Source organism: Aminobacter aganoensis, assembly GCF_014206975.1.
GTDB lineage: Bacteria > Pseudomonadota > Alphaproteobacteria > Rhizobiales > Rhizobiaceae > Aminobacter > Aminobacter aganoensis.
The window spans coordinates 166,854-221,394 of the sequence record NZ_JACHOU010000003.1 but is presented as its reverse complement, the minus strand read 5'-3'; the positions used below and the strand labels follow the sequence as shown (position 1 = coordinate 221,394).

Genomic DNA, 54,541 nt, shown 5'->3' with positions numbered 1-54,541 from the left:
CGACAATCCTGGCGAGGCGGCGATTGCCTGTGCAATGTCGACCACCTCCTCGGTCGTTTTCACGCCGCAGCGGCCGGCACCGCAATCGATCTCGACGAAGCACTCGATCGTCGTCCCATGCCTTTGCGCAGCAGCGGAAAGATCGGAGACATTGGCCCGGTCGTCGACACACACGATGATGCGGGCTCCCAGCTTCGGCAGCCTGGCAAGGCGGTCGATCTTGGCGGCGTCCCTGACCTGGTTCGAAACCAGGATGTCCTTGATGCCGGCGCGGGCGAATACCTCCGCCTCGGATACCTTCTGGCAGCAGACTCCGATGGCCCCGCCCATCTCCATCTGCAACTTGAGCACGTCGACTGACTTGTGCATCTTGCCGTGAGCGCGATGGCGCATGCCGTGGGCCTTCGCATAGTCGCCCATCTTGCGAATATTCCGCTCGAGCGCGTCCAGGTCCAGGATCAGGCAAGGCGTCTGGATGTCCGCTTCATTCATGCCCGGCAGCGCAGGCACGTCGAAACCGACCTCGAGACCGGCAAAGCTTGCAGATGCGTTCATCGTCTTCTCCTTAGTTCCACGGCAGCTTGTCGACGTCGACATTGCCGCCAGTAATGATGACGCCGACGCGCTTGCCGGCGAAGATTTCCCGATTCTTCAGAATAGTTGCCAATGGAACGGCGCTCGACGGTTCCATGACGATCTTCAATCGCTTCCAGATCAGCTTCATCGCATCGACTATCTCGTGTTCCGAGGCGGTATGGATGTCGGTGACGAAGTTTCTGACAAAGTGCCAGGTGAGGTCCTTGAGAGGTACCTTGAGTCCGTCGGCAACCGTATCGGGCGCATCGTCAGAGATGATGTGGCCTGCCTTGAAGCTCCTGTAGGCGTCGTCCGCCTGTTCCGGCTCCGCGGCATAAATCTTGAGATGCGGCGCAAGGCTGGAGAGGGTCAGGCACGTACCCGAGACCATCCCGCCCCCACCGATCGGCGCCACGACGGCATCCAGGTTTTCAACCTGCTCGATCAGCTCGGCCGAGCACGTCGCTTGCCCGGCAATGACGCGGTGATCGTTGTAGGGATGGACAAACTCAGCCCCGGTCTTGGCAACCACTTCGGCAAACACGGCTTCACGGCTCGTCGTCGAGGGTTCGCACTCGACGACCGTGCCGCCATAGCCCTTGACCGCGTCCTTCTTCGCTTGTGGCGCCGTGCGTGGCATCACCACCGTACAGGGAATACCTCGCCGACCTGCCGCGTAGCTCAGGCATGTTCCGTGATTGCCGCTCGAATGGGTTGCAACGCCCCTGCGTGCCTGCTCCTCGGACAGGCCGAAAACGGCATTGGAAGCACCTCGTGCCTTGAACGCCCCTGCCTTCTGCAGGTTCTCGCATTTGAAAAAGAGCTCGGCGCCGGAAAGCTCGTTGAGGATACGCGAGGTCAACACCGGCGTGCGATGGACGAATGGAGAGATGCGCTCGCGCGCCGCGAGCATGTCATTCAGGGTCGGGATGTACATCTTCCAGGCTCCTTCAGGCCGCCTTTTGTTGCGGCGAGCCGATGCTTTGGCGATAGTACTGCTGCGCCGCGGCCACGCCCGAACCAAGCGTGATGGGGAGGCCGAGGTCGACCATGACCATCTCGGCCGTGGCTATTCCGGAAAGGGCCATCACGTCGGTCAGGCTGCCGAGGTGGCCGATGCGGAAGACCTTGCCGGCGACATCGCCAAGACCCGTGCCGAAAGCCACGCCATATGCGTTGAGGGCATGGGAGACGATCTTGTTGGCATCGAAACCGTCCGGGACACGAATTGCGCTGACCGTGTCGGAGTAGAGCTCGGGGCGTGCAGCGCACAGGCGCAGTCCCCAGGCCGCCACGGCCGCCCGCACGCCACTCGCGATGCGGTGGTGTCGCGCGAACACGTTTTCCATTCCCTCTTCCAGGAGCATCTCGGTCGAGAGCTTCAGTCCGTTCAGCAGTCCGACCGGCGGCGTGTAGGGGTAGCCATTGTTGGCATAGCCCTTGGCCATGTCGCGCAAGTCGAAGAACGTCCGGTGCAAGCCTGCGGTTTCGGCGGCTGCAAGTGCGCGCGGCGAACAGGCAACGATCGCGAGGCCCGGCGGCAGCATGAACCCCTTCTGGCTGCCGGCAACGGCGACGTCTACCCGCCATTCGTCCATCCGGAAATCCATGCAACCGATCGAGCTGACGCCGTCGACGAAAAGCAGGGCTGGGTGGCCGGCCGCATCAAGGGCACGGCGAACTGCAGCGATATCCGAACGAACGCCCGTGGCCGTTTCGTTGTGCGTGGCCAGGACCGCCTTGATCTCGTGCGCCTTGTCGGCCACGAGCATTTCCTCGAAGATGTTCGCCGGAATGCCTTCGCCCCAGTTCTGGGTAACGACCGCGACATCGAGGCCGTGACGCTGGCACATGTCGATCCAGCGATGGCTGAACATGCCGTTGCGCGTGGCGAGAACCTTGTCCCCGGCCGAAAGAGTATTTGAAATAGCCGTTTCCCAGCCGCCCGTTCCCGTCGACGGGAATGCGAAAACCTCTGCCTGCGTCGTCTTCAGCACCTTCTTCACCCCGTCCAGAGCAGGATGAAGGATCTTTCCGAAAATCGGGCTGCGGTGATCGATGGTCGGCATGTCCACGGCCTTGCGCAACACATCCGGGATGTTTGTTGGGCCGGGAATGAAAATCGGGTTCTGGCTGCTCATTCGCGAGGTCTCCTTGCTGACTAAGGCTAACGTCAGCTGTACCCTTTATGCAATTTTTTTGAAAATATTTTTTATTCTCTTCTCATTGGCATTTTTCAATACAAAGACAATGACTTAGAATTTTTCATCGGTGCGGCAACCCTGTGATGCGCACCGCCGGTCATCAATGCCCACACTATGCGAGCTGTGTTGTTAACCAACACAACCGTCGCGACCTTGATCGTTCGCGTCATGAGAAGTTGTCTGTCATGGCCTCGACGGTAACTTCGGCGGACAGTGGTCAGGAAGCAATCCACGTCGCGCGATCTCATGCGGGAAAGGCCGGCTGCCAATCCGGAAGCGAACCCTCGGTAACGATTGCCAGGATTTGAACCGCCGCGAATGCCAATCCCTGCATGGTCGCGAGTTCGATGGTGACGATCGAGCCCGGTAGGTGCGGCGACCACCTTCCCAGATTTCGCTAAGGCTGGGCTTTCGGGCCCAGAAGCCTCGCGTGGTCACGCTCTTCCGCAGTGCGCCTCGCCCTTGCGGAGAGGAGATCCTTGCGGGCTACAAGCCCGACCAGTCGTCCTTCGGCATCAACAATGGGGACGCGTCCTATTCCAGATGCAGTCATCCGATCCGCGAGGTGACTGACAAGCTCATCCGGCCGTCCCAACAAGAGATCGGGCGCAATAGCCTGTGCGAGCGTGCTCTCGCGATCTGGGCCATCGGAGTCACTCATCCACTCGAGCACGTCCCCGCGTGACACCATGCCAACCACAATCTTGCTGGCGTCAACGACCGGATAGCTCTTATGGCGATGCTCCAAACTCATGAAATGGTCGATGGTTCGACCGATCGTCCACGACGTGTCTATGGCATCCGGTTCCTTGACCATTACGTCCCGAACCCAGGACTGCTCGAAGGGATCGGCCTGGTACTCGCGGGTGATGTGGAGGCCGCGGCGGGCGATCTTTTCGGTCAGTATCGAACGTTTGAGGAGAAGCACGGTCGTGGCATAGGCGATCGTGCAGGCAACGAGCAGCGGCAGCAATGCATGCTGGTCCCCGGTAAGTTCAATTGCAAAGAGGGTGGCCGTCAGCGGTGAACGCATGGTTCCGCCCATCATCGCTGCCATGCCCAGAAGCGACCAGAAGCCAGTGTCTGCGCTTGGCAAAACCGGAGTGAGCAAGGCGCCAATGGCGCCGCCGAAGATCAAAAGGGGCGCGAGTACGCCGCCGGATGTGCCGGAACCAAGCGCGACGGCCCAGATGACAGCCTTGACCACAAGCAACATCAGAGAGGCGTTGAAGCTGAGATCGCCCGTCAGGAAATGGCGGATGTTGTCATAACCAACGCCAAGAGCCGCTGGCTCCATCAAACCTCCGAGGCCTACTACGAGGCCCCCTATCATGGGCCACCACATCCAGTGGATCGGCAGCTTCTGAAACAGATCCTCTGAACCGTAGACCATCGCAGTCAACAAGCCAGACGCCAGACCCGAGATCACTCCCACTGCTGCCCAGGACAAAAAATTGCCGAGCGATGGCCCCATTTGTCCGGCATACGCAAACAGCGGCGCTGGATCCAGCAACAAGGTGCGAGCCGATGCGGCTACAGCGACAGCGATGACCACAGGCAGGAAACTACGGGGCTTCCACTCAAAAAGCAGCAGCTCAACCGCCAGCAGCACCGCCGCCAATGGGGTGCCGAAGATTGCGGTCATGCCAGCGGCAGCGCCTGCGACAAGCAGCGCCTTACGTTCGACAGAACTGAGATGGACTGTTTGCGCAATCAGCGACCCGATGGCACCCCCGGTCATGATAATCGGACCCTCGGCACCAAAGGGACCACCCGTTCCGATCGAGACCGCTGAGGACAGAGGCTTCAGGATCGCAACTTTGGCGCTTATGCGGCTTTTGCCGATGAGGATCGCTTCTATGGCTTCCGGGATGCCGTGACCCCGGATTTTCTCCGAACCGAAACGTGCCATCAACCCGATGATGAGACAGCCGATCACAGGCACTGGGACCATCCACCAGCCCAAGGGTGAATTCGCGATGACCACGTCTTCGAAGGAAACCCGCCCAAAATAGGCAAGGTTGGTGCAGAGCGCGATAAGTCGAAGAAGGACCCAGGCGGCCCCGACGGCCACAGCGCCCACCAACGCTGCGATTGCCATGAGCATCAGCACGCGGGCATCAGCAGTAAAATCTGCAACGCGCGGCTGGGATGAATGGCGGCCCCCCAGCATGGCGTCGACTGGCTTACTGGTCTGTGTCGATATAGGCATGGTGTCGGGGCAGCTTGAGGAATTTATATCGTATTACGATATAATAGCAGGATTGAAAATGGCCGTGGTGAAAAAAAGTGCAGCAGGCGCTCAAGGACATGCCTCGCCGGTCGACTATCGTCGGCTTGCGGAGTTTCGTTATGCCATCAGGAAATTTCTAGGGTTCAGTGAAGCGGCTGCCTCAGAAGCGGGGCTAACTGCCCAGCAGCACCAGGCACTGTTAACGATCAAAGGATTTGGCGAAGACAACGGGCTCTCCGTCGGTGATCTGGCGTCACGCCTGCTGGTGCGCCATCACAGCGCAGCCGAACTCGCAAAACGCCTCGAGGATGCGGGACTGGTACATCGCAATCATGACCCGGAGGACGGACGTCGTGTACTGCTAACTCTAACTGAAGAAAGCGAGTTGCGACTGCGTGCTCTTTCCCAGGTGCACCTCGACGAAATCAGTTCCATGTCCCCGGATCTGGTCACCATACTGACGACTTTGGCTTCGAGGCGGGAACCGCGTTGAAAAAAGCGCCAGCGCGAAAACTCATATTTTTGCCTCTCGGCCAAACGCTTGCCTGAACTACCTAGCTTTCAGTGAGGTGAAGCAAATCAGATCCAGATTTCCGGCCTCTCAGTGCCAACAATTCACCTACCAGATCGCTGCCCATTCCACCGCCAATGGGCTCCTAGATGGGCGGAATTTCAGCACTGGCTTGAACCACTGCAAAGGCCAAGCAAGCCAGAAGAAGCCTTGCGGCGATGGGAACCCGATGTACGCGGAATGACAACGCAGTCACCATGCCTGCGGTCCAAGCTGCGAGGCCAAGTCCAGCGCCTATATGCTTGAAGGCATACCCGATAACTCCAAGATGGACCGCCGCTGCCACACAAACAGACATGAGGGTCGAAGGAGTCTGTTCGATCTTGACTTCCAACATCCGGGTAAAATCGGGCCAGCTGAAGGCGATCGCTGTGATGGTTGCCAGCACTTCAACCAGACGATCCATAGTCAGCCCTATCCCGTTACCAACCTCAGTCGGGCTTCTCGAAAAGCCGTCTCGATGCGATTATCCTTATGAAAGAATATTGCCTCGGTGTAAAATATTACACATAAAGGCATCAAGCAGCCAAGCGCGAGTTGCAAACCAGGCACTGAACCGGATCCCACGACAGCGAAGAGATCGATTTTTTGGGCAAAAAGCTTACCTTCAAGGTATTTTCTCCGATCCTTGCCGGCGCAACGCTGAAAGACCGAGTTCTCGGCTGTATCGGTGCGCTGGTCGGCATATGCGTTACGGGGTTTGTCTGCGGCCTGGTTTTCGGCGACCATCCCCAACTCCCGCTGATCGTGGCACCGGTCGGCGCGTCAGCGGTATTGCTATTTGCGGTCCCGGCAAGCCCGCTGGCGCAACCCTGGTCGATTGTCGGCGGCAACACGATCTCAGCCCTTGTCGGGGTGACGGTAGTCTACTTCATCAAGGACCCAATGATCGCAATCGGTCTGGCAGTATCGCTCGCGATACTGGCAATGTCGCTAACACGCTCACTGCATCCGCCTGGAGGCGCCGCCGCGTTGACCGCTGTCATAGGCGGCGTGGCCGTTTCACGCGCCGGTTTCCTTTTTCCTTTGGTGCCGGTCGCAATCAACTCGGTGCTCCTGGTTGTGCTCGGCACGATCTTTCATCGATTGGCCGGTCGCCAATATCCGCATCGACAGACCATAGCGACCGTCAATACTCACAAGACATCGGACCCTCCTGCGGCCATCCGTGTCGGATTCAACGAAACAGACATCGAGGCAGCCATTTCGGATCTGAACGAGACTCTCGATGTTAGCCGTGCAGACATAGACACCCTTCTGCGGCACGTCGAGCAGCGAGCCTTGCTTCGTGTGCACGGAGAACTGACCTGCGCCGACATCATGTCCAGCGATGTCGTGTCGGTTTCCGAGGACGCCAGCCCGATGCAGGCGAAAGCACTCCTGTTGGAACACGACATTCGCACGCTCCCTGTCATCGACAGCGAGAAGCGCCTGCTGGGAACGGTCGGTCTGCGCGAACTGGCAAACGGGCAGACGTCGGAACTGCTTCCAATCTCGGAAGCGGTTACGGCAGGCCCCGACGAGCCGGCCGTAGGATTACTTCCGCGCCTCACCGATGGCGTTGCCCATGCGGTGATCGTGGTCGACCGGGCCTACCATGTCGTTGGTGTGATTTCGCAGACCGACCTTCTCGCTACGCTTGGAAAGAGCCTTGCTCACAACAATACTCCCGGCATCATGCGTGGCGCTGGGCAAGGCATCTGACGTAGAGAGATTCTTCAACCGGCCTCCCAAAACGTATCTTCGTATTCAGGGGCGACCGCACGCGTCCCCGGTCAGATTTCCACCAGTGCCGCGAAGTCGGGCAGGTCCTGCAGCGTCTCGAAGCCGAACTCCGACAGGAAGGTTTTGGTCGTCACATAGGTGTAGGGCGCTCCGGGCTGCGGCGCGCGCGGACCCGATGCGATGAAGTCCTGGGCACGCAGGGTGGCAATCAGGTCGCGGCTCACCTCCTTGCCGAAAAAAGTCGACAATTCGCTGCGCGTGATCGGCTGGAAATAGGCGATGCACATCAGCGTCAGCGCCTCCGATTGCGACAGCGGGCGGACATCGCCGTCCACGACGGATGCCGCGCGAATGGCATCGGCAAAGGCCCTTTTCGTCCGGTGCTGCCAGCCGCCGGCGACCGCCACAAGCATGCGGCCCCGATGCCAGCTTCAGGAAGATGCGGTCCTCCTTCAGGATGAGCCGTTCCCGCTTCGAGAACAGTTCTCGCGGCCGAGCGGGTCTGCCGTCAGCCGCGCCCGGTAGGCCTCGCAGGCGGCCAGGCTTTCGATGTCGTAGACGCCACATTCGGTCGTCGCCGAGCCTTCATGCGGCGCGAAACAGCCGACCAGGTCGGCACCGCAGCGCGGGATCGCCTGGCCCCAGTTGCGGGCATATTGCTCGAATGCCGCCTTGCCGAAGGGGTCGATCCGGTAGCGGATGAAGCAGGTGATGGTCATTGTCGTCTCCATGAGCGGCGGGAATGGTTCGACCGGCATCGAAGCGTGCGGCCGAACCGGCGTGCTAGCGCCAGAAGGGTCTTGCGACTTCACGCGTCACGTCGCGGCGGCTGAGACCGATGTCGTCGAGCTGGGTGTCGGTCAGTTCGGAAAGGTCGAGCCGTTGCAGGTGCCGGTCATAACCGCGGGCAAGGAAGGCCAGCACCCGGCCGAATGCAGCGAGCGGCAAGCGTCCTGGCGCGGTGGCGGATCGGGTGTTCGGCGTCATGGCATTGCTCCTTTCCATGGACGCAGAATACGCATTGCCTGACGAGAACGCTTCGATTACCATCGAACCATGGAGGTAGCCTGCCATGAAAGAAGGCCCAGACATCGCCCGTATCGCCAGCCTCGTCGGCGATCCTGCACGCGCCAACATGCTGACCGCGCTGATGGATGGCGGTGCGCTGACGGCCAGCGAACTGGCGCTCGAGGCCGGCGTCAGCCTGCCCACGGCAAGTTCGCACCTCGCCAAGCTGATGGACGGCAGGCTGCTGACCGTGGCGAGCCAGGGCCGGCATCGCTACTACGCGCTGGCCGGGACCGAGGTCGCGGCGATGATCGAGGCGATCAGCGGCGTGGCCGCCCACTCCGGCCCCCAGCGGGCCCGGCCGGGCCCGCGCGACAAGTCGATGCGCGAAGCCCGCGTCTGCTACGACCACCTTGCCGGCGACCATGCGGTGGCGATGTTCGACCGCTTCGTGGCCGAAGAGATCATCGTCCAGAACGACGACACGGTTCGGCTCGGCCCGGCGGGCGCGGGCTTCTTTGCCGCCAGAGGCATCGACACGTCCGGGCTCGGCGCTGCGCGCCGGCCGATGTGCCGCGCCTGCCTCGACTGGAGCGTGCGCCGCGCGCATCTGGCGGGATCGCTGGGCACCGCCATCCTCGACAAGATCATCGCCGAGAAATGGGCACGCCGGCCGGCCGGCAGCCGGGTGGTCGAATTCACGCCCCCGGGCAAGCGCGCCTTCGAGAAAGCCTTCCTCGCCTGAGGCCGAAATCCAGTGCCGGGCCTGCCCAACACCGTGCTTCGATGTAACTGCGGACTGAAACCTGTGGATAGCCGCACGGCAAATTGCGGATACATCCGTGGCGCAAAAGACACATCTTAACCAATGCCGCCCGATCCGGCCTAAATGCCTAGAAAAGAACGCAATTCGGCCCCGATCGGGCGCATTTTCACACGAAGATTAACATCGCGTTCACCGAAGATTCACACCCGCCGGCTATGGTCGCTTCCACGTTCGGGACGAGCCCCGAAGGGACAGGGATAAGAACAATGGCTATCTGGAACCAAATCACTCACGCCGCATCGGCGCTTCGCGAATTCATCGCCCCGACCTACCGCCCCGAGCGCCACTACATGCGCGGCCCGGGACCTGCCTGCGCCCGCCGCAGCAACACGCTCCAGTCGCGCGTGACGTTCCACTGACATGACCGTCATCGGACGCCACGAAAGCCGCATCGCCCGGCCAACCAGCGATCACCGCACCACCACATTGCGCGGCGAACGCCGGGCGATCGTCTCGACCCGCCTCTAGGCGCGGCTACGCCCGCCGGCGGCGCAAGCCCGGCTGCTTCACGCCCCACAGTTCCATGCACAGAGGTCGAGCGCCCCGCCCGGCCCTCACCACAATTCGTGGCGGACGTTCAGGTCCTTGATGACAGGCACGTCGCGCAGCATCGCGCAGATGCGCTCGATCTCCGGCCACGTCGCAGCGACCTTGCCGGCCTGAGGGTGCCAATATGCCAGCATCAGCAGATAGACGTCGGCGATCGACATGCGGTCGCCGGCAAGCCAGCTGCGCCCCCGCAACGCGGCGTCGATGATGCCGAAGCCGCGATCGCTTTCGGCGACGGCGGCGACCTTCACTGCCTCGATGCCCTGCGGGTCGGCCGTGTAGCGCTGCGCGTAATAGTAGCGCAGCAGCGCCGGATACATCACCGACGACTGGAAGGTGAGCCAGCGCAGGAAGTCGGCCCGGCCGGACGCATCCGCTGCCGGCGCAAGCCCGGCCTGGGGATGGCGCTCGGCGACCAGCTGGCACATCGCCGCCGACTCGGTCATCGCGCCGCCATCGGGCAGCACCAGCACCGGCACCTGGCCAAGCGGGCTGACGGTGCGGAACCTGTCGTCGGGGTCCGTGCCCTTGACGACATTGATGCATTCGAATGGCACGCCGGCCAGTTCGAGCGCCGCCTCGACGACGAAGCCGCCGCTGCCGGCGCGTGTGTAGAGCTGGTACATTCCGTAGTCCCCCCTGTCGGCAGACATTTGCCATTGCCGGACGTGCTTCTCAAGCGCCGGGATGGCCCGCCAGGAGGTATTTTCACCGGGCCAGATCGAGCCGCGAAGCCAGACCCGCATGCACCTGCCCGCTCCGCCGGGGCCGAGGGCCGGGAGCCGGGAGCCGGGAGCCGGGAGCCGGGAGCCGGGAGCGAGCAGGGCAACGCCCGGCGGCATCAGTCCAGCGTGCGGCGGAAGCGGAACAGCGCCAGGCCGGCGAAGAGCGCGACGAACAGGCCGAGCACGCCGACCTCGACGGCAATGGCGGGGAACTCGGCGCCCTTCAGCATGACGGCGCGGATGATGCGCAGGAAATGCGTCAGCGGCAGGACTTCGCCCAGGGCCTGAGCCCAGCCGGGCATGCCGCGATAGGGGAACATGAAGCCCGACAGCAGGATCGACGGCAGGAAGAAGAAGAAGGTCAGCTGCATCGCCTGCATCTGGGTGCGGGCGATGGTCGAGATGGTGTAGCCGAGCAGCACCAGCGCCAGCACGAAGACCAGGATCGCCGACAGCAGCAGCGACAGCGAGCCGATGAAGGGGATGGCAAACAGGAGCTTGGAGGCGACCAGCACGACGGTTACCTGGACGGCGCCGACGACGAGATAGGGCAGCACCTTGCCGAGCATGATCTCGGCCGGGCTGGCCGGCATGGCGAGCAGGTTTTCCATGGTGCCGCGCTCGGTCTCGCGGGTCAGCGCCATCGAGGTCATCATCACCATGGTCATCTGCAGGATGACGCCGAGCAGGCCAGGCACGATGTTGTATTGCGAGATGCCCTCGGGATTGTAGCGGCGGTGGACGACGACCTCGAGCTGGCCCTTCGCCTGCTCGGCGGATGCCGCTTCCATGCCCTGGGCGCGCAGCAGCGCCTTGCTGGCGACGGTGCCGAGCGTCGACACCGCCCCGCTGGACGCCGACGGGTCGGTGGCGTCGGCCTCGATCAGGATCTGGGGCGCTTCGCCGGCCGCCACCCGGCGGCCGAAATCGGCGGGGATGGTGACGACGAAGGCGACCTCGCCGCTGGCCATCAGCTGCTCGGCCTCGGCGGCGGTCTCGGCGATGTGGTCGAAGCGGTAGTAGTTGGTGTTCTGCAGCGCGGAGACCATGGCGCGGGTGTACGGGTCGTTGCTGGTGGCGACGAGCGCCGCCGGCAGGCTCTTGGGATCGCTGTTGATGGCAAAGCCGAACAGCACGAGCTGCATCAGCGGTACGCCCAGCATCATGGCGAAGGTGATGCGGTCGCGCCGCATCTGGATGAACTCCTTGGTCAGCAAGGCGCCGAGCCGGGCGAAGGAGAACAGCCCGTTGGTGACGTTTTTCATGACATGTTGTCCCTGGAGCCGGCCATGAACTGGATGAACACGTCTTCCAGGCTGGTCTCGCCCGGTTCGACGGTGACGTCCTTGCGGCCGCGGATGTCGGCAAGTGCCGCTTCGAGCTTGTTGCGGTCGGAGCCGACGACGTGGAGCGTGGCGCCGAACGGCGCGACCTGCTCGACGCCGGGGCGGCCCTCGAGTGCCTCGGCGATCTGGTCGAGGCGCGGGCCCGAAACGACGAAGGTGGTCAGCCCGGCATTGCGCACCACCTCCGCGACGGTGCCCGAGGCCAGCATCTTGCCATAGGAGATGTAGCTGATGCGGTGGCAGCGCTCGGCCTCGTCCATGTAGTGGGTCGAGACGAGCACGGTGAGCCCGCCGCGCGCCAGCCGGTGGATCTCGTCCCAGAACTCGCGCCGCGCCTTGGGATCGACGCCGGCGGTGGGCTCGTCGAGCAGCAGCAGCTTGGGCTTGTGCATGATGCAGGCGGCAAGCGCCAGGCGCTGCTTCCAGCCGCCCGACAGGGTGCCGGCGAGCTGGTCGCGGCGGCTGGTCAGGCCGAGCTCGTCGAGGGTCCTGGCGACATGTTCCTCGACCGGCCGGAGCTTGTAGAGGCGGGCGACGAATTCGAGGTTCTCGCCGATCGTCAGGTCCTCGTAGAAGGAGAACTTCTGCGTCATGTAGCCGACTTCGCGCTTGATCTTGAGACCGTCGGTGCGCAGGTCGTGGCCGAGTACCTGGCCCTCGCCCTCGTCGGGGGTGAGCAGTCCGCACATGATGCGGATGGTGGTGGTCTTGCCCGAGCCGTTGGGCCCGAGGAAACCGACGATCTCGCCCTCGGCGACGGTCATGGTGACGTGGTCGACGACGGTCTTGTCGCCGAAGCGCTTGACGAGATTGGTGACTTCGATGGCGTTCATTGCGGCTGCCTCGGGTATAAAGAGCGAATAGGGAATAGCGAATAGCGAATAGTGAGTAGTGAGTAGTGAGTAGTGAGTAGTGAGTAGCGCGCGGATACTGCCCTATTCGCTATTCGCTATTCGCTACTCCCTATTCGCTATTCGCTATTCGCTCTCTTCCAGCGCCACATCGACGATCTGTCCCGGCTGTAGCGCCGAATTGGCGTCTTCGGGCCGGGCCTCGACGAGGTAGACGAGCTTCTGCCGGTTCTCGAGCGAGTAGATGACCGGCGGGGTGAATTCGGGATCGGGCGAGACGTAGCTGATTTTGGCCGTCAGCCCTTCGGCGCAGCCGTCGCAGCGCACCGCCAAGCGGGTGCCGACCCGGACCGAGGAGAAGGCGGTCTCGGGGATGAACAGCGTCAGCTTGACCGCACCGTCGGGCAGCACCGAGACCACCGGGGACGACGGGCCGGCGGTGTCGCCGGCATTGCGGATGACGTCGTCGACGCGACCGTCGGCGGGCGCGGTGAGCGCGCGCTTGGACAGCCGCCAGCGGGCCTGGCCGAGGGTCGATTCGGCCTGCTCGACCTTCTTCTCCGCCGCCCTGATCGCGTCTTCGCGGGCGGGCAGCCCGGCGACCTTCAGGTTGGCTTCGGCGAGGCCTATGGCGGCCTCGGAGACCTCGACCTGGGTCCTCGCCTCGTCCATCTGGGCCTGGGTGGCGATGCCGCGCTTCAAAAGATCCTCGGTGCGTGCCCGGACGCGGCTCGCTTCCTCGGCCTGGGACCTGGCGGAGCGCACGGTCGCCTCGAGTGCGGCGATCTCTTCCGGGCGCTTGCCGACCTTGAGGTCGGCGAGTTCGGCCCTTGCCTGGGCAAGTGCCGCCTCGGCCTGGGTGACCGCGATCCTGGCGTCGCCGCTTTCTAGCGTAGCGATCGGCCTGCCGGCCTGGACGCGGTCGCCGCGGCGGACGGCCACCGTCTCGACCTGCGCCACCTCGATGGGGGCGAGCAGGACATAGTCGCCCTCGACATAGCCGACAGCGAGCGGCGCGGGAGCGGCGCAGGCCGAAAACAGCGATGCTGCGAAAGGTATCGAACAAAGGATGCTCATGGCTTTCCTGCCTTTCGCGCGGCGATGATGGCCGCGACGTTTTCCTTGGCTATGCCGATGACCTTGGCGGCTTCGGCGGGGCCGATGTCGGTCCAGTCCATGCGCCGCATGACGGCGGCACGGGCGATGCGGAAATAGACGACCTGGCCGATCATCATGAACACGCTGATGCGCGTCTTTTCGCTGTCGGCATCCTCGCCGGTGGCGGTCGCCCAGAGGTGGCACAGCCTGCGGTGAACCGGCTCGAAGACGCCGCTGTAGATGCGGTCGAGCGCGTCGGTGGGGGTCGATAGCTCGCGCAGCACGAACTGGACGATCTCGCCAGCCTCGGGACGCGCGACGATGAAGCCGACCATGCGCTCGACGGTGGCGTCGAGCAGCGCCTCGGCCTGCTCGGCGCCTGTCGGCAATGCCGGTGCGGCGCTGCCGAAGGCCTGGGCGGCAATGGCCTGGATCGTCTCGACGATGTAGTCGGCGGCGGCGAGGCGGAGCCCCTCCTTGCCGCCGAAGTGATAGGCGATGGAGCCTATGTTGGCATTGGCGGCGGCGGCGATCTCGCGGGTCGAGGTACCGTCGAAGCCCTGGCGGCCGAACAGTTGAAGCGCCGCCATCACCAGCGCCATGCGGGTGGCGTCGGCTGCGGTGGTCGTCTGCGGGGTCTGTGTCTTGCTCATGCCAGTTATTTAATCAATCGATTGATTAAAGTCAAGTGAATTGTTGCGCGGCGTGCCGTGCCGCGCTTTATTGGCGCCATGGCAAAGGAAATCGAACGCAAATTCCTGGTGAAGGGACCGGAGTGGCGGAGCCTTGTCGAAGACAGGATCCGGATCCGGCAGTTCTACCTCGCGGCGAACACCGGCCGCTCGGTGCGGCTGCGCATCGCCAACGGCGAAATGGCGACGCTGACGCTGAAGTTCGGCTCGCGCGGCCGCGAGCGCGACGAGTTCGAGTACCAGGTGCCGCTGGCCGAGGCCGAGGAGATGGCGGAGTTCGCCATCGGCCGTGTCATCGAGAAGACACGCCACCATGTTAGCCATCGCGGGCGTCTCTACGAGATCGACGTATTCGGCGGGGAGCTGAGCGGACTGGTGATTGCGGAACTGGAAACGCCGGAGGACGTGCCGGCATCCGAACTGCCGGCCTGGCTCGGCCAGGAGGTAACCGGCGACGCGCGTTACTACAACGCGTCCCTGGCCCTGAGCGACGTTCCGGAAGCCGTTGCATGAGCTTTCGCATCGATCCCCGGCTGGCGCTGACCGCAGAGGTTCGCCGGATTGCCGGCGGGGAGATCGACAAGATCGTCGCGCATCTGAACGCCGCCCGCGACAACCCGGAAAGATCGCTGCACAGCGCCCGCAAGCGCATCAAGGCGTTGCGCGCGCTGCTGCGCCTCGTGCGGCCCGGCGACGACGCCTTCTGCCGCGCCGAAAACGACCGTTACCGGAACATCGCGCTGTCGATCGCCGGCGCGCGCCAGGCGACGGCGCTGATCGAGACCATCGACAGGCTGATCGCCGATTTTCCCGAGCATGCCGATGCCGCCGGCCTTGCCGGCATTCGCGCCATGCTGGCGCGCCACCGCAGCGAAGGCGTCCATGGCGAAGCCGGGCTCGGCGCGGTGCTCGACCATGCCGTCGCCGAATGCCGGGCCGGCATGGCGGCGATCAACATGCTCGTTCTTCCCGACCATGCGGAGGAAGCGGCCGACGTGCTTGCCGACGGGGCGCTGGCAACGCTGCGATTTGCACGCAAGGCGCTGCAGCAAGCGCGCGAACGCGGCGAGCCCAACGATTTCCACGACCTGCGCAAGGCGGTGAAGACGCATGCCGCGCATCTGTCGCTGCTGCGCAAGCTCTGGCCGGCGCCGGTCAAGCCGCGGCGCGAACGGGCCGAAGAACTGGGCGAGAGCCTGGGCGAACTGCACGACGTATTCGTCATGCGCGCGCTGATCGAGGCACGCCAAGCGCCCTTCGGCGGCCCTGAGCCGAAACAGCTGGTGCGGCTGCTCAGGCGGGCCGAGAAGGCGTTGCGCAAGCTCTGCCTTGCCGACGCCGCCAAGCTGTTCGAGGACAAGCCCAGACGGGCCGCGCGCAAGCTCGCCAGGAAGGCCCGCGAGGACCTGAACGACGGCATGGCGGAGAGCGAAGCGGACTGAGGCGGCGGCTGGCCACCCCGGGGCGCCTCATGTTACGTCCTGTGCGTCATGACGCAAAAGACCGATACATTGCTCGACCGCATCGGCCGCTGGCTCGCATCCCGGCTGCAGGTCGAATCCTCCGGCTACGAACCCTACACGCCGTCCGACCCGGAGACGCTGCGCCGGACGCTGGAGCCCGGCGACATCCTGCTGATCGAGGGCAACCAGCGGATTTCGGCCGTCATCAAGTACCTGACCCAGTCGACCTGGTCGCATTCGGCACTCTATGTCGGCGACGCCTTGCCCGAGCCCGCCGACGGCTCGGAGCGACCGCGGCTGATCGAGGTCAATCTCGGCGAAGGCTGCGTGGCCGTGCCGCTGTCGAAGTATCGCACCTACAACACCCGCATCTGCCGCGCCAACGGGCTGTCGCCGGAGGACCGCGACCATGTCGTCAGGTTCATGATCCAGCGCCTGGGGCTGAAATACGACCTCAAGAACATCACCGACATGCTGCGCTATTTCATCCCCAGGCCGCCGGTGCCGGTGCGCTGGCGCCGCCGCATGCTGGCCTTCGGCTCGGGCGACCCGACGCGCGCCATCTGCTCGACGATGATCGCCCAGGCCTATGGCGAGATCCGCTATCCGATCCTGCCGGAAATCACCCGTGCGCCCGGCCGCGCCTCGGCGCAGTCGAGCTACATGCGCCAGGAGATCATGCACATCCGCCACCACTCGCTGTACACGCCGCGCGACTTCGACCTGTCGCCCTACTTCCGCATCGTCAAGCCGACGCTGGAATATGGCTTCGACTACAGGCAGGTGACCTGGGGCGAAGAGGAAAAGGTTGCGAAGGGGGGATAAGGGCGCTGCCGCTCAGGCGTCCGGGTCGGTGAAGTCCTCGTCAAGGCGCTTTTCGAGCTCGACCAGGTCCCTGGGCAGCGGCAGGCCCTGGGCGCGCAGCTCGGCGAGCTTTTCGCGGATCTGCTCCTGCAGCTCATGCGCGTCCTCGGGTTGGTTGACCATCTCCTGAAACAGGACGGCTATCTGGGCCTTGATCTGTTCGAGCGCCATGTGGGCCTCCTGGAGCTGCGCGGCTACCGCAGCATGCGCGAAATAAGCTGCGCCGTATAGTCGACCATCGGCACGATGCGGGCATAGTTGAGCCGGGTCGGGCCGATGACGCCAAGCGCGCCGACGACGCGGGCATCCTTGTCGCGATAGGGGGCGACGACCAGCGACGAGCCCGACAGCGAGAACAACCGGTTCTCCGAGCCGATGAAGATGCGCACGCCCGAGCCTTCCTCGGCGAGGTCGAGCAGCTGGATCAACCCGTCCTGGGTTTCCATGTCCTCGAACAGGTGCTTGAGCAGCTCGATGTCGGCCTGGGCGGTGACGTTTTCGAGCAGGTTGGCGCGGCCACGGACGATGAGGCGCGCCGGCAGGCCGCTGTCGGCGCCGGCCCAGACGGCGAGACCCTTTTCGACGAGGTCCTGGGACAGCGTATCGAGGGCGGCCTTGGTCTCGTCCTTGATGCGGGCGATTTCGAGCCGGGCCTCGGCCAGAGTGCGGCCGCGGATATGGGCGTTGAGGAAGTTGGAGGCTTCGTGGAGCTGCGAAACGGTGACGCCCATCGGCAGCTCGACGACGCGGTTCTCGACATCGCCGTTCTGCGACACCAGCACGGCCAGCGCCTTGGTCGGTTCGAGCTGGATGAACTCGATGTGCTTGAGCGCGACCTCGTTCTTGGCGGCGAGCACGAGGCCGGCGCCGCGCGACATGCCCGACAGCATCTGGCTCGCCTCGGTCAGCATGTGCTCGAGCGTGGCGCCCTCGCCCGACGCCTTGACCTGGGCCTCGATGACGCGGCGCTCGTCGTCGGAAAGGTCGCCGAGCTCCATGAAGGCGTCGACGAAGAAGCGCAGGCCCTTCTGCGTCGGCAGGCGGCCGGCGGAAATGTGGGGTGCGTAGACCAGCCCGAGCTGTTCGAGGTCGCTCATGACGTTGCGCACGGTGGCCGGCGACAGCGACGATGGCAGCATGCGCGACAGGTTGCGCGAGCCCACCGGCTCGCCGTCGCGCAGGTAAGAATCGACGATACGCCGGAAGATGTCACGCGAGCGCATGTCGAGGGATTGCAGGCTGGGGTCGGTAACCGCTTTGGTCATGTCTGTTCGTGGTCTCCGCCTCAAATGATATAGACAGCGGCGGCGCGAACACAACCGTCGGCCCCCGGGTCATGGGCCTGCCCCCTGTTTTCCTTTGCGCTCCAACCGGCATGGGGCTACAAGCCGGCAACAATTCCGATTTCGCCATAGAAAGTACCCGAATGCGCCCCTCCAAACGCCAATTCGACGAAATGCGCGCCGTTTCCTTCGAGCGTAACGTCTCCAAGCACGCCGAAGGTTCGTGCCTGGTCAAGTTCGGCGACACCCATGTGCTGTGCACGGCGAGCCTGGAAGAGAAGGTGCCGGGCTGGATGCGCAACTCCGGCAAGGGCTGGGTGACGGCCGAATACGGCATGCTGCCGCGCTCGACCGGCGAGCGCATGCGCCGCGAGGCTTCCGCAGGCAAGCAGGGCGGCCGCACACAGGAAATCCAGCGGCTGATCGGCCGCTCGTTGCGCGCCGTGGTCGACATGCAGGCGCTGGGCGAACGCCAGATCACCGTCGACTGCGACGTGATCCAGGCTGACGGCGGCACCCGCACGGCCTCGATCACCGGCGCCTGGATTGCGCTGCACGACTGCCTGCGCTGGATGGAAGCGCGCCAGATGGTCAGCGTCGAGAAGGTGCTGAAGGATCACATCGCGGCGATCTCCTGCGGCATCCATGACGGCCAGCCGGTGCTCGACCTCGACTATCTCGAGGACTCCGCTGCCGGCACCGACGCCAATTTCGTGATGACCGGCAAGGGCGGCATCGTCGAGATCCAGGGCACCGCCGAGGGCGTGCCGTTCTCGGAGGAAGAGTTCCAGCAGCTGATGGGCCTCGCCCGCAAAGGCATCTCGCGCCTGGTCAGCCTGCAGCAGATGGCGGTGGCGTAAGCCGCCGCAAGGATATGTTCGCGCTCGACGTTGCCCCCCTCCGGCCTGCCGGCCATCTCCCCCTCGAGGGGGAGATGGCCGGCCCCTCGGCATGCTCAGAGGGGGGTGCCTAGATGCAGCCCTCCGCCATCCTCGAATCCGCCCTCTACGTTTCCGACCTCGATGCGGCGGAAACATTCTACGGCGAGGTGATGGGGCTGACGCGGATCGCCAAGGTGGACGGGCGGCATGTGTTCTTCCGCTGCGGCCAGGGCGTGCTGCTGCTGTTCAACGCCGATGCGACGCGGCAGCCGCCCAAGCCTGGTGCGAGGCTGCCGGTGCCGCCGCATGGCACGACCGGCCAGGGGCATCTTTGCTTTGCCGGCACGGCGGAAGAGATCGAAGACTGGAAGACAAGGCTCGAAGGCGCGGGCATTGCCATCGAGGCCGATTTCGAGTGGCCGCCCTTCGGCAATAGCTCAGGAGGTGGCCGCTCCATCTATTTCCGCGACCCCTCGGGCAATTCGCTCGAGTTTGCCGAGCCGAGGATATGGGGTATCTGATGCGTGAACTCGCCGACAAGAAGATCGTGATCGCCAGCCACAATGCCGGCAAGCTGCGCGAATTTGCCGACCTGATGGCGCCGTTCGGCTTCGAGGCGAAGTCGGCCAGGGAATATGGCCTGCCCGAACCCGACGAGACCGGCACCACCTTCGAGCAGAATGCCTACATCAAGGCGCTGGCCGCGGCAGAGGCGACCAAGCTGCCGGCACTGTCGGACGATTCCGGCCTGGTGGTCGACGCGCTCGACGGCGCACCCGGCGTCTACACCGCCAACTGGGCCGAAAAGGAAGACGGCACGCGCGACTTCGCCATGGCGATGCAGCGCACCGAGGACGCCATGCAGGAGCGCGGTGCCGTGGCAGCAGACCAGCGCAGCGGCCGCTTCGTCGCCGTGATCTGCCTGGCCTGGCCGGACGGGCACGCCGAATATTTCCGCGGCGAGGCCGAAGGCACGCTGGTGTGGCCGCCGCGTGGCAATGACGGCTTCGGCTACGACCCGGTGTTCTTGCCGCAAGGCTTCGACAAGACCTTCGGCGAGATGAGCGCCGCGGAAAAGCACGGCTGGAAGCCGGGCCAGGCAGATGCGCTGTCGCACCGGGCGCGCGCCTTCCAGAAATTTGCCCGCGCCAAGCTTGGGTCGGCCTGATTAGATGTCTTTGACTTTCCACCGTTTGCGCTGCCCCTTATCCCCCTGCCGGGACCTTCTCCCCGCGGGCGGGGAGAAGGGGGCTGACCGCGACGTCGCCGCATCGTCCTTCTCCCCGTTCACGGGGAGAAGGTGGCGGCAGCCGGATGAGGGGCAGCATCAGGCTTCGAGGATCGCCCGATGATGCTCGACCGTTCGCCAGGCTTCGGCGTCTACGTGCATTGGCCGTTCTGCGCGGCCAAATGCCCTTATTGCGACTTCAACAGCCATGTCCGCCATCAGCCGGTGGACCAGGAGCGCTTTGCGCGCGCCTTTGCCACCGAGCTTGCGACCATGCGGGCGCGAACCGGGCCGCGCGAGGTGACGAGCGTGTTCCTCGGCGGCGGCACGCCGTCACTGATGAAGCCCGAGACGGTGAGCGCAGTGCTGGAGGCGATCGCCAAGAACTGGACGATTTCCGGCAACGCCGAGGTGACGCTGGAGGCGAACCCGTCGTCGGTCGAGGCCGAACGCTTTCGCGGCTATCGCGCCGCCGGCGTCAACCGGGTGTCGCTGGGCGTGCAGGCGCTGAACGACGCCGATTTGCGCTTCCTCGGGCGGCTGCACAATGTCGAGGAAGCGCTGCACGCCATCGGCCTTGCGCGCGAGATTTTTCCGCGGCTGTCGTTCGACCTGATCTACGCGCGGCCGGGCCAGAAGCCGGATGCCTGGGCGGCGGAGCTGAAGCAGGCGATCGGCTATGCCGTCGACCATTTGTCGCTGTACCAGCTGACCATCGAGGAGGGCACGCGCTTCTTCCAGCTCTACAATGCCGGCAAGTTCGAAATTCCCGACGGCGAGCATGCGGCCGAGCTCTATGCGATCACGCAAGACGTGACGGCGGCCAACGGGCTGCCGGCCTACGAGATTTCCAACCACGCCAGGCCCGGCGCCGAGAGCCGGCACAATTTGACCTACTGGCGCTACGGCGAATATGTCGGCGTCGGCCCCGGCGCGCATGGACGCTTCCTGGAGCACGGCACGCGTGTCGTCACCATCGCAGAGAAGGTGCCGGAGCGCTGGGCCGAACTGGTGGAGCAGCACGGCCACGGCGTCACCGGCGGCGAGACGCTCAACCGCTCGGAAGAGGCCGACGAGTTCCTGCTGATGGGCCTGAGGCTGGTCGAGGGCATCGACCTCGCCCGCTACGAACAGCTGTCGGGCAAGTCGCTGTCTTCGGCGCGGCTGTCGATCCTGCAGGGCGAAGGGCTGGTGGCCCCGATCGGCAATTCGCGCCTGCGCGCCACGCCCGAGGGCATGATCGTGCTCGACGCGGTGGTGGCGGATCTGGCGCGGTAGGCTGCCGCTCTTTGCTCTAACCTCGGCAACAGCTCCTGCGGCGCGCACGATCGCGGCAGCAGCTATCGTCACGACCTGGCACGGTAGCATTTGACCGCGGCGCCGGTTTCGACGTCACGGCATGGCAACTGTGTTCATGCGAAGTGTTTTTGGTCTCGTTGCATGCCGTGATCGAACGGCCGGCCCAAACGGTTCAAGTTGCTCTCCAGGCCGCGCAAACAGACGCCGGCGTCATGCCGGCGGACGGCGCCGACACGACCGTCAAGCCTTGCGCTTCATCGCAAAGACGACGAGGCCGTCGACGTCGTCCTCGATGCGCTGCCAGCCCATCTGTTCGTAGAAGGCAGACACCGCCGGCTTGGCGCAGAGGTAGGCTGTGTCGAAACCCTGCCTGAACGCGGCTTCCGCGCCGGCCTGCACGAGGGCTGCGCCGATGCCGGATTTCCTGGCGGCTTCGTCGACCCAGACGGCCGCCACCCAGGGCGAATATTGCGGGCGGGATTCGAGATCGTTGTCGATCAGGTGGGCGGTGCCGAGGAAGGTGTCGCCGTCATGGGCTACGAGCGCCTGCGGCAGGCCGGTGGAGGCGAAGTTCTCGTCCACCAGGCCCGCGATGAAGGCGAGTTCATGCCCTTCGTCGCGCCACCAGGCGTTCCAGATGCGGTCGGCGACGTCGGCGGCGAATTCCGGTCTGTCGCGCAGGTCGGAGATGGAATAATTCTGGATCCGGGCGTTCTTCATCTTGCCTGCTGCTTTTTTGGGACTTTCGAAAGTCCGGCGACTGCTACAAGAGGCGCAAGCAACTTTCCAGCAGCCAACAGATCACATTCACGGAGCCAGACATGACTGCGGCATTTTCCACCTGGCAATTCTGGGCGATACTTTCCGCCGTTTTCGCCGCGCTGACGGCGATCTTCGCCAAGGTCGGGATCGAGAACGTCAACTCGGATTTCGCCACGCTGATCCGCACCGTGGTGATCCTGCTGGTGCTGGCGGGCATCGTCACCGCCACCGGCCAGGCGCAGGCGCTGGGCACGATTTCGGGCAAGACCTACACGTTCCTGATCCTGTCGGGCCTGGCGACCGGGGCGTCGTGGCTGTGCTATTTCCGGGCGCTGAAGCTGGGAAATGCGGCGCAGGTGGCGCCGATCGACAAGCTAAGCGTCGTTCTTGTCGCGGTGTTTGGCGTCATTTTCCTTGGCGAGCGACTTAGCACGGCGAACTGGCTCGGCGTCGCGCTGATCGCGGCGGGCGCGGTTCTGGTCGCCTACAGGGCGTGACGGCGGAGCTGCCTTGGTGGCGGCGTCGAGGCGGGAGATGAAGGCGTCGAAGCGATGGGGCATGGCGAGTGCTTTGGCCGTTGTCCGCGAATCCCTGTGGTTCGATCCGCGGCCGGATTTGCTTCCCGCACTGTGGCAAAGCCAAGGCAGAATCGATCACATGTTTTGCAAGCCGGAGCGCGGCGTGCCAAACAGGGCGAAAGCCGCCCAATCGCGAACCGGGCGGCGAGCGGGGTTGAGTGCAGACAGGCGACACCAAGCGGGTTTTTGTGATCGGGCAGACCGAGATCGCGGCGCGGCCGCTCGATCCGGCGCTGTATCTGGTGGCGACGCCGATCGGCAATCTGGGCGACATCACGCTGCGCGCGCTGGAGACGCTGGCTGCGGCCGACCATGTCGCTTGCGAGGACACGCGCGTCACCCGGGTGCTGCTCGACCGCTACGGCATCCGCCAGCGGCCGAGCGCCTATCACGAACACAATGCCTCGGAGGCCGGGCCGCGGCTGATCGAGGCGCTGGAGAACGGCCGCAGCGTGGCGCTGGTGTCGGATGCCGGCACGCCGCTGGTCTCCGACCCCGGCTTCCGGCTGGTCGAGCAGGCGCAGGCGCACGGCATCCGCGTGGTGCCGATCCCCGGCGCATCGGCGGTTCTGGCGGCGCTGACCGCCTCGGGATTGCCGTCGGATGCGTTCTTCTTTGCCGGCTTCCTGCCTGTGAAGGACGGGCAGAAGCGGACCCGGCTTGGCGAGGTCAAGGCCGTGCCCGGCACGCTGATCCTGTTCGAATCGCCGCGCCGGCTGGCCGACACGCTGGAAGCGATGGCCGAGGTGCTGGGCGACCGGAGGGCGGCGATCGGGCGCGAACTGACCAAGGCCTTCGAGGAAATCCGCACCGGCACGCTGGCCGAGCTCGCCGCGCATTATGCCAGTGCCGACACGCCCAAGGGCGAGATCGTCATCTGCGTGGCGCCGCCGGAGGAGCGGGCCGAGACCGTGGAAGACATCGACAGGCTGCTGGTTTCGCTGGCCAGAGAAATGCCGGCGTCGAAGGCGGCGGCGGAAGCGGCAAGGATGACCGGCCAGCAGAAGCCGGCGCTCTACCGCCGGCTTCTGGAGCTCAAGGAAGGGGCCGGTGACTGACCGGCTCGCACGGCAGAAGGCACTGGGCCGTGGACATCGCGGCGAATGGCTCGCGGCCCTGGCATTGATGCTCAAGGGGTTCCGGATCGTCGCCCGACGCTACAAGACCAAGCTCGGCGAGATCGACCTGATCGCGCGGCGCGGAGACCTGGTGCTGATCGTCGAGGTGAAGGCTAGGAAATCGCTGATCGAGGCGATGGAGGCGGTGGCCTACGGCTCGGAGCGGCGCATCGAGGGGGCCGCCGACCTGTGGCTTTCGCGGCAGCCGGACTATGGCAGGCTGTCGGTGCGGTTCGACATGGTGGCGGTGCTGCCGCGGCGCTGGCCGGTGCATGTCGAGAACGCATTCCAGGGACGGAATTGACCTCCAGCCGCGCTCCGAAAATCGTTTCCGGGCTTCTGGCCGACGCGGCTACGTCTTTACCTCGGCGGCCAATGCCACTAACAGGCCACGCAAAGCCCGCGTTGCGGGCAATCGAGGTTCGCGCCCGAAGGCGCCCGAGTTACTGGAGATGGCAATGTCCCTTCCCGACCGCCTGAGCAACGACCCGCGCAGCCCCTTTTTCAACGCCGAGGCGCTGCAAGCGGGCGTCGGCATCATGTTCAACGGCAAGGAGCGCCAGGACGTCAGCGAGTATTGCGTCAGCGAAGGCTGGATCCGCGTGCCGGCCGGCAAATCGAAGGATCGCTTCGGCGAGCCGATCACCATCAAGCTCAAGGGCACCGTCGAGCCGTTCGCGAAGCCGTGAGGCCGGCTACGTAGTACGGGCGCCAAGCACCCACACTCCGGTTCGCTGCGCGAACCACCTCTCCCCTGCCCGGGGGAGAGGAAGCGATAGTGGCGAACGCAGCATCTCCCGGCTTCCCCGCCCGCCGCGACGGCGAAAGGCGCGCGAGGCTACGTGGAGCGGGCGCAGTCAGCCAGTGATGGTGAAGCCAGCGGGCGCGTCGGCGGGATCGGCTACGTCCTGGACGACGCTGCGGACTTCGCAGCCGGGCGGTCCCTGCCAGAACGCATCCAGCATCGAGGTCATGGCCTCGTCAGTGCCTAAGATCAAGGCGGTGACGGAGCCGTCGCGCTCGTTGCGGACCCAGCCATTCAAGCCGAGGCGCCTTGCCTCGCGCTGCGTCCAGACGCGGAAGCTGACGCCCTGGACGCGGCCGGAGATGCGGACGAGAACGGCACGGTGGTTCATCTCAACCTCCCTGTGGCGCGCGAAGATTCCCCTCCCCCCTTGTGGGGAGGGGTTAGGGGTGGGGGTGCCACTTGCAGCCCCGTGCCCCCGTAATACCCCCACCCTTTATCCCTCCCCACAAGGGGGAGGGAGACGTCGGCGTCACGCTTTCCCATCCTTCGACAGGCTCAGGATGAGGGTCGCGCAAGTCGGGTCAGAAGAAGCGATCTCCGCTACCGTCGCGCTGCCCCTCATCCGCCTGCCGGCACCTTCTCCCCGCAGGCGGGGAGAAGGAAAGCTGCTTCAGCGCCGCGTTACCCGCATCGGCAGGCCGCCCTGGGGCTGAGTGGTGAGTTTCTGGACCGGCCAGGGGTTGGTTTCGGCGACGGTGTCGAAGCGGAAGCGGGAGAGCAGGATGGCGAGCGCGATGATGGCTTCCTGCATGGCGAAGCTCATGCCGATGCAGACGCGCGGGCCGGCGCCGAAGGGCAGGTACTGGTAGCGGTCGATGCTGTCCCTGTTTTCGGGATGGAAGCGCTCGGGCATGAAAGCCTCGGGCCTGTCCCACAGCTTGCGGTGGCGATGGACCGTCCAGGGCATGACCAGCACCTGCGCCTTGCGCGGGATCTTCAGGCCCTTGTAGTCGTCGTCGGCGATGGGCTCGCGGTTGATCGAGGGCGCCGGCGGATAGAGCCTGAGCGCCTCCTCGAAGGCGGCGCGGGTGAGCGGCATGGCGTCGAGCCACTTCACCGGGTCGGGCTCGCGCGCCAGCACCGCGTCGATCTCCTGTTCGACCTTGTCGCGCTCCCAGGTGGCCTCGGCGAGGCAGTAGATGGTCCAGCCGAGCGCACGGGCCGTGGTCTCGTGGCCGGCGCCGATGAAGGTGATGATGTTGTCCTCGATCTCCTGGCGCGACAGCCCGTCGGGGCCTTCCGCGCGCAGAAGCAGGGTCAGGAAATCCTCGGGCACGCCCTGCGGATCGCGAACCAGCCTGTCGCTGCGCATCGCAACCGTGTCGGTGACGATCTTGCGGAAGTAAGCCATGGTCTTGCGGCCGCGGATGCGGGTGATGCGCGGCAGCCATTCGGGCGCGCGCAGCAGGTCGAGCGGGTCGACGCGGCCCATGGTCTCGAACAGCCGGTCGATCTCATGGGCGAAGCTGCCGGCCTCGCCGGCGATCTCGCCCGAAAACAGCGTCTCGGCCAGGATCTCGTAGGTCAGCATGGTCATGTCCTGGGCGACGTCGACCGGGGCCGACGCATCGTCGTAGCGTTTGACGAAGTCGAGGGTGCGGGCCAGCATCGGCTGGGCGAAGCCGAAGATGTGGCGCGGGGTGAAGACCGGCGCCATGGCCTTGCGCGACCGCTTCCAGACGTCGCCCTCGGCGGTCAGCAGTCCGTCGCGCAGGATCGGGCGCAGGATCATCTGGCGGACGGTCGCCATCTTGTAGTTCTTCGCGTTGTCGACCAGCACGTGGCGGATGAGGCCAGGATCGTTGGCGATGACCAGTGGGCCGCCGATACCGGAAACCGAAATCCACGGCTCGTTGTATGACGGCTCGCCCCACAACTCGAGCGGGTTGCGATAGACGATGCGCATCATCTCCAGCGTCGACGGCGGCCGGGTGCGCGGTATCGGCGCCGGCGGGACGAAGGGTTCGGGCCTGGTGTCCATCAGATGTTCCTGCATCGCCCCCGGAATGTAGGCGCGGCGAAGGCATGCGTCCATGCGACCGAACCGCGTGATGAACCAGATGTGAGATGCAGCGCCGCGCGGCCACCCGGCAGCGCCAAGGGCGCCGTCCACCTGGTATCCATGCATGATCCTTCCGAAAGGTCCCGATTTTCGGGGCCATGCATAGGTCACCTAAAGGTGCCTTCTTGCCACCGGAGGGTTTGGGCGCCTATTTCCCGCCGGTCACCATTTGATACCTTCCCAAGGACTGAAATCTTGAAACACCAGCTGAACATCGTCGTGGCCAGCACCCGCCCCGGCCGCGTCGGACCCGTTTTCGCCCGCTGGCTCGAAGCCTATGCGCGCGAGCACGGCAAATTCGAACCCGTCATCACCGACATCGAGGCCTTCGGCCTGCCGATCTTCGACGAACCCAGGCATCCGCGCCTCGGCCAGTACGAGAACGAGCACACCAAGAAATGGTCCGAGGCGATCAAGGCCGGCGACGCCTACGTGTTCGTGACACCGGAGTACAATTTCTTCGCCGCACCGGCGCTGGTGAACGCCGTGAACTACCTGGCGCGTGAGTGGAACTACAAGCCGGCCGGTTTCCTGAGCTATGGCGGCGTGTCGGCCGGCCTGCGCGCCGTGCAGGCCGAAAAGATGCTGCTGACGACGCTGAAGATCATGCCGATCCCGGAAGCCATCGCCATTCCGGCCTTTGCCCAGCACCTCGACGAGGACGGCGAGTTCAAGGCCAACGAACTGGTCAAGGACAGCGCCAACTCCATGCTCGACGAACTGCACCGCTGGAGCGAGGCGCTGAAGCCGCTGCGCGCGGGCTGATCGACCCCTTGTCGCCCGACAGACAGGCGGGCGACAAACCGCCGCTGCGCCAGAATCCTGCAACCAGATTGCAACCTATTGCAGCCAGGGTCGTTGGCACCCCGGTTGAAAGACAACAGGGATCCGGCGTGTAGGCACATGACGAACTGCAAGGTGATGGTGGTCGAGGACGAGATTTTCGTCGCCACCGAAATCGAAAGCGTACTCGAGGAACTGGGGCACCACCCCGTCGGCATCGCAATGGACGCCGCGACGGCGCTCGACCTCGCGCACATGGCCGAGATCGCGCTTGTCGACCTCAACCTGCGCGACGGGCCGACGGGCTCGCATCTCGGACATGTCCTGGCCGAGCAGTTCGGGGTGACGGTGCTGTACATGACCGCCAATCCCTCGCAACTGGGCGACGGCATTCCCGGGACGCTCGGGGTGATGCCGAAGCCCGTCATGGACGAGGAGTTGCGGCAGGCCATCGCCTATGCGGCGGCGCGGCGCCATCGCGTCGAGGCAGAGCCGCCGGTGCGGCTGAAGCTCTTCGCCGACAATTCCAACGAGCACGCCGACAAATCCTGACAGCTGTGCGGGTCGCCCGGATCAGCGCCGCAAGGTCGACGACCGGCTGAGCTGCGTCTTCGGCACGACGATCGACACTTCGAGGCCCTCAGCCTGCCAGCTGCGCTCCAGCCTGCCGCCGAGCTGGCCTTCGACGCTGAGCTTGACCAGGCGGCTGCCGAAGCCTTCGGCCTGCGGCTCGCCTTCGAGCGGCCGCCCGCCGGTCTCCTTCCAGACCAGGCGGTAATCGTCGCCGGACCTTGCCGAACTCAGCACGACCCTGCCGCGGGGGCTGGCGAGCGCGCCGTATTTGGCCGCGTTGGTGGCGAGTTCGTGGATGAGAAGGGCCAGCGGCGTGGCCGCCGCATCGTCGATGACGGCATCGTCGCCCTCGAAGACGAAGCGGCCACTGTCGCCACCGACATGCGGTGCGAGCAGAAGCGTGACCAGCGCTTGCAGCGACGAATTGTTGTCGGCCGGACGCGAGGCGGCGCTGTGCGGCCTGACGAAATCATGCGCCTTGCCCATGGCGACGATACGCTGGCGCAGTTCGTCGGCCAGCGGCTTGAGATCGGGATAGGAGCGCGCCGACAGGCCGATGATGCCGTTGAGGACCGAGAAGATGTTCTTGATGCGGTGGCTGAGTTCGTGGGCCACCACCTCGCGCTCCTCGGCGACCAGCTTGGTCTCGTGGATGTCGGTGCAGGTGCCGAACCAGCGGATGATGTCGCCGGCCTTGTTGCGGATCGGCAAGGCGCGGCCGAGCGTCCAGCGGTACTCGCCGCTGTGGTGCCGCAGGCGGTATTCGATCTGGTAGGGCTCGCCCGTGGCCAGGCAACGATGCCAGAGCTCCCAGGCGCGCTGCTGGTCGTCGGGATGGAACATGCCGTTCCAGCCGGCACCGTCGGTGGTGCCTTCCGCCATGCCGGTGAACTCGTACCAGCGGGCGTTGTAGTAGTCGTGGTGGCCGTCGGCGCGGGTCGACCAGACCATCTGCGGCATGGTGTCGGCGAGCGTGCGGAAGCCGGCCTCGCTGGCCGCGAGCGCCGCCTCGAATGCCTTGCGCTCGGTGATGTCGATGACGACGCCGGGCAGACGCTCGCCGCCCTCGGCGTCGCCGACCACCCGGCCGGTGGCCAATATCCAGCGCAGCGTGCCATCGGCACCCGGCAGGCGATATTCGACGCGCAGGTCGCCGCGTTCGGCAATCGCCTGTTCGAGGGCGTTCAGTACCAGGTCGCGGTCGGCCTCGTGGATCCGATCGAGGAAGCGTGCCTGCGGAATGCCGCGCTCGGCATCAGCGGCGTCGAGGTCGAACATCTGGGCGAAACGTGCATCGGCAGTGACCCAACGGCTGGAGACGTCCATGTCCCAGGCGCCGACGATGCCCGAGGCGGCCAGCGCCAGCGACAAGCGCTCCTCGCTGCGGGCAAGCGCCTTTTCGGCGCGGACACGCTTGGTCGTCTCGGCGAGGATGGCGAATGCCGCCACCGCCCTGCCGTCGTCATCGAGCAGCGGACTGTAGTCAAGGTCGAGCCAGACGCGCTCGGGCAGGCCGTTGCGACGGAACACGAACTCCTGATCCTCGAAGGTGACGGTATCGCCTTCGAGCACCTTGGTCACGATGGTGCGGTTGAAGTCGGCGACCTCGGGCCAGCTGTCGAAGACGGAACTGCCGAAACAGGCGGGATGGCGGCCGGCGGCGATCGGAATGTAGGCGTCGTTGTAGATCATGATGCCTTGGCGCCCGATCATCAGGCACATCGGCACCGCCGACGACAGCATGATGCGGACGCTCATGCGGATGACCAACGGCCACGAGCTGATCGGGCCGAGCGGGGTGGCCGCCCAATCCATTGCGGCGATGCGGCCGTTCATCTCGCCCTCGAGGGTGGGATGAAGACCCGCGGGATCGGCTCCGGACGGCAGGGTTGTGGGCATAAGCGAGCGCAATTCCCAGTTAAAAAATCGAGGCCGTCCTACGAAAACAAGGGACGACCGGCAGTAAGGATCACAATACGGCCGACATCAACAGCCGTGGCGGCGAGAAGTTCCAAACCGGCGGCAATTCGAGGCGCAAGACGATCGCTTCACCGGCATGCCGCCCATGCCGCGGCGAGCGCCGTTATCCACGCCGAACAGGCCCGTAAAACTTGGAAAAACCACACTTAACCCCTATATCTGGGGATCAATCGACGTGCGATTCGGGGCCGATTTTGCCGCGTCCTCCTGCGGCAGCCAGACGAAAGTTTTTCATGAGCGACCAGTCCGAGAACCTTCCCGGCGCCGAGGCCGAGTACGGCGCAGATTCCATCAAGGTTTTGAAGGGGTTGGACGCCGTCCGCAAGCGCCCGGGCATGTATATCGGCGACACCGACGACGGCTCGGGCCTGCACCACATGGTCTACGAGGTCGTCGACAACGCCATCGACGAGGCGCTGGCCGGCCATGCGACGCTGGTGACGGTGTCGCTCAATCCCGATGGCTCCGTCACGGTCACCGACAACGGCCGCGGCATTCCGACCGATATTCACACCGGCGAAGGCATTTCGGCGGCTGAGGTCATCATGACGCAGCTGCATGCCGGCGGTAAGTTCGACCAGAATTCCTACAAGGTTTCGGGCGGCCTGCACGGCGTCGGCGTGTCCGTCGTCAACGCGCTGTCGGTGTGGCTGAAGCTCAAGATCCGCCGCAAGGGCCAGATCCACGAGATGACCTTCAATCACGGCAACGCCGTTGCGCCGCTGAAGGTGACGGGCGATGCCGGCGACGAAACCGGCACCGAGGTGACGTTCCTGCCCTCGCCCGAAACGTTCACCATGACCAACTTCGACTACGGCACGCTGGAGCACCGGCTGCGCGAGCTCGCCTTCCTGAATTCGGGCGTGCGCATCCTGCTGTCGGACAAGCGCCATGCCGACATCAAGAGCCAGGAATTGCTCTATGACGGCGGCCTGATCGAGTTCGTGAAGTATCTCGACCGGGCCAAGAAGCCGTTGATCGGCGCTCCGATCGCCATCCGGGCGGAGCGCGACGGCATCACCGTCGAGGTGGCGATGTGGTGGAACGACAGCTACCACGAGAACGTGCTGGCCTTCACCAACAACATCCCGCAGCGCGATGGCGGCACCCATCTCGCCGGCTTCCGCGGAGCCTTGACGCGCCAGGTGACCGGCTATGCCGAGACCTCGGGCATCTCGAAGAAGGAAAAGGTCTCGATCATCGCCGACGACACCCGCGAGGGCCTGACGGCGGTGCTTTCGGTCAAGGTTCCCGATCCGAAGTTCTCGTCGCAGACCAAGGACAAGCTGGTGTCGTCGGAAGTCCGCCCGGTGGTGGAGAGCCTGGTCAACGAGGCGCTCGGCACCTGGTTCGAGGAACATCCGACAGAGGCCAAGACGCTGATCGCCAAGGTGGTGGAAGCCGCCGCCGCCCGCGAAGCGGCGCGCAAGGCGCGTGAGCTTACCCGCCGCAAGGGCGTGCTCGACATCACCTCGCTGCCCGGCAAGCTGGCCGACTGCCAGGAACGCGATCCCGCGAAATCCGAAATCTTCATCGTCGAGGGTGACTCGGCAGGCGGCTCGGCCAAGAGCGGCCGGTCGCGCCAGAACCAGGCGATCCTGCCGCTGCGCGGCAAGATCCTGAACGTCGAGCGCGCCCGCTTCGACCGCATGCTGTCGTCGGACATGATCGGGACGCTGATCACCGCGCTCGGCACCTCGATCGGCAAGGACGAGTTCAACGCCGACAAGCTGCGCTACCACAAGATCATCATCATGACCGACGCCGACGTCGACGGCGCCCACATCCGCACGCTGCTCTTGACGTTCTTCTTCCGGCAGATGCCGGAGCTGATCGAGCGCGGGCACCTCTACATCGCCCAGCCGCCGCTCTACAAGGTAACCCGCGGCAAGAGCTCGCAGTACCTGAAGGACGAAAGCGCCTTCGAGGAATATCTCGTCGATGTCGGGCTGGACGAGGCGTCGCTGACGCTGGCCGGCGGCGAAGTGCGCGTCGGCCAGGACCTGCGCGCGGCGGTGGCCGACGCGCTCGGCGTGCGCACTTTGATGGACGGGCTGCACACGCGCTACTCGCGCCCGGTGGTCGAGCAGGCGGCAATCGCCGGCGCGCTCAACCCCGACATCTTCAACGATCTCGGCCGCGCCAACGCCATGGCCGAAGCCATCGCCGAGCGGCTCGACCTGATCTCGGAAGACATCGAGCGCGGCTGGAGCGGCAAGGTTTCGACCTCGAACGACGGTTCCGGCGGCTATGTCTTCGAGCGCACGCTGCGCGGCGTGACCGAACATGTGCATCTCGACATGGCGCTGATCAACTCGGCCGACGCGCGCGCGCTCGACCGCTTTGCCGCCCGCCTGGGCGAGATCTACGGCCAGCCGCCGGTGCTGCGACGCAAGGAGAACTCGGAATCGATCGCCGGGCCGCTGGCGCTGCTGCACGCGGTGTTCGCCTCGGGCCGCAAGGGCCTGACCATGCAGCGCTACAAGGGCCTAGGCGAGATGAACGCCGAACAGCTGTGGGAGACCACGCTGGACCCGAACGTGCGCTCGCTGCTCAAGGTGCAGGTGACGGACGCCACCGACGCCGACTCGCTGTTTGCCCGCCTGATGGGCGACGAGGTCGAGCCGCGCCGCGACTTCATCCAGGAGAACGCGCTGAGCGTCGCCAACCTGGACGTCTGACCGCGGCCTTTTCCGCTCTGGTTCATTTCGCCCCCTTTGCCCAGCGGAGGGGGCGATTGTGTTTTTGGGGTTTGCGTGGGCAAAAAGCCTGCGGGGTTGGCTTTTCCATATACGTTCTATATATGAACCATATATGGAGACCCCGATGGGCATTGTGAACATAGACGACGAACTGCACGAGCAACTGCGCAGGGCGAGCAAGGTATCGTGCCGCTCGATCAACGCGCAGGCGGCGTTCTGGATCAAGGTCGGCATGCTGTGCGAGACCAATCCGACGCTGAGCTTCAACGAGATCATGGAGCGCGAGCTGAGTTCGGCGGGCGTTTCGGCCCAGTCGCTGGCAGCGATCCAGGCATGACCAAGCAGCCCGAGGAACTGCTGCTGCTGGCCGAGTCCGGCAGGCTGCTGGCATCGGTGTTTACGCTTCTCGACCGAACCCCGCTCGAAGGCCGATCGACGCTCGAGATCAACGACATGGTCGAGCGCTTCATCGTCGACGAGCTCCAGGCCCGGCCCGCGAGCAAGGGCCAGTACGGCTATGGCTTCGTACTTAACTCGTCGATCAACGAGGTGGTCTGCCACGGCATACCCTCGCCATCGGACGTGCTCAGGAACGGCGACATCGTCAATCTCGACATCACGCTGGAGAAGAACGGCTACATCGCCGATTCCAGCAAGACCTATCTCGTCGGCGAGGTGAACCCTGCCGCCCGGAGGCTGGTCGAGACCACTCAGGAAGCGCTGTGGCAGGGCATCCGGGCGGTACGCCCGGGCGCCACGCTGGGCGACATCGGCTGGGCGATCGAGCGCCATGCCAAGCGCAACGGCTATTCGGTGGTGCGCGACTTTTGCGGCCACGGCATCGGCCGCGAGATGCACGAGGAGCCCGAGGTCCTGCACTATGGCAAGCCGGGCACCGGGCTGATGCTGCGCGAAGGCATGGTGTTCACCATCGAGCCGATGCTCAATCGCGGCCGGCGCAGCGTGCGGACCGAGGACGACGGCTGGACCGTGGTGACGCGGGACGGCTCGCTGTCGGCGCAGTTCGAGCACACGGTCGCGGTGACGGCTTCGGGCGTGGACGTGCTGACGCTGCGGCCCGACGAGGTGCAGGGCTCCGCTTCGCTCTGAGCCAATCGCGGAGGCGGCCAGCGCCTCTGCGGTATCGCGCTAATCGGCCTCTCGCAGGCGATAGCCGACGCCGGTTTCGGTGGTGATGTATTGCGGCTCGTCGGGGGTCTTTTCGATCTTCTGGCGGAGCTGGCGGACATAGACGCGGAGATATTGCACGTCGGCCGAGCCGCCCCAGACATGCTCGAGCAGGAAGCGGTGGGTGAGCACCTTGCCGGCGTGCTGCACAAGGGCGCGCAGGATGTCGTATTCCTTGGGCGACAGCTTCACCTCCTGCCCGGCGACCCTGACGATGCGCTTGACCAGGTCGACCGACAGCTCGCCGGTCTGGAACACCGGCTTTTCGCCCTGCTGCTGCAGGCGATGGCGGAGCGCGGTGCGGATGCGGGCGATCAGCTCGTTCATGCCGAAGGGTTTGGTCACGTAGTCGTCGGCGCCAAGCTCCAAAGCCTTGACGATGCCGGCCTCGTCGGTGCGGCTGGACAGGATGATGACCGGCACCGCAAGCCCTTCCTCCCGCCAGGCAGCGAGCAGATCGTGGCCGCCCATGTCGGGCAGGCCAAGGTCGAGCAGGATAAGGTCGGGTTTTTCCGCCCTGGCAATGACCAATGCCGGCTTCGCCGCCGGTGCCTCGATGACGGTGTAGTCCTGGGTGCCGAGGCCGACGCGCAAGAGCTTGCGGATCGGCGGCTCGTCGTCGACGACGAGAATCTTCACTGATGACGTGCTCATGCCAATCCCTGAAGTTTCGATGCCTCCGGCGGCACCGGCATGGTGATGGTGAACACGGCGCCCGGCCGATCCGTCCGGTTGGAAGCGACGATGGTGCCGCCCATGGCCTCAACGAAGCCACGGCAGATCGACAGGCCGAGGCCGGTGCCGGCGCGGACATGGTCGCCCTTGCGCACGCGATAGAACGTATCGAAGATCCGTTCCAGATCGGCCTGCGGAATGCCAGGGCCTTCGTCCATGACCTGGAGCACCACCGAGCCGTGGTCGGGCCAGCCGCGGATGCGGACCAACGAGCCTTCGGGGGCGTATTTGGCGGCGTTGTCGAGCAGGTTGAACAGCACCTGCTCGAACAGGACGGGATCGACCTTCAGCATCGGCAGGTCGGCCGGCATGTCGATTTCGGTCTCGTGGTTGGCGGTGATCTTGGCAGCGCGACGCAGGGCCGAGCCGACGATGTCGCCGGCATAATGCAGTGCGTAGTTGGGCTCCATCGCGCCCGATTCGAGCTTGGTCATGTCGAGCAGATTGGCGATGAAGCGATTGAGCCGCTCGGACTCGTCGACGACAGTCGAGACCAGCTCCACCCTGCCCTCCTCCGGCAATGAACCGCCGAATTCGCGCAGTGCACCCGCCGCCCCCATGATGCCGGCGAGCGGCGTCTTGAGGTCGTGAGAGATCGAGGTGAGCAGCGCCGAGCGCAGCCGGTCGGCCTCGACGGCGAGCCTGGCACGGTCGACGTCGGCGACGAGCTGGATGCGTTCGATGGCGACCGCCGCCTGGTCGGCCAGCGCGTCGAAGAGGCGCTGCTGCTCGGGTGTCAGGATCGGTCCCTGGCGGTCATTGTCAAGACCGACGACACCGACGGCCATGCGGCCGGTGCGCAGCGGCAGATAGAGGCGCCGGGCGCCGGGCAGCGTGTCGGCGCCACGGCCGGCGGCGCGGTTGTGCTCCCAGGCCCATTTGGCGGCGGCGATGTCGGCGTCGGCAAGCGTGTCGTCGGGCGGATAGCCGGCCTTGACGGCGATGCTGCCATCCTCAGGCAAGAGCAGCACGACACGGACCTTGAGCATCGAGGCGATGTGGAAGGCTGTGGCCCAGAGCACATCGTCGAGCGTGCCGGTGCCGGCAAGCTTCTTGGCGAACAGATAAAGGTCCTCGGTCATGCGGGCGCGCTCGCGCGCCGCGGCGGCCTGACGCTGGACGCGGCCGGTGAGGTTGGAGGCGATGACCGCGACGACGAGGAAGAACAGGAACGCAACGACGCTCTCTGGATCGGAGATGTCGAGCGTGTAGAGCGGCGTCAGGAAGAAGAAATTGTAGGTGCCGGCACTGAGCAGCGAGGCAAACAGGGCCGGCCACAGGCCGAGCGTTACCGCTGACGTCAGCACCGCCATCAGGAAGACGAGGGCGATGGAGCGGACGTCGAGGAACTGGTCGAGCAGGAAGCCGACGGCGAGCGCGCCGACGACATGCAGCGTGGCGGTGAAATAGGGCCACAGGTCGAAGCGGCGACGCTGGGCGGCGGTCTTGACGCCTTGCGAAGCCAGTGCCGCATCCTGCTCGGTGCCCGAGGTGACGTGGACCGAGATGTTGCCGGCCTGGCGGATCAGGTCGTGGGTGACTGAGCCCTCGAACAGCTCGCGCCAGCGCGACTTGGACGGCTTGCCGACGACGATGTGGGTGAAGTTGTGGGTGCCGGCGTGGCGAACGATGTCTTCGGCCACCGCCTGGCCGGGAATGGTGACGGCCTCGCCGCCGAGCTGTTCGGCCAGCCGCATGGTGGCGGCGAGCCGGTCCTTGTCGGCGTCGCCGAGATTGGCCGAGCGCGAGGTCTCGACATGGAGTGCTGCCCAGGGGCAGCGCAGCCGATCGGCCTGGCGGCGGGCGAAGCGGACCAGCGAGGCGCTGCGCGGATGCTCGTCGACGGCGACCAGCACCCGGTCGCCGGCGGCCCACGGCCCCTCGATGGCATGGGCCTGCATGTGGGTGAGCAGCTGCTCGTCGACACGCTGGGCGGTGCGGCGCAAGGCAAGCTCGCGAAGTGCGGTCAGGTTGCCGGGCGAGAAGTAGTTCTCGATGGCGCGGCGCGCCGTGGTCGGCACATAGACCTTACCTTCGTGCAGGCGCTTGATCAGGTCGTCGGGCGTGAGATCGATGATCTCGACGTCGTCGGCGCGGTCGATGATCAGGTCCGGCACCGTCTCGCGCACGGTGATGCGCGTGATCTGGGCAACGATGTCGTTGAGGCTCTCGACATGCTGGATGTTGAGCGTGGTGTAGACGTCGATGCCTTGGGTCAGCAGTTCCTGGACGTCGAGATAACGCTTGGGGTGGCGGCTGCCCGGGGCGTTGGTGTGGGCCAGTTCGTCGACCAGCACCAGCTTGGGGCGGCGGGCGATGATGGCGTCGAGGTCCATCTCGTCGAGCGTGCGGCCCTTGTAGTCGACCGCCTTGCGCGGGACGACCTCGAAACCCTCGACCAGCGCCTGGGTCTCGCGGCGGCCATGGGTCTCGACCACACCGATGACGACGTCGGTGCCGTCGGCGAGCCGGGCGCGGCCCGACATCAGCATCTCGTAGGTCTTGCCGACGCCGGGGGCTGCGCCGAGGAAGATCTTCAGGCGGCCACGCCCCTCGCGCTCTGCGGTTTCGAGCAGCGCGTCCGGCGAAGGCCTGGCTTCCTTGTCCCTGAGATCGTCTGGCATCTGTTCTTCGTGTCGCTCGGCGCGCCGGAGTTCTGACAGGTGTTAGAACTCCGGCGCGACCTTGTCAGGGTGCAATCGCAGCGTCGAGTGCCAAATTCAACTTGAGCACATTGACCACCGGCTCGCCCATGAAGCCGAGCTCGCGCGCCTCGACGTGGCTGTCGACGAGCTTGCGGACAAAGGCCTCGTCGGCGGCACGCGCCTTGGCCACGCGGGCGACCTGGAAGTAGGCGGCCTCGGGCGACAGATGCGGGTCGAGGCCGCTGCCAGAGGCGGTGACCAGTTCCATCGGCACCGGTGCACCGGGATCGGTCTGCTTCAGGGATTCTGCCTCGGACTTGATGCGGTCGATCAGCTTGGCGCTGGTCGGACCGAGGTTGGAGCCGGAGGAGGCTGCAGCGTTGTAGCCGTCGCCGGCGGCCGAGGGGCGGCCGTGGAAATAGCGGTCGCCGGTGAAGGCCTGGCCGATCAGCTCAGAGCCGATGACCTTGCCGTCCTTCTCGACCAGGCTGCCATTGGCCTGCCTGGGGAACAGCACCTGGGTGATGCCGGTCATGCCAAGCGGATAGGCAAGGCCGGTGATGACGGTGAGCGCTGCGATCATGACGAGTGCGGGTCGTAATTGCTTCAACATGGAAGTCGTCCTTATGCGAGGCCGATGGCGGTGATCGCCATGTCGATGGCCTTGATGCCGATGAAGGGCACGACGATGCCGCCGAGGCCGTAGACCAGCATGTTGCGGCGGAGCAGCGAGGCAGCACCGACAGCGCGATACTTCACGCCGCGCAGCGACAGCGGGATGAGGGCCACGATGATCAGCGCGTTGAAGATGATGGCCGACAGGATGGCGCTTTGCGGGGTGGCAAGGCCCATGATGTTGAGGGCGCCGAGCTGCGGGTAGAAGGCGAGGAACATCGCCGGGATGATGGCGAAATACTTGGCGATGTCGTTGGCGATGGAGAAGGTGGTGAGCGCGCCGCGGGTCATCAGCAATTGCTTGCCGATCTCGACGATCTCGATGAGCTTGGTGGGATCCGAGTCGAGGTCGACCATGTTGCCGGCCTCGCGGGCGGCGACGGTGCCGGTGTTCATGGCGACGCCGACATCGGCCTGGGCGAGTGCGGGGGCGTCGTTGGTGCCGTCGCCGCACATCGCCACCAGCTTGCCCTTGGCCTGCTCCTCGCGGATCAGCGCCAGCTTGTTCTCCGGCGTCGCCTGGGCGAGGAAGTCGTCGACGCCGGCTTCGGCCGCGATGGCCGCTGCCGTCATCGGGTTGTCGCCGGTGATCATGACGGTGCGGATGCCCATGCGGCGCAGCTCGGTGAAGCGCTCCCTGATGCCGCCCTTAACGATGTCCTTGAGGTAGACGACGCCGAGCAGGCGGGCGTCGCGGACGACCGCCAGCGGAGTGCCGCCGAGCTTGGCGATCTCGTCGGAGATCTGCTGGATGCTGCGCACGGCTTCGCTGTCGGCCGGGGTGCCCGAGGCGGAAGCGGCGATCGACCGGACATGGGCAAGCACCGAATCGACCGCGCCCTTGCGGATGGAGGAGCCGTCGAAATCGACGCCGCTCATCCGGCTCTGGGCGGTGAAGGGCACGAAGTGGGCATGCAGCGAACCCATGTCGCGGGCGCGGATGCCGTAGCGCTCCTTGGCGAGCACGACGATGGAGCGGCCTTCCGGCGTCTCGTCGGCGAGCGAGGCGAGCTGGGCGGCGTCGGCCAGTTCCTGCTCGGACACGCCCTTGACCGGACGGAACTCGGTGGCCTGGCGGTTGCCGAGCGTGATGGTGCCGGTCTTGTCGAGCAGCAGCGTGTCGACGTCGCCGGCGGCCTCGACCGCGCGGCCCGACATGGCGAGCACGTTGAAGCGGACAAGGCGGTCCATGCCGGCGATACCGATGGCCGAGAGCAGCGCGCCGATGGTGGTGGGGATCAACGTGACGAACAGCGCGACCAGCACGATGACCGGGATGTAGCCGCCGGCATAGGTGGCGAAGCTCGGGATGGTGGCAACCGCAAGCACGAAGATCAGCGTCATGCCGGCGAGCAGGATGTTGAGCGCGATCTCGTTGGGCGTTTTCTGGCGCTCGGCGCCCTCGACCAGCGAGATCATGCGGTCGAGGAAGGTCGAGCCGGCAGCGGCGGTGATGCGCACGCGGACCCAGTCCGACAGCACCTGGGTGCCGCCGGTGACGGCCGAACGGTCGCCGCCGGACTCGCGGATGACGGGCGCGGATTCGCCGGTGATGGCCGCCTCGTTAACCGAGGCGACGCCCTCGATGACCTCGCCATCGGAGGGGATGATGTCGCCGGCCTCGACGAGGACGACCTGGCCGACCTTGAGGCTGGTGCCGGGCACCAGCTTCCAGGCGGTGCGTCCATCGCCGTCGAGCAGCTTGGCCTGGGTTTCGGTGCGCGCCTTGCGCAGCGAGTCGGCCTGGGCCTTGCCGCGACCTTCGGCGACGGCTTCGGCGAAGTTGGCGAACAGTACTGTGAACCAGAGCCACAGGATGATCTGGAACGAGAAGCCGAGGCCGTCCGCCCCCGATATCAGGTCCTTGACGAACAGCACTGATGTCAGCGCCGTGACGACGGCGACGACGAACATGACGGGGTTCCGGGCCAAGCTGCGCGGATCGAGCTTCCTGAAGGCATCGCCGATCGCCGGGAGAAGGATGCGAGCGTCGAGCAGGCTCGCGGATTTGTGGGTACTCATGCGAGAGACTCCGGTTCTTTCGGTTTGCGCATCAGAAGGTCTGGCCGACGATCATGGCGAGGTGCTCGACGATCGGGCCGACGGCGAGCGCCGGGAAGAAGGTCAGGCCGCCGACGATCAGGATGACGCCGGCAAGCAGGCCGACGAACAGCGCACTGTCGGTCGGGAAGGTGCCGGCCGAGGCGGGGACAGTCTTCTTGGTGACCAGCGAGCCGGCGATGGCAAGCGCCGGGATGATGACCAGGAAGCGACCCATCAGCATGGCGAGGCCGATGGTGATGTTGTACCAGGGCGTGTTGCCGGTGAGGCCGCCGAAGGCCGAGCCGTTGTTGGCGGCACCCGAGGTGTAGGCATAGAGGATCTCGGAGAAGCCGTGCGGGCCGGGCGTGCCGACGGATGCCACCGCACTCGGGATCAGCACAGCGATGGCGGTGAAGCCGAGCATGGCGAGCGGCAGGCACAGGATGGCGAGCACGGCCATCTTGACCTCCTTGGCCTCGATCTTCTTGCCGAGATATTCGGGCGTGCGGCCGACCATCAGGCCGGCGACGAAGATGGCGATGACGACGAACATCAGGATGCCGTAGAAGCCGGCGCCGACGCCGCCGACGATGACTTCGCCGAGCTCCATGTTGATGAGCGGGATCATGCCGCCAAGTGCGGTGAACGAGCCGTGCATGGCGTTGACGGCGCCACAGGAGGCAGCGGTGGTGACGACGGCGAAGAGCGACGACAAGACGATGCCGAAGCGGACTTCCTTGCCTTCCATGTTGCCGCCGTCGATGCCGAGCGCATGAACCAGCGGGTTGCCGGCAGCCTCGGCCCAGTAGGTGACGGCAACGCCGGCGACGAACAGGATGCCCATGGTGGCGAAGATCGCCCAACCCTGACGCTGGTTGCCGACCATGCGGCCGAAGACGTTGGTGAAGGCAGCGCCCAGCGCGAAGATCGAGACCATCTGGAGGAAGTTGGAGATGGCGTCGGGGTTTTCGAACGGATGCGCCGAGTTGGCGTTGAAGAAGCCGCCGCCATTGGTGCCGAGCATCTTGATGGCGAGCTGCGAGGCAACCGGCCCGAGCGCAATGGCCTGCTCGGCACCTTCGACCGTGGTGGCGGTGACGTAGGAACCGATGGTCTGCGGCACGCCGAGCCAGACATAGGCGAGGGTCAAGGCGATGCAGAGCGGCAGCAGCACGTAAAGCGTGGCGCGGGTCAGGTCGACCCAGAAATTGCCGATCGACTTTCCGGAAGCGCGGGCGAAGCCGCGGATCAGCGCCATGCCGATGGCGATGCCGGTGGCGGCGGAGACGAAGTTCTGCACCGTCAGGCCGGCCATCTGCACCAGGTAGGACATGGTGCTTTCGCCGCCATAGTTCTGCCAGTTGGTGTTGGCGACGAAGCTGACGGCGGTGTTGAAGGACAGCTCGGCGGGCACGGCGGACATGCCGGCAGGGTTGAACGGCAGCGAGCCCTGGAAACGCTGCAGCGCATAAAGCAGCAGGAAGCCGGCGATGTTGAAGGCCAGCATGGCCGCGGCATAGCCGGTCCAGTGCTGGTCCTCGCGCTCGCTGGTGCCGGCGAGGCCGTAGAGCAGGCGCTCGACCGGGCCGAGGACGGGGGTGAGGAAGGTGCGCTCGCCGCTGAATACGCGGTACATGTAGCCGCCGAGCGGCTTCACGAGCAGAACGATGACCCCGCAAAAGACGAGGATCTGTAGCCAGCCATTGATGGTCATGAGAATAGCTTTCCGAACATGCGCGGGACGGTCTTCAGAACCGTTCGGGGCGGATGAGCGCGTAGGTCAGGTAGGCGAGCAGGAACACGGTAACCCCGCCAGCGAGAATGTAGTCGAACAACATCGGACGCTCTCATTTGTTGAATTTGCGCATCGTGCTTCCTGAAAATCGTTTGCGATTTTCGGGCCGGTGCTCAGAGGATGTCGCAGGCTTTGACGTAGGCGAAGCACATGGCGAAGAAGACGGCGCCTATGGCGAGTACGAAGATGTCCATCTCCGTGGTCCTTTCCTGAAATCGTCCCGGGGGGCGGGCGTTGGATCGATGCACGACACGACGACGCCAGCGGTGCGGGCGTCGTCGGCAAAACTGTCGATGTCAGGGAGGAATCTGGGGCAGAACCGCATTAAGGTTCGAGAGAGCGGCCCGGGCAAAGAAATAGGAATTGCATAAAGAAAACGGCCCTCGGGCGGATGCCGGAGGGCCGTCTTGTCGTCAGATATGAGGCTGCCGAGGCAGCGGTAAGTTAGCCGGCGATCAGGCCAGGCCTTCGGCGCGCAGGGCCTTCTGCACCGCCGGGCGGGCCGCCACGGTGCCGAGATAGCGCTGGATGTTGGCGAAGGAGGACAGGTCGATGCCGACATGTTTTGCCCAGCCGAGGATGGTCCAGAGATAGGCGTCGGCAGCGGTGAAGACATCGCCCATCAGGTAGGAGCGGCCTTCGAGCTTGCCGTCGACATAAGCGAGGCGCTTTGCGAGCAGGTCGCGGTTGATCTCCTTGGTGGCCTCGGGCGTGTTGGGCTTGAAGAAGGCGCCGAAGACCTTGTGCAGTTCGGTGGCGACGAAGGCCAGCCACTGCTGGACGCGGTAACGCGCCATGTCGCCGGCCTTGGGCATCAGGCCGCTCTCGGGCTTCTGATCGGCGAGGTACTGCACCAGGACGGAGGATTCGGTCATCAGCTCGCCGTCGCCGAGGACCAGCGCCGGCACGTAGCCGTTGGGGTTGGTGGCGAGGAAGTCCTGCTGGGCCTCGGTGGTCTTGGTCTTGCCGTCGACCTTGACGAGCTCGAGGTCGATGCCGACTTCGTTGGCGACGATATGAGGGGCCAGCGAGCAGGCGCCGGGCATGTAGAAAAGCTTCATTTCGGGGAGGAACTCCAATGGTAGGTGGCCCTCTCCTCGCACGCGCGGGCAAGGCGGCCTAGTCACTTCAGGGTGAACACTATGTTCGCATGTTCACCGCAACGAAGCGCAGCGATCAGACAGTGACGGTCCGGAGCCTGTCAGCGATCAGCTGGGCGAGGCGCTCGGCGACCTCTTCCTTGGGAAGGTCGGGCCATTCGTCGACGCCTGATTTGCTCACGATCTTGACCCGGTTGCGGTCACCGCCCATGACGCCACCCTCGTGGCTGACATCGTTGGCGACGATGAAGTCGGCACCTTTCCTGGCGAGCTTGGCCTGGGCGTTCTTGAGCACGTCCTGGGTTTCGGCGGCGAAGCCGACGACCAGATAGGGCCTTTTCGCGTGATGGCCGACGCCGGCGAGGATGTCGGGGTTCTCGACCATCTGCAGCGCCGGAGGCCCCTCGCCCGCCACCTTCTTGATCTTCTCGCCGGCGGCATTGTCGGTGCGCCAGTCGGCGACGGCGGCGACGAAGACGGCGGCATCGGCGGGAAGCAGCTGTTCTACCGCGTCGCGCATCTCGCGTGCGCTCTCGACATGGACGGTCTTGACGCCGGCGGGATCGGCAATCGTGACCGGGCCGGAGACGAGGCGGACGTCGGCGCCGAGCCTTGCCAGTGCCGCCGCAAGCGAATGGCCCTGCTTGCCCGACGAGCGGTTGGCGATGTAGCGCACCGGGTCGATGGGCTCGTGCGTCGGGCCCGAGGTGACGATGATCTTGCGGCCCGACAGCGGCTTCGGCCGGGCGTCGAGCAATTCCTCGATCGCACCGACGATCTGCAGCGGCTCAGCCATGCGGCCTTCGCCGGCCTCGTTGCTCTCTGCCATCTCGCCCTTCATCGGGCCGATGAAGTGGATGCCGTCCTTTTCCAGGGTGGCGCGGTTGCGGCGCGTCGCCGGGTTGGCCCACATGCGCGGGTTCATGGCCGGCGCCATGAGCACCTTCTTGTCGGTGGCAAGCAGCACGGCGGAGGCGAGGTCGTTGGCATGGCCGTTGGCAAGCTTGGCCATGAGGTCGGCGGTGGCGGGAGCGACGACGATCAGGTCGGCCTCACGCGACAGCCTGATGTGGCCGACATCCTGCTCGTCCTGCCGGTCGAAGAGATCGGTGAAGACATGGTCGGCGGTGAGCGCACCGACGGACAGCGGCGTGATGAATTCCTGGGCGGCCGAGGTCATGACAGCCCGCACCGATGCGCCACGCTCGCGCAGGCGGCGGATCAGGTCGAGCGACTTGTAGGCCGCGATGCCGCCGCCGATGATGAGCAGGATGCGCTTGCCGGAAAGAAACATGCTTGGCCCTCAGGCCGGCTTCAGCGCCGGCTCGATGTCGGTATGGATGAAATCGTCGCCCTTGAACAGCAGCGGGACGTTTCGGGTTTTCGCCAGCGCGTAGGCGAAGCAGTCGCCGAAATTGAGCTTCGCGGCGTGCCCGGAACCCCGGCTGAACTTCACCCGCGCCGCAATGGCAGCTTCCAGTTCCTGCTCGCCGAATGGGACCAGCGTGATCAGCGTGTCGGACACCAGCCCTTGCAGAAAAGACAGCCCTTTTGTTGGCGCGACGCCCGCAAGGACGAAGACGCATTCCAGATAAGTGGGCACTGCCATCAACTTGCTCGGCGTCTGCGCCAACATGCTGGCGAATGCCAAAGCTTCGGGCTCGCGGCGAGCGATGGCCACGACAGCTGACGTGTCAATGACCATTACAAGCCCTCATACTCGCCACTGATCGCATCGCTCAGCTCCTTCTGCGAGTAGTACTTGTATCGGCTGTCGGTCGGCTCGTCGGACTCTAGCTCTGCCGCGCGTCGCATGATCTCTTCGGCGTTGATACGGGATGCGGCCGCATGCGGCGCTGCCACCTCATCCGCCAGGATCTGGCGAAGCGCCTCCTCAAGCGAATTGCCGTTCTGCGCGGCTTTCACGCGCAGTGCCTGCTTCACATCCTCAGGCACGTTTCTGATGGTGAGAGTAGCCATGGACGCCTCCATGCTGTCATTGACTGCAATGTAGTCATTGACAGCACCGGCGTCAAACTTGGCCTATGTCAGAGCAATTCCCAGGCGATGTAGACCAGCGTCAGCGCAATGACCCAGAGCGCGATGCGGCCGGAGCGGGTGTGCCGCGCCTCGGCCTTGCCGATGGCGCGCGCGGTCGCCTCGTCGAAGCGCAGGCCGTTCTCGGCCATGGCGTCGATCTGGCGCGACAGGCGTTCGGTGCGGGCGGCGAGATCGGGCGCCTGGCGGACCAGCGACAACAGCGCGCCGAAGCCGTCGCGGGCGTCGATCAGCAGCCCCTGCGGACCCAGATTTCCGGCAATCCAATGACCAACGACCGGTTCGGCGGTCTTCCACATGTTGAAGGCCGGGTCGAGCGTGCGGGCGACGCCCTCGACCACGACCATGGTCTTCTGCAGCAGCACCAGTTCGGGCCGCGTCTCCATGTCGAACAGTTCGGTGACCTCGAACAGCAGCGTCAGAAGCTTGGCCATCGAGATCGTTTCGGCCGGCTGGCCATGGATCGGCTCGCCGATGGCGCGGATGGCCTGGGCGAAGGCAGCGACATTGTGATGGCGCGGAACGTAGCCGGCCTCGAAATGCACTTCGGCGACACGCATGTAGTTGCGGGTGATGAAGCCGTAGAGGATTTCGGCGAGGAAGCGCTGCTCCTTCTTGCCGAGCCGGCCCGAGATGCCGAGATCGACGGCGACGATGTCGCCCTTGGCGTCGACGAACATGTTGCCGGGGTGCATGTCGGCATGGAAGAAGCCGTCGCGCAAAGTGTGGCGCAGGAACGACTGGACGAGCGTCGCGGCAATCGCCTTTAGGTCGTAGCCGGCGGCGCGAAGCCCTTCGATGTCGTTGAGCTTGACGCCGTCGATCCACTCCATGGTGAGCACGTCGCGGCCGGTGCGCTCCCAGTCGACCGCCGGCACGCGGAAACCGGGATCGTCGCGGGTGTTCTCGCCAAGCTCGGAATAGGCGGCGGCCTCGAGGCGGAAATCCATCTCGATCTTGGTGGTCTGGGCCATCGTCTCGGTGATCTCGACCGGGCGCAGACGACGGCTCGAGGGGACGTAGCACTCCTGCAGCCGGGCGGCGAGGAAGTAGCTCTCGAGGTCCTGGAAGAAGCGCTTGCGCACGCCGGGGCGGATGACCTTGACCGCGACCTTGCGCGGGCCGTCGGGCGTCGCGACCTCGGCCGGGTGGACCTGGGCGATGGAAGCCGCGGCGACCGGCGCGTCGATGCTGACATAGAGGTCGGAGACCTTGCGGCCAAGCGAGTCCTCGATCGCGGCGACGGCTTCCGACATCGGGAAGGTGGCCATGCTGTCCTGAAGCAAAGCGAGGTCGAGCGCGATGTCGTCGCCGACGACGTCGGGGCGGGTCGCCAGGAACTGGCCGAGCTTGACGTAGGATGGTCCAAGCCGGGCAACGGCATTGGCGAGGCGATCGCTGCGCACCCGCTTGAGCGCGCGCCGGCGGGTCAGCAGCCTGGCGACGCGCCAGCCGAATTTCGGCAGGCCGGTCAGCTGGTCGCCCGGCAAGGCCGCGACCACGCCCTCGCGCACCAGAACCCAGCCCGCGCGCGCGAGCCGGAAAGACGCCCCGATACTGCTCATCGCGCGGCGTCCGTCAAAGCTTCCAGCCCGAGTGAAGCGCTGCGATGCCGCCGGTGTAATTGCGGAAGGTGACGCGATCGAAGCCGGCGCGGGTGATCATCGCGGCAAAATTCTGCTGGTTGGGAAACTTGCGAATCGACTCGACGAGATAGGCGTAGGGCTCGCCGTCGCCGGTGACGGCCTGGCCGATGCGCGGAATGGCGTTGAACGACCAGGCTTCATAGACCTTGTCGAGCAGCGGCATGTCGACTTCGGAGAATTCGAGGACCAGCAGGCGGCCGCCCGGCTTCAGCACGCGCCAGGCTTCCGTCAGCGCGACATCGATGCGCGGCACGTTGCGGATGCCGAAGGCGATCGTGTAGGCGTCGAAGGTCTCGTCGGCGAAGGGCAGCTCTTCGGCGTTGGCCTCGACGAAATCGGTCTTGCCGGCGAGGCCGCGCTTTTCGGCGCGCTCGCGGCCGACGGCGAGCATCGAGCCATTGATGTCGAGCACGGTGGCATGCGCATTGCCATGCGAGGCATCGATGATGCGGAAGGCGACATCGCCGGTGCCGCCGGCCACATCGAGCACCTTCCAGCCCGGCCGCTTCGGCGGATTGAGCCAGGCAACCATGGCATCCTTCCACACCCGGTGCAGCCCGCCCGACATCAGGTCGTTCATCACGTCATAGCGGTTGGCGACCTTGTGGAAGACCTCGTTGACCAGGCCCTGCTTGTCGCCCGCGCCGACATTGCGGAAACCGTATGAAGTTTCCATGCCGCCGACGGCTGTCGTCCGTTGTTCTGACATTTTGTTGTCCAATCAAATCCGGCGGGACCATAGCCGATCACACCAGCCGGCGCTATTGTTTGAGGCGCGGTTTTAGGCCGCGCCCGCGCCGACAAGACAAGGAACAACGAATGCCTTTGAAAGCCGAGCTGCACTGCCACATAGAAGGTGCGGCCGCACCCGAACTCGTCATCCGCCAGGCGCAGAAATACGGCAAGGACGTCTCACCTTTCATCCAGAACGGCGCCTTCGTCTGGAACGACTTCACCTCGTTCCTTGCGGCCTACGACTTCGCCGCCGACCTTTTCCGCACCGAAGAGGACTATGCCAGGCTGTCGGAACACTATCTGACGAGCCTCGCCCGCGACGGCGCGATCTATTCGGAAGTGTTCACCTCTCCCGACCACGCCACCAAGGCCGGGCTGTCGCCGAAGGCCTATACCGATGCGCTCGGCGAAGGCATGGAACGGGCGAAAGCCAAGACCGGCATCGAAGGCCGCATGATCGTCACCGGCGTGCGCCATGTCGGCGTCGAATCAATCGAGGCGGCGGCGCGCTTCGCGGCCAGGTGCAACCATCCGCTGGTCACCGGCTTCGGTGTGGCCGGCGACGAGCGCATGGGCGACTTCGAGGACTATGTGCGGGCCTTCGAGATCGCCCGCGAGGCAGGGCTGGGCATCACCATCCACGCCGGTGAGCTGCTGGGCTGGGAAAGCGTGGCGGCCGCGCTCGACCACATCCGCCCGTCGCGCATCGGCCATGGCGTGCGCGCCATCGAGAACCCGGACCTGGTCAAGCGCATCGCCGACGAGGGCGTGGTGCTCGAAATCTGCCCGGGCTCGAACATCGCGCTGAAGGTCTTCGACAGTTTTGGCGAGCACCCTTTCCGCAAGCTGCGCGACGCCGGCTGCAAGGTGACGCTGAACTCCGACGATCCGCCCTATTTCTGGACCAACCTGAAGCGCGAATACGACCTCGCCGCCGAGCATTTCGGCATGGACGAGAAGGCGCTGATGGCGACGACGCGCACGGCGATCGAGGCGGCGTTCGTCGACCGCAAGACAAAATCGGCGCTGATGGCCCGGCTGGACGGCCATAAACGCTGAATTTCGACCGACAAAACTGTGGTTCAAGGCTGGCGCGACATTGGTCGACAGCGCGCCAGCCGATAGAATGGCGTCAATTTTCCGAGTTCCAGGAGCGTACACCCATGACCGTTACCGTCGTCGACCATCCGCTTGTCCAGCACAAGCTGACCATCATGCGCGACAAGGAAACCTCGACCGCCGGCTTTCGCCGCCTGCTGCGCGAGATTTCGCTGCTGCTCGGCTATGAGGTGACGCGCGACCTCGAACTGACCACCAAGATGATCGAAACGCCGATCGAGACGATGGAAGCGCCGACGCTGGAAGGCAAGAAGCTGGTGTTCGCCTCGGTGCTGCGCGCCGGCAACGGCCTGCTCGAAGGCCTGCTCGACCTGGTGCCGGCGGCGCGCGTCGCCCATGTCGGGCTCTATCGCGACCACGAGACGTTGGAGGCGGTGGAGTATTTCTTCAAGGCGCCGAGCGATCTCGGCGATCGCCTGGTGATCGTCGTCGACCCGATGCTGGCGACGGCCAATTCGGCGATTGCCGCCATCGACAAGCTCAAGGGTCGCGGCGCCACCAATCTGCGCTTCCTGTGCCTGCTGGCCTCGCCCGAGGGCATCGAGCGCTTTACCAAGGCGCATCCCGACGTGCCCGTCTTCACCGCCTCGATCGACCGCGAGCTCAACGACAAGGGCTACATCATCCCCGGCCTGGGCGACGCGGGCGACCGCATGTACGGCACGAAATAAGCGCTTAACCGGCAGTTTACCGCCTTTGGCATTGGGCCGAGGCCGTTAAAGCCGCGATCACCATCCGCCGCCTAACGTGACGCCCGGAACAAAGGGCGTCACATGCTGCGCAAGGTCATCATTTTCGGCGTATTCGCCGCGGCATCGGCGTCGCTGCCGTCGCTTTACGAGAAGCACGGCCAATCGTTGCTTTCGACCGCTGTCGAAAACAGCGCGGATGCGCCACGGCCGGTCGAGGTCAGTGCCGCCACCAGTTCGGTCGCCGGACGCCGGGTGGTGATCGACCAGGACATGCGCGGCCATTTCACCGCAACCTTCAAGCTGAACGGCAAGCAGGTGGACGCGATGGTCGATACCGGCGCGACGCTGGTCGCCATCAACCTGTCGACGGCGCGCCGCGCCGGCGTCAAGGTCGCGGCCGGCGACTTCACCCGCGAGGTCAACACCGCAAACGGCATCGCCAAGGCCGCCATTGCGCGCATCGACCGGCTGCAGATCGGGCGGATCAGCGTCGACGACGTGCCGGTGGTGGTCCTCGAGGACAAGGCGCTGGAAGGCACGCTGATCGGCATGAGCTTCCTGTCCCGGCTGAAGAAGTACCAGGTCGAGGACGGGTCGCTGCTTCTGGTGCAGTAGCGCGTCCTTCAAGGCTCGCCTTCCCGCTGACGTGCAGACACGGCAAGCCGCTCAATCCTGCGGCGCGATTTTCCGAACCACGACCTTCGCGCGGGCAGGCTTCGCCTCGCCGATGGCGTAGGCGGCAAGCACCGAAGCTGCGGCTGCATCGGCATCGGCGGCGTTGCGGGCGTGGACCAGCGCCAGCGGCTCCCCCTTGCCGACCTCGGCGCCCACCGGCAGCAGGGCGGTGATGCCGACCGCGTGGTCGACCTTGTCCTCGGGCCGGGTGCGGCCGCCGCCGAGGGCGACGACGGCGAGGCCGATGTCGCGGGTGGCGATGGCTGATACGAAGCCGCCGTGCGGGGCCTTCACCACGAGTTCCACCTCTGCCTTTGGCAAATACTTGACCGGGTTCGACACGAAGTCGGCCGGGCCGCCGAGGATCGCGACCATGCGGCCGAAGATGTCGGCGGCGGTGCCGTCGTCGAGCGCGGTGCGCGCCCGCGCGAGGCCGTCGCGCTGCGAGCCGGCACGGCCGGCGGAGACCAGCATCTCGGCGGCAAGCGCCAGCGTGACCTCTTCGAGACGCGGGTCGCGGAAGCGGCCGGTGAGGAAATCGACCGCGTTGAGAACCTCGACGGCATTGCCGGCAGCGGAGGCCAGCGGCTCGTTCATGCCGGTGATGAGCGCCGTGGTCCTGAGGCCGGCGCCATTGGCGACCTCGACCAGGCTGGTGGCCAGCGCAGACGCGTCACGCGCGCTTTCCATGAAGGCGCCGTTGCCGATCTTGACGTCGAGCACCAGCGAACCGAGGCCGGCGGCGAGCTTCTTGGACAGGATCGAGGCGGTGATCAGCGGCACCGATTCGACCGTCGCGGTGACGTCGCGGACACCGTAGAAACGCTTGTCGGCGGGGGCAAGATCAGAAGTCTGGCCGATGATGGCGCAGCCGGCTTCGCGCACCGTGCGCCGGAACAGCGCAAGGTCGGGCTGGCTGAGATAGCCCGGGATCGAATCCATCTTGTCGAGCGTGCCGCCGGTGTGGCCGAGGCCGCGGCCCGAGATCATCGGCACATAGGCGCCGCAGGCGGCGACGATGGGAGCGAGCATCAGGGAGACATTGTCGCCGACGCCGCCGGTGGAATGCTTGTCGGTGACGGGGCCGGGCAGGTCGGACCAGTCGAGCACGTCACCGGAATCGCGCATCGCCGTGGTCAGCGCCACGGCCTCGTCGCGGCTCATGCCGTTGAAGAAGACGGCCATGCCGAAGGCAGCGATCTGGCCTTCGGAGACTATGCCGGAAGTTATGCCGGCGACGAAGGCGGCGATCTCGGCCGCGCCAAGCTGCTTGCCGTCGCGCTTGCGGCGGATGATTTCCTGCGGGAGCACGGCTACCCTCCCCCTTGTGGGGAGGGTCGATCCGCGCAGCGGAGCGGGGTGGGGGTCGAGAGGCAGGCCTTCACAGCAACGAGGCTGCGGCGGCCATACCCCCACCCCGTCTCGCTCGCTTTGCCTTGCAAAGCGCGCTCGCCGACCCTCCCCACAAGGGGGAGGGTAAGAGCGCCCTCACTCATCGAACGAGCCTTTCTCGAAAGCCTTGCGCAGCACCGAGGCGAGACGGGCGCCGCCGATGGGGGCCATGTCCTTGGTCTCGCGGTGCGACAGCTCGGCACCGGTCATGCCGGCGGCGAGGTTGGTGATGACGGAGCAGGCCAGCACCCTAAGGCCGAGGAAGCGGGCGATGATCGCCTCGGGCACGGTCGACATGCCGACCGCATGAGCGCCGAACATGCGGGCCATGCGGATTTCGGCCGGGGTCTCGAAGGACGGGCCGGAGAACCACATGTAGACGCCCTTGTGCAGCTCGATGGCGGCGGCATCGGCGGCGGATTCGAAGGCCTTGCGCAAGCGGCCGTCATAGGCCTCGGTCAGGCCGACGAAGCGGCGGTCGGTGGGCTCTCCGAACAGCGGATTGGCGCCGGCGAAATTGATGTGGTCCTCGATCAGCATGATCGAGCCGGGCAGCATTTCAGGATCGACGGAGCCGGCGGCATTGGTGAGCACCAGCTTGGTGACGCCGATGCCGGCCAGCGTCTCGAGCGCCGGGCGCATGACCGAGGCGTCGCCATGCTCATAGTAGTGCGCACGGCCGGCCATCATGATGACAGGCCGGCCACCGAACAGCCCGGCAACGAGCTCGCCGGCATGGCCGGTGACGCCGCTTCTCGGGAACCCCGGCAGCGCGGCGTAAGGGATGCGGACGGCGTTTTCGACCTCGTCGACGAGCCCGCCGAGGCCGGAACCCAGCACCATTGCCGTTGCCGGCGCGAGACCGTCGAGCTGCTCGACGAGACGATCGACGGCTTCCTTCATTTCAAGATCTCGCCTTCAAAGCCGTAGGGCAGCATCTGGCCCATGGTAACCGTTTCAACGATGCCGGCATCGTCGCAGAGATACAGCTTGGTATCCGGGCTGGTGAATTCGGCGAGGCGCTGGCGGCAGCCGCCGCAGGGCGTGATGCGGGCCATGCGCTCGGCGACAACTGCGATCTCTGTGATCTTGCCGCCGCCGGCCATGATGTAGTGGCCAAGTGCCGTGGTCTCGGCGCACCAGCCCTCGGGATAGGACGCGACCTCGATATTGGCGCCGGCAAAGATGCGTCCATCCTCGGTGCGCAGTGCCGCGCCGACGGGAAACTTCGAATAGGGCGCATAGGCTTTGGCCATGGCGGTGCGGGCCGCCTGGAAGAGATCATGAGACATGGCGGTATCCTGAAATCTGCCCCTCATCCTTACCCTCTCCCCGTGAATGACGGGGAGAGGGGGGCGTCAACGTCGCAGCGTCCTTCTCCCCGTTCTTCACGGGGAGAAGGTGCCGGCAGGCGGATGAGGGGCGGCTTGGAGTTTCGATCATTCGGCCTTCACCGCTCCTTCACATAAGGCACGCCGCCGGCGCGGGGCGGGATGGCCTTGCCGATGAAGCCGGCGAGCAGGATGACGGTGAGGATGTAGGGCAGCGCCTGCATCAGTTGCACCGGCACCTTGCCGATGATGGGCAACGGCGTGCCCTGGAGGCGGATCGACAGCGCATCGAGGAAGCCGAACAGCAGGCAGGCGAACATCGCCGGCACCGGCTTCCACTTGGCGAAGATCAGGGCTGCGAGCGCGATGTAGCCGCGGCCGGCGGTCATGTCCTTGACGAAGCCGGCGTTCTGGGCGAGCGCCATGTAGGAGCCGGCGAGGCCGGTGAGGATGCCGGTGCAGATGACCGCGCGATAGCGCAGCCAGGTCACCGAGATGCCGGCGGTGTCGACCGCCGCCGGATTTTCGCCGACGGCACGCAGGCGCAGGCCGAAGCGGGTGCGGAACAGCACCCACCAGGTGAACGGCACGGCCAGGAAGGCGACATAGGTGAGCAGCGAATGGCCCGACAGCAGGCCGGAATAGAGCTGGCCGATGACAGGCACGTCGCGCAGCGCGTCGGCGCCGGGCAGCGTGATGGCGCCGAAGCGACCTTCCGGCGGCAGCGACGGCGTGCGGCCGCCCTGCTGGAACCAGGCCTGGCCGAGGATGATGGTCGAGCCGGCGGCGATGAAATTGATCGCCACGCCCGACACGATCTGGTTGCCGCGGTGGGTGATCGAGGCAAAGCCGTGGATCAGCGCCATGCCGACGGAGACCAGCATGGCGACGAGCAGGCCGATCCATGCCGAGGCAAAGACGGCGGCAGCAGCGGCGCCGGCAAAGGCGCCGGCCAGCATCTTGCCCTCGAGCCCGATGTCGAAGACGCCGGCGCGTTCGGAATAGAGGCCGGCCAGGCAGGCGAGCAGCAGCGGCACCGAGACCCGGATCGTCGAGTTCAGGATGTTGATGAGCGTGTCTATGAATTCCATCTCAGGCACGCTCCCCTTTGGTCGCCGATATGCCGACGGATCGCGGGCTGAAGCTCGCGAAGATGCCCTGGATCGTCGGGCGGAACATGTTTTCCAGCGCACCGGCAAACAGGATGACCAGGCCCTGGATGATGACGATCATGTCGCGGGAAATGTTGGGCATCTCGAAGGCGAGTTCGGCGCCGCCCTGGTAGAGCATGCCGAACAGGATCGCCGCCGGCACGATGCCGGCTGGGTGCGAGCGGCCCATCAGCGCTACCGCGATGCCGACGAAGCCGGCGCCGCTGACGAAGTCGAGCGGCACGTTGTGCTGGTCGCCCATGATCGGGTTGAGCGCCATCATGCCGGCCAGCGCACCGGAGATGAGCATGGTAACGATGATGATGCGCACTTCCGAGATGCCGGCATAGCGCGCGGCCTTGGGGCTGAAGCCCATGGTGCGGATCTCGTAGCCGAGCTTGGTGCGCCAGATCAGCACCCAGACCAGGAAGGCCATGACCAGCGCCAGCAGGAAGGAGATGTTGAGCGGTGCCGACGGCCGGACCTTGAGGCCGAACTCGGCCAGCAGCCAGCCGAGCTTGGGCAGTTGCCCGCCTTCGAGGAACTGGCGGGTCTGCGGCGCCATCGAGCCGACCGGCTTCAGCACGTTGACCAGCATGTAGACCATGACGCTGGCGGCGATGAAGTTGAACATGATGGTGGTGATGACGATGTGCGAGCCGCGCTTGGCCTGGAGGTAGGCCGGGATCAGAGCCCACAGCGCCCCGACGAGGGCGGAGGCGAGGATCGCCAGCGGGAAGGTCAGCCACCACGGCAGGACGCTGTCGAAGGCA

The 54,541-nt window shown here is 65.4% G+C and carries 57 protein-coding genes and 2 pseudogenes (2 of these 59 only partly in view); 23 read left to right on the top strand and 36 right to left on the bottom strand.

Annotation, left to right across the window (positions count from 1 at the left end):
* The 4 genes from bhcC to GGR00_RS08680 all read right to left on the bottom strand — a co-directional run.
* Positions 1–555 carry the 5' portion of a 3-hydroxy-D-aspartate aldolase BhcC gene (gene bhcC, locus GGR00_RS08695; RefSeq protein WP_184699226.1) on the bottom strand. The gene continues 609 nt to the left of window position 1, outside the view, so the window shows 555 of its 1,164 coding nt (coding positions 1–555); its start codon is at positions 553–555; the stop codon falls past the left edge of the window.
* Between the two features lie 10 nt (positions 556–565).
* A complete protein-coding gene (bhcB, locus tag GGR00_RS08690) occupies positions 566–1,513 on the bottom strand; it encodes a beta-hydroxyaspartate dehydratase BhcB (RefSeq protein ID WP_184699224.1) in 948 nt (315 codons plus the stop codon).
* Between the two features lie 13 nt (positions 1,514–1,526).
* Complete coding sequence (gene bhcA / locus GGR00_RS08685) at positions 1,527–2,717, bottom strand: L-aspartate--glyoxylate aminotransferase BhcA (protein ID WP_184699222.1); 1,191 nt, start codon at positions 2,715–2,717, stop codon at positions 1,527–1,529.
* Between the two features lie 460 nt (positions 2,718–3,177).
* Positions 3,178–4,887, bottom strand: coding sequence for a chloride channel protein (locus GGR00_RS08680; RefSeq protein ID WP_377863441.1), 1,710 nt, complete (start codon positions 4,885–4,887; stop codon positions 3,178–3,180).
* Here GGR00_RS08680 and GGR00_RS08675 point away from each other — a divergent pair.
* Positions 4,880–5,506 (top strand): MarR family winged helix-turn-helix transcriptional regulator, encoded by a 627-nt coding sequence (locus tag GGR00_RS08675; RefSeq protein WP_343065530.1) that lies wholly within the window; start codon positions 4,880–4,882, stop codon positions 5,504–5,506. The genes GGR00_RS08680 and GGR00_RS08675 overlap by 8 nt on opposite strands.
* A gap of 163 nt (positions 5,507–5,669) precedes the next feature.
* On the opposite strand, the gene GGR00_RS08670 is transcribed toward GGR00_RS08675, so the two are convergent.
* Complete coding sequence (locus tag GGR00_RS08670) at positions 5,670–5,990, bottom strand: hypothetical protein (RefSeq protein WP_055981654.1); 321 nt, start codon at positions 5,988–5,990, stop codon at positions 5,670–5,672.
* A 182-nt stretch (positions 5,991–6,172) separates the two neighbouring features.
* Here GGR00_RS08670 and GGR00_RS08665 point away from each other — a divergent pair, with 182 nt between their 5' ends.
* Positions 6,173–7,288, top strand: coding sequence for an HPP family protein (locus tag GGR00_RS08665; RefSeq protein WP_210309510.1), 1,116 nt, complete (start codon positions 6,173–6,175; stop codon positions 7,286–7,288).
* Positions 7,289–7,371: 83 nt separating this feature from the next.
* Here the strand turns inward: GGR00_RS08665 and scpB are convergent.
* The 3 genes and pseudogenes from scpB to GGR00_RS08650 form a co-directional block, all read right to left on the bottom strand.
* Positions 7,372–7,731, bottom strand: a pseudogene (scpB, locus tag GGR00_RS08660) (SMC-Scp complex subunit ScpB); the annotation flags it as partial.
* A pseudogene (locus GGR00_RS08655) lies at positions 7,718–8,028 on the bottom strand (NIPSNAP family protein); the annotation flags it as partial. The pseudogenes scpB and GGR00_RS08655, both read right to left, overlap by 14 nt.
* Before the next feature lie 64 nt (positions 8,029–8,092).
* Positions 8,093–8,296: a DUF1127 domain-containing protein gene (locus GGR00_RS08650; RefSeq protein WP_184699215.1), complete on the bottom strand. Its 204-nt coding sequence runs from the start codon at positions 8,294–8,296 to the stop codon at positions 8,093–8,095.
* An 85-nt stretch (positions 8,297–8,381) separates the two neighbouring features.
* Here GGR00_RS08650 and GGR00_RS08645 point away from each other — a divergent pair, with 85 nt between their 5' ends.
* Entirely contained in the window at positions 8,382–9,062 is a 681-nt protein-coding gene (locus GGR00_RS08645; RefSeq protein WP_184699213.1) for an ArsR/SmtB family transcription factor, read from the top strand.
* A gap of 287 nt (positions 9,063–9,349) precedes the next feature.
* Complete coding sequence (locus GGR00_RS08640) at positions 9,350–9,502, top strand: hypothetical protein (protein ID WP_184117413.1); 153 nt, start codon at positions 9,350–9,352, stop codon at positions 9,500–9,502.
* A gap of 195 nt (positions 9,503–9,697) precedes the next feature.
* Here GGR00_RS08640 and GGR00_RS08635 read toward each other — a convergent pair whose 3' ends face one another.
* The 5 genes from GGR00_RS08635 to GGR00_RS08615 form a co-directional block, all read right to left on the bottom strand.
* Positions 9,698–10,318, bottom strand: coding sequence for a glutathione S-transferase family protein (locus GGR00_RS08635; RefSeq protein ID WP_184699442.1), 621 nt, complete (start codon positions 10,316–10,318; stop codon positions 9,698–9,700).
* 215 nt (positions 10,319–10,533) lie between these two features.
* Positions 10,534–11,682, bottom strand: a complete 1,149-nt coding sequence (locus GGR00_RS08630; RefSeq protein ID WP_184699211.1) for an ABC transporter permease — start codon at positions 11,680–11,682, stop codon at positions 10,534–10,536.
* Positions 11,679–12,596 carry an ABC transporter ATP-binding protein gene (locus GGR00_RS08625; RefSeq protein WP_055981633.1) on the bottom strand — a complete coding sequence of 306 codons (918 nt, stop codon included), beginning with the start codon at positions 12,594–12,596 and terminating at the stop codon, positions 11,679–11,681. Before GGR00_RS08625 ends, GGR00_RS08630 begins: the two co-directional genes overlap by 4 nt.
* Before the next feature lie 144 nt (positions 12,597–12,740).
* Complete coding sequence (locus tag GGR00_RS08620; RefSeq protein WP_055981630.1) at positions 12,741–13,691, bottom strand: HlyD family secretion protein; 951 nt, start codon at positions 13,689–13,691, stop codon at positions 12,741–12,743.
* Positions 13,688–14,365, bottom strand: coding sequence for a CerR family C-terminal domain-containing protein (locus GGR00_RS08615; protein WP_055981628.1), 678 nt, complete (start codon positions 14,363–14,365; stop codon positions 13,688–13,690). The genes GGR00_RS08620 and GGR00_RS08615 overlap by 4 nt, the downstream gene beginning before the upstream one ends.
* A gap of 78 nt (positions 14,366–14,443) precedes the next feature.
* Between GGR00_RS08615 and GGR00_RS08610 the strand changes: the two genes are divergently transcribed.
* From GGR00_RS08610 to GGR00_RS08600, 3 genes are read left to right on the top strand one after another with little or no spacing between them, the layout of a single operon-like run.
* The gene (locus GGR00_RS08610) at positions 14,444–14,917 is read left to right on the top strand and encodes a CYTH domain-containing protein (RefSeq protein ID WP_055981743.1); all 474 of its coding nucleotides are present in this window, start codon (positions 14,444–14,446) and stop codon (positions 14,915–14,917) included.
* Complete coding sequence (locus GGR00_RS08605) at positions 14,914–15,846, top strand: CHAD domain-containing protein (protein ID WP_055981625.1); 933 nt, start codon at positions 14,914–14,916, stop codon at positions 15,844–15,846. The genes GGR00_RS08610 and GGR00_RS08605 overlap by 4 nt, the downstream gene beginning before the upstream one ends.
* 48 nt (positions 15,847–15,894) lie before the next feature.
* Positions 15,895–16,692 carry a YiiX/YebB-like N1pC/P60 family cysteine hydrolase gene (locus tag GGR00_RS08600; RefSeq protein ID WP_055981622.1) on the top strand — a complete coding sequence of 266 codons (798 nt, stop codon included), beginning with the start codon at positions 15,895–15,897 and terminating at the stop codon, positions 16,690–16,692.
* A gap of 12 nt (positions 16,693–16,704) precedes the next feature.
* On the opposite strand, the gene GGR00_RS08595 is transcribed toward GGR00_RS08600, so the two are convergent.
* Positions 16,705–16,902 (bottom strand): hypothetical protein, encoded by a 198-nt coding sequence (locus tag GGR00_RS08595; protein ID WP_055981618.1) that lies wholly within the window; start codon positions 16,900–16,902, stop codon positions 16,705–16,707.
* Positions 16,903–16,925: 23 nt separating this feature from the next.
* Complete coding sequence (gene hrcA, locus GGR00_RS08590) at positions 16,926–17,996, bottom strand: heat-inducible transcriptional repressor HrcA (RefSeq protein WP_055981615.1); 1,071 nt, start codon at positions 17,994–17,996, stop codon at positions 16,926–16,928.
* 161 nt (positions 17,997–18,157) lie between these two features.
* Between hrcA and rph the strand changes: the two genes are divergently transcribed.
* The 4 genes from rph to hemW all read left to right on the top strand — a co-directional run bounded on the left by rph (position 18,158) and on the right by hemW (position 21,401).
* Positions 18,158–18,874: a ribonuclease PH gene (gene rph, locus GGR00_RS08585; protein WP_055981613.1), complete on the top strand. Its 717-nt coding sequence runs from the start codon at positions 18,158–18,160 to the stop codon at positions 18,872–18,874.
* A 113-nt stretch (positions 18,875–18,987) separates the two neighbouring features.
* A complete protein-coding gene (locus tag GGR00_RS08580) occupies positions 18,988–19,416 on the top strand; it encodes a VOC family protein (RefSeq protein WP_055981610.1) in 429 nt (142 codons plus the stop codon).
* On the top strand, positions 19,416–20,063 hold the full coding sequence (gene rdgB / locus GGR00_RS08575; RefSeq protein WP_055981607.1) for an RdgB/HAM1 family non-canonical purine NTP pyrophosphatase: 648 nt from the start codon (positions 19,416–19,418) through the stop codon (positions 20,061–20,063). The genes GGR00_RS08580 and rdgB overlap by 1 nt, the downstream gene beginning before the upstream one ends.
* 180 nt (positions 20,064–20,243) lie before the next feature.
* Positions 20,244–21,401: a radical SAM family heme chaperone HemW gene (hemW, locus tag GGR00_RS08570; RefSeq protein ID WP_184117412.1), complete on the top strand. Its 1,158-nt coding sequence runs from the start codon at positions 20,244–20,246 to the stop codon at positions 21,399–21,401.
* A 261-nt stretch (positions 21,402–21,662) separates the two neighbouring features.
* On the opposite strand, the gene GGR00_RS08565 is transcribed toward hemW, so the two are convergent.
* Positions 21,663–22,142: a GNAT family N-acetyltransferase gene (locus GGR00_RS08565; RefSeq protein ID WP_055981605.1), complete on the bottom strand. Its 480-nt coding sequence runs from the start codon at positions 22,140–22,142 to the stop codon at positions 21,663–21,665.
* A gap of 101 nt (positions 22,143–22,243) precedes the next feature.
* Here GGR00_RS08565 and GGR00_RS08560 point away from each other — a divergent pair, with 101 nt between their 5' ends.
* From GGR00_RS08560 to GGR00_RS08545, 4 genes are all read left to right on the top strand, one after another.
* A complete protein-coding gene (locus GGR00_RS08560; protein WP_055981601.1) occupies positions 22,244–22,681 on the top strand; it encodes an EamA family transporter in 438 nt (145 codons plus the stop codon).
* A gap of 239 nt (positions 22,682–22,920) precedes the next feature.
* Positions 22,921–23,820 carry a 16S rRNA (cytidine(1402)-2'-O)-methyltransferase gene (rsmI, locus tag GGR00_RS08555; protein WP_055981598.1) on the top strand — a complete coding sequence of 300 codons (900 nt, stop codon included), beginning with the start codon at positions 22,921–22,923 and terminating at the stop codon, positions 23,818–23,820.
* Positions 23,813–24,184: a YraN family protein gene (locus GGR00_RS08550; protein ID WP_184699209.1), complete on the top strand. Its 372-nt coding sequence runs from the start codon at positions 23,813–23,815 to the stop codon at positions 24,182–24,184. The genes rsmI and GGR00_RS08550 overlap by 8 nt, the downstream gene beginning before the upstream one ends.
* Positions 24,185–24,338: 154 nt before the next feature.
* On the top strand, positions 24,339–24,569 hold the full coding sequence (locus GGR00_RS08545) for a DUF3297 family protein (RefSeq protein ID WP_055981592.1): 231 nt from the start codon (positions 24,339–24,341) through the stop codon (positions 24,567–24,569).
* A 168-nt stretch (positions 24,570–24,737) separates the two neighbouring features.
* Here GGR00_RS08545 and GGR00_RS08540 read toward each other — a convergent pair whose 3' ends face one another.
* Both GGR00_RS08540 and GGR00_RS08535 read right to left on the bottom strand, forming a co-directional pair.
* Entirely contained in the window at positions 24,738–25,016 is a 279-nt protein-coding gene (locus GGR00_RS08540) for an acylphosphatase (protein WP_184699207.1), read from the bottom strand.
* A 282-nt stretch (positions 25,017–25,298) separates the two neighbouring features.
* On the bottom strand, positions 25,299–26,669 hold the full coding sequence (locus GGR00_RS08535; RefSeq protein ID WP_184699441.1) for a cytochrome P450: 1,371 nt from the start codon (positions 26,667–26,669) through the stop codon (positions 25,299–25,301).
* Positions 26,670–26,945: 276 nt separating this feature from the next.
* Here GGR00_RS08535 and GGR00_RS08530 point away from each other — a divergent pair, with 276 nt between their 5' ends.
* Together GGR00_RS08530 and GGR00_RS08525 are read left to right on the top strand one after the other, a co-directional pair.
* The gene (locus tag GGR00_RS08530) at positions 26,946–27,515 is read left to right on the top strand and encodes an NADPH-dependent FMN reductase (protein ID WP_184699205.1); all 570 of its coding nucleotides are present in this window, start codon (positions 26,946–26,948) and stop codon (positions 27,513–27,515) included.
* A 138-nt stretch (positions 27,516–27,653) separates the two neighbouring features.
* Positions 27,654–28,085: a response regulator gene (locus GGR00_RS08525; RefSeq protein WP_184699203.1), complete on the top strand. Its 432-nt coding sequence runs from the start codon at positions 27,654–27,656 to the stop codon at positions 28,083–28,085.
* 21 nt (positions 28,086–28,106) lie between these two features.
* Here GGR00_RS08525 and GGR00_RS08520 read toward each other — a convergent pair whose 3' ends face one another.
* A complete protein-coding gene (locus tag GGR00_RS08520) occupies positions 28,107–29,942 on the bottom strand; it encodes a PAS domain-containing protein (RefSeq protein WP_184699200.1) in 1,836 nt (611 codons plus the stop codon).
* A gap of 377 nt (positions 29,943–30,319) precedes the next feature.
* Here GGR00_RS08520 and gyrB point away from each other — a divergent pair, with 377 nt between their 5' ends.
* From gyrB to map, 3 genes are all read left to right on the top strand, one after another.
* Positions 30,320–32,767, top strand: coding sequence for a DNA topoisomerase (ATP-hydrolyzing) subunit B (gene gyrB / locus GGR00_RS08515; RefSeq protein ID WP_055981577.1), 2,448 nt, complete (start codon positions 30,320–30,322; stop codon positions 32,765–32,767).
* Between the two features lie 145 nt (positions 32,768–32,912).
* Positions 32,913–33,125, top strand: coding sequence for a ParD-like family protein (locus tag GGR00_RS08510; RefSeq protein WP_055981733.1), 213 nt, complete (start codon positions 32,913–32,915; stop codon positions 33,123–33,125).
* Complete coding sequence (gene map / locus GGR00_RS08505; RefSeq protein WP_184699198.1) at positions 33,122–33,898, top strand: type I methionyl aminopeptidase; 777 nt, start codon at positions 33,122–33,124, stop codon at positions 33,896–33,898. The genes GGR00_RS08510 and map overlap by 4 nt, the downstream gene beginning before the upstream one ends.
* A 39-nt stretch (positions 33,899–33,937) precedes the next feature.
* Here the strand turns inward: map and GGR00_RS08500 are convergent, their stop codons facing one another.
* From GGR00_RS08500 to ubiE, 12 genes are all read right to left on the bottom strand, one after another.
* Positions 33,938–34,630, bottom strand: a complete 693-nt coding sequence (locus tag GGR00_RS08500; RefSeq protein ID WP_184699196.1) for a response regulator transcription factor — start codon at positions 34,628–34,630, stop codon at positions 33,938–33,940.
* Positions 34,627–37,335, bottom strand: a complete 2,709-nt coding sequence (locus tag GGR00_RS08495; protein ID WP_184699194.1) for a sensor histidine kinase — start codon at positions 37,333–37,335, stop codon at positions 34,627–34,629. Before GGR00_RS08495 ends, GGR00_RS08500 begins: the two co-directional genes overlap by 4 nt.
* A 64-nt stretch (positions 37,336–37,399) precedes the next feature.
* On the bottom strand, positions 37,400–37,969 hold the full coding sequence (gene kdpC, locus GGR00_RS08490) for a potassium-transporting ATPase subunit KdpC (protein ID WP_055981565.1): 570 nt from the start codon (positions 37,967–37,969) through the stop codon (positions 37,400–37,402).
* A gap of 11 nt (positions 37,970–37,980) precedes the next feature.
* Entirely contained in the window at positions 37,981–40,053 is a 2,073-nt protein-coding gene (gene kdpB / locus GGR00_RS08485) for a potassium-transporting ATPase subunit KdpB (RefSeq protein WP_184699192.1), read from the bottom strand.
* 31 nt (positions 40,054–40,084) lie between these two features.
* Entirely contained in the window at positions 40,085–41,788 is a 1,704-nt protein-coding gene (kdpA, locus tag GGR00_RS08480) for a potassium-transporting ATPase subunit KdpA (RefSeq protein WP_184699190.1), read from the bottom strand.
* Between the two features lie 34 nt (positions 41,789–41,822).
* Entirely contained in the window at positions 41,823–41,912 is a 90-nt protein-coding gene (gene kdpF, locus GGR00_RS08475; RefSeq protein ID WP_055981556.1) for a K(+)-transporting ATPase subunit F, read from the bottom strand.
* A 412-nt stretch (positions 41,913–42,324) separates the two neighbouring features.
* The gene (gstA, locus tag GGR00_RS08470) at positions 42,325–42,930 is read right to left on the bottom strand and encodes a glutathione transferase GstA (RefSeq protein ID WP_184699188.1); all 606 of its coding nucleotides are present in this window, start codon (positions 42,928–42,930) and stop codon (positions 42,325–42,327) included.
* Positions 42,931–43,045: 115 nt separating this feature from the next.
* Entirely contained in the window at positions 43,046–44,263 is a 1,218-nt protein-coding gene (coaBC, locus tag GGR00_RS08465) for a bifunctional phosphopantothenoylcysteine decarboxylase/phosphopantothenate--cysteine ligase CoaBC (protein WP_184699186.1), read from the bottom strand.
* Between the two features lie 9 nt (positions 44,264–44,272).
* Positions 44,273–44,674, bottom strand: coding sequence for a type II toxin-antitoxin system VapC family toxin (locus GGR00_RS08460; protein WP_184699184.1), 402 nt, complete (start codon positions 44,672–44,674; stop codon positions 44,273–44,275).
* Positions 44,674–44,949: a FitA-like ribbon-helix-helix domain-containing protein gene (locus tag GGR00_RS08455; RefSeq protein WP_184699182.1), complete on the bottom strand. Its 276-nt coding sequence runs from the start codon at positions 44,947–44,949 to the stop codon at positions 44,674–44,676. Before GGR00_RS08455 ends, GGR00_RS08460 begins: the two co-directional genes overlap by 1 nt.
* Before the next feature lie 68 nt (positions 44,950–45,017).
* Positions 45,018–46,592, bottom strand: a complete 1,575-nt coding sequence (gene ubiB, locus GGR00_RS08450; protein WP_184699180.1) for a 2-polyprenylphenol 6-hydroxylase — start codon at positions 46,590–46,592, stop codon at positions 45,018–45,020.
* A 13-nt stretch (positions 46,593–46,605) separates the two neighbouring features.
* Complete coding sequence (ubiE, locus tag GGR00_RS08445; protein WP_055981730.1) at positions 46,606–47,382, bottom strand: bifunctional demethylmenaquinone methyltransferase/2-methoxy-6-polyprenyl-1,4-benzoquinol methylase UbiE; 777 nt, start codon at positions 47,380–47,382, stop codon at positions 46,606–46,608.
* A 110-nt stretch (positions 47,383–47,492) separates the two neighbouring features.
* On the opposite strand from ubiE, the gene GGR00_RS08440 reads away from it, so the two are divergent.
* From GGR00_RS08440 to GGR00_RS08430, 3 genes are all read left to right on the top strand, one after another.
* Positions 47,493–48,467, top strand: a complete 975-nt coding sequence (locus GGR00_RS08440) for an adenosine deaminase (protein WP_184699178.1) — start codon at positions 47,493–47,495, stop codon at positions 48,465–48,467.
* A gap of 104 nt (positions 48,468–48,571) precedes the next feature.
* Positions 48,572–49,198: a uracil phosphoribosyltransferase gene (gene upp, locus GGR00_RS08435; protein WP_055981536.1), complete on the top strand. Its 627-nt coding sequence runs from the start codon at positions 48,572–48,574 to the stop codon at positions 49,196–49,198.
* A gap of 102 nt (positions 49,199–49,300) precedes the next feature.
* Positions 49,301–49,834 carry a TIGR02281 family clan AA aspartic protease gene (locus tag GGR00_RS08430; protein WP_184699176.1) on the top strand — a complete coding sequence of 178 codons (534 nt, stop codon included), beginning with the start codon at positions 49,301–49,303 and terminating at the stop codon, positions 49,832–49,834.
* 51 nt (positions 49,835–49,885) lie between these two features.
* Here the strand turns inward: GGR00_RS08430 and deoA are convergent, their stop codons facing one another.
* The 5 genes from deoA to GGR00_RS08405 form a co-directional block, all read right to left on the bottom strand.
* Positions 49,886–51,205, bottom strand: a complete 1,320-nt coding sequence (gene deoA, locus GGR00_RS08425; protein WP_184699174.1) for a thymidine phosphorylase — start codon at positions 51,203–51,205, stop codon at positions 49,886–49,888.
* A gap of 177 nt (positions 51,206–51,382) precedes the next feature.
* Positions 51,383–52,189: a purine-nucleoside phosphorylase gene (locus tag GGR00_RS08420; protein WP_055981527.1), complete on the bottom strand. Its 807-nt coding sequence runs from the start codon at positions 52,187–52,189 to the stop codon at positions 51,383–51,385.
* Positions 52,186–52,578 (bottom strand): cytidine deaminase, encoded by a 393-nt coding sequence (gene cdd / locus GGR00_RS08415; protein ID WP_184699172.1) that lies wholly within the window; start codon positions 52,576–52,578, stop codon positions 52,186–52,188. Before cdd ends, GGR00_RS08420 begins: the two co-directional genes overlap by 4 nt.
* Before the next feature lie 158 nt (positions 52,579–52,736).
* Positions 52,737–53,708, bottom strand: coding sequence for an ABC transporter permease (locus GGR00_RS08410; RefSeq protein ID WP_055981521.1), 972 nt, complete (start codon positions 53,706–53,708; stop codon positions 52,737–52,739).
* A gap of 1 nt (position 53,709) precedes the next feature.
* Positions 53,710–54,541 carry the 3' portion of an ABC transporter permease gene (locus GGR00_RS08405; protein WP_184699170.1) on the bottom strand. The gene runs 311 nt beyond the window's last position, so the window shows 832 of its 1,143 coding nt (coding positions 312–1,143); the start codon falls outside the window, past its right edge; its stop codon occupies positions 53,710–53,712.

Excerpts from the sequence above, each read along its gene's own strand:
- bhcB (WP_184699224.1), bottom strand. The coding sequence starts at position 1,513 with ATGTACATCCCGACCCTGAATGACATGCTCGCGGCGCGCGAGCGCATC.
- bhcA (WP_184699222.1), bottom strand. The coding sequence starts at position 2,717 with ATGAGCAGCCAGAACCCGATTTTCATTCCCGGCCCAACAAACATCCCG.
- GGR00_RS08675 (WP_343065530.1), top strand. The coding sequence starts at position 4,880 with ATGAGCATCAGCACGCGGGCATCAGCAGTAAAATCTGCAACGCGCGGC.
- GGR00_RS08680 (WP_377863441.1), bottom strand. The coding sequence starts at position 4,887 with ATGCTCATGGCAATCGCAGCGTTGGTGGGCGCTGTGGCCGTCGGGGCC.
- GGR00_RS08670 (WP_055981654.1), bottom strand. The coding sequence starts at position 5,990 with ATGGATCGTCTGGTTGAAGTGCTGGCAACCATCACAGCGATCGCCTTC.
- GGR00_RS08650 (WP_184699215.1), bottom strand. The coding sequence starts at position 8,296 with ATGACGCCGAACACCCGATCCGCCACCGCGCCAGGACGCTTGCCGCTC.
- GGR00_RS08645 (WP_184699213.1), top strand. The coding sequence starts at position 8,382 with ATGAAAGAAGGCCCAGACATCGCCCGTATCGCCAGCCTCGTCGGCGAT.
- GGR00_RS08640 (WP_184117413.1), top strand. The coding sequence starts at position 9,350 with ATGGCTATCTGGAACCAAATCACTCACGCCGCATCGGCGCTTCGCGAA.
- GGR00_RS08635 (WP_184699442.1), bottom strand. The coding sequence starts at position 10,318 with ATGTACCAGCTCTACACACGCGCCGGCAGCGGCGGCTTCGTCGTCGAG.
- GGR00_RS08630 (WP_184699211.1), bottom strand. The coding sequence starts at position 11,682 with ATGAAAAACGTCACCAACGGGCTGTTCTCCTTCGCCCGGCTCGGCGCC.
- GGR00_RS08625 (WP_055981633.1), bottom strand. The coding sequence starts at position 12,596 with ATGAACGCCATCGAAGTCACCAATCTCGTCAAGCGCTTCGGCGACAAG.
- GGR00_RS08620 (WP_055981630.1), bottom strand. The coding sequence starts at position 13,691 with ATGAGCATCCTTTGTTCGATACCTTTCGCAGCATCGCTGTTTTCGGCC.
- GGR00_RS08615 (WP_055981628.1), bottom strand. The coding sequence starts at position 14,365 with ATGAGCAAGACACAGACCCCGCAGACGACCACCGCAGCCGACGCCACC.
- GGR00_RS08610 (WP_055981743.1), top strand. The coding sequence starts at position 14,444 with ATGGCAAAGGAAATCGAACGCAAATTCCTGGTGAAGGGACCGGAGTGG.
- GGR00_RS08605 (WP_055981625.1), top strand. The coding sequence starts at position 14,914 with ATGAGCTTTCGCATCGATCCCCGGCTGGCGCTGACCGCAGAGGTTCGC.
- GGR00_RS08600 (WP_055981622.1), top strand. The coding sequence starts at position 15,895 with ATGACGCAAAAGACCGATACATTGCTCGACCGCATCGGCCGCTGGCTC.
- GGR00_RS08595 (WP_055981618.1), bottom strand. The coding sequence starts at position 16,902 with ATGGCGCTCGAACAGATCAAGGCCCAGATAGCCGTCCTGTTTCAGGAG.
- hrcA (WP_055981615.1), bottom strand. The coding sequence starts at position 17,996 with ATGACCAAAGCGGTTACCGACCCCAGCCTGCAATCCCTCGACATGCGC.
- rph (WP_055981613.1), top strand. The coding sequence starts at position 18,158 with ATGCGCCCCTCCAAACGCCAATTCGACGAAATGCGCGCCGTTTCCTTC.
- GGR00_RS08580 (WP_055981610.1), top strand. The coding sequence starts at position 18,988 with ATGCAGCCCTCCGCCATCCTCGAATCCGCCCTCTACGTTTCCGACCTC.
- rdgB (WP_055981607.1), top strand. The coding sequence starts at position 19,416 with ATGCGTGAACTCGCCGACAAGAAGATCGTGATCGCCAGCCACAATGCC.
- hemW (WP_184117412.1), top strand. The coding sequence starts at position 20,244 with ATGATGCTCGACCGTTCGCCAGGCTTCGGCGTCTACGTGCATTGGCCG.
- GGR00_RS08565 (WP_055981605.1), bottom strand. The coding sequence starts at position 22,142 with ATGAAGAACGCCCGGATCCAGAATTATTCCATCTCCGACCTGCGCGAC.
- GGR00_RS08560 (WP_055981601.1), top strand. The coding sequence starts at position 22,244 with ATGACTGCGGCATTTTCCACCTGGCAATTCTGGGCGATACTTTCCGCC.
- GGR00_RS08545 (WP_055981592.1), top strand. The coding sequence starts at position 24,339 with ATGTCCCTTCCCGACCGCCTGAGCAACGACCCGCGCAGCCCCTTTTTC.
- GGR00_RS08540 (WP_184699207.1), bottom strand. The coding sequence starts at position 25,016 with ATGAACCACCGTGCCGTTCTCGTCCGCATCTCCGGCCGCGTCCAGGGC.
- GGR00_RS08535 (WP_184699441.1), bottom strand. The coding sequence starts at position 26,669 with ATGGACACCAGGCCCGAACCCTTCGTCCCGCCGGCGCCGATACCGCGC.
- GGR00_RS08525 (WP_184699203.1), top strand. The coding sequence starts at position 27,654 with ATGACGAACTGCAAGGTGATGGTGGTCGAGGACGAGATTTTCGTCGCC.
- GGR00_RS08520 (WP_184699200.1), bottom strand. The coding sequence starts at position 29,942 with ATGAACGGCCGCATCGCCGCAATGGATTGGGCGGCCACCCCGCTCGGC.
- gyrB (WP_055981577.1), top strand. The coding sequence starts at position 30,320 with ATGAGCGACCAGTCCGAGAACCTTCCCGGCGCCGAGGCCGAGTACGGC.
- GGR00_RS08510 (WP_055981733.1), top strand. The coding sequence starts at position 32,913 with ATGGGCATTGTGAACATAGACGACGAACTGCACGAGCAACTGCGCAGG.
- map (WP_184699198.1), top strand. The coding sequence starts at position 33,122 with ATGACCAAGCAGCCCGAGGAACTGCTGCTGCTGGCCGAGTCCGGCAGG.
- GGR00_RS08500 (WP_184699196.1), bottom strand. The coding sequence starts at position 34,630 with ATGAGCACGTCATCAGTGAAGATTCTCGTCGTCGACGACGAGCCGCCG.
- GGR00_RS08495 (WP_184699194.1), bottom strand. The coding sequence starts at position 37,335 with ATGCCAGACGATCTCAGGGACAAGGAAGCCAGGCCTTCGCCGGACGCG.
- kdpC (WP_055981565.1), bottom strand. The coding sequence starts at position 37,969 with ATGTTGAAGCAATTACGACCCGCACTCGTCATGATCGCAGCGCTCACC.
- kdpB (WP_184699192.1), bottom strand. The coding sequence starts at position 40,053 with ATGAGTACCCACAAATCCGCGAGCCTGCTCGACGCTCGCATCCTTCTC.
- kdpA (WP_184699190.1), bottom strand. The coding sequence starts at position 41,788 with ATGACCATCAATGGCTGGCTACAGATCCTCGTCTTTTGCGGGGTCATC.
- kdpF (WP_055981556.1), bottom strand. The coding sequence starts at position 41,912 with ATGTTGTTCGACTACATTCTCGCTGGCGGGGTTACCGTGTTCCTGCTC.
- gstA (WP_184699188.1), bottom strand. The coding sequence starts at position 42,930 with ATGAAGCTTTTCTACATGCCCGGCGCCTGCTCGCTGGCCCCTCATATC.
- coaBC (WP_184699186.1), bottom strand. The coding sequence starts at position 44,263 with ATGTTTCTTTCCGGCAAGCGCATCCTGCTCATCATCGGCGGCGGCATC.
- GGR00_RS08460 (WP_184699184.1), bottom strand. The coding sequence starts at position 44,674 with ATGGTCATTGACACGTCAGCTGTCGTGGCCATCGCTCGCCGCGAGCCC.
- GGR00_RS08455 (WP_184699182.1), bottom strand. The coding sequence starts at position 44,949 with ATGGCTACTCTCACCATCAGAAACGTGCCTGAGGATGTGAAGCAGGCA.
- ubiB (WP_184699180.1), bottom strand. The coding sequence starts at position 46,592 with ATGAGCAGTATCGGGGCGTCTTTCCGGCTCGCGCGCGCGGGCTGGGTT.
- ubiE (WP_055981730.1), bottom strand. The coding sequence starts at position 47,382 with ATGTCAGAACAACGGACGACAGCCGTCGGCGGCATGGAAACTTCATAC.
- GGR00_RS08440 (WP_184699178.1), top strand. The coding sequence starts at position 47,493 with ATGCCTTTGAAAGCCGAGCTGCACTGCCACATAGAAGGTGCGGCCGCA.
- upp (WP_055981536.1), top strand. The coding sequence starts at position 48,572 with ATGACCGTTACCGTCGTCGACCATCCGCTTGTCCAGCACAAGCTGACC.
- GGR00_RS08430 (WP_184699176.1), top strand. The coding sequence starts at position 49,301 with ATGCTGCGCAAGGTCATCATTTTCGGCGTATTCGCCGCGGCATCGGCG.
- GGR00_RS08420 (WP_055981527.1), bottom strand. The coding sequence starts at position 52,189 with ATGAAGGAAGCCGTCGATCGTCTCGTCGAGCAGCTCGACGGTCTCGCG.
- cdd (WP_184699172.1), bottom strand. The coding sequence starts at position 52,578 with ATGTCTCATGATCTCTTCCAGGCGGCCCGCACCGCCATGGCCAAAGCC.
- GGR00_RS08410 (WP_055981521.1), bottom strand. The coding sequence starts at position 53,708 with ATGGAATTCATAGACACGCTCATCAACATCCTGAACTCGACGATCCGG.